57 protein-coding genes and 3 pseudogenes (1 of these 60 cut by a window edge) are annotated in these 56587 nt (G+C 65.4%); 41 read left to right on the forward strand and 19 right to left on the reverse strand.

Annotation, left to right across the window (positions count from 1 at the left end; translation table 11 throughout):
* The first annotated feature begins 171 nt into the window (after window positions 1-171).
* From NX02_RS28660 to NX02_RS28740, 18 genes are all read left to right on the forward strand, one after another.
* Complete coding sequence (locus NX02_RS28660) at window positions 172-1113, forward strand: phosphoadenosine phosphosulfate reductase domain-containing protein (protein WP_245648925.1); 942 nt, start codon at window positions 172-174, stop codon at window positions 1111-1113.
* On the forward strand, window positions 1110-1433 hold the full coding sequence (locus NX02_RS28665) for a hypothetical protein (protein ID WP_047100236.1): 324 nt from the start codon (window positions 1110-1112) through the stop codon (window positions 1431-1433). Before NX02_RS28660 ends, NX02_RS28665 begins: the two co-directional genes overlap by 4 nt.
* Window positions 1434-1450: 17 nt before the next feature.
* A complete protein-coding gene (locus tag NX02_RS28670; RefSeq protein WP_047100237.1) occupies window positions 1451-2275 on the forward strand; it encodes a Mom family adenine methylcarbamoylation protein in 825 nt (274 codons plus the stop codon).
* A complete protein-coding gene (locus tag NX02_RS28675; RefSeq protein ID WP_245648926.1) occupies window positions 2268-2540 on the forward strand; it encodes a hypothetical protein in 273 nt (90 codons plus the stop codon). The genes NX02_RS28670 and NX02_RS28675 overlap by 8 nt, the downstream gene beginning before the upstream one ends.
* Window positions 2534-2674, forward strand: a complete 141-nt coding sequence (locus NX02_RS33785; protein ID WP_245648927.1) for a hypothetical protein — start codon at window positions 2534-2536, stop codon at window positions 2672-2674. Before NX02_RS28675 ends, NX02_RS33785 begins: the two co-directional genes overlap by 7 nt.
* Before the next feature lie 123 nt (window positions 2675-2797).
* Complete coding sequence (locus NX02_RS28680) at window positions 2798-3748, forward strand: hypothetical protein (protein ID WP_047100238.1); 951 nt, start codon at window positions 2798-2800, stop codon at window positions 3746-3748.
* Window positions 3745-4077 carry a DUF3768 domain-containing protein gene (locus NX02_RS28685; protein ID WP_047100239.1) on the forward strand — a complete coding sequence of 111 codons (333 nt, stop codon included), beginning with the start codon at window positions 3745-3747 and terminating at the stop codon, window positions 4075-4077. Before NX02_RS28680 ends, NX02_RS28685 begins: the two co-directional genes overlap by 4 nt.
* Window positions 4078-4212: 135 nt before the next feature.
* Window positions 4213-4407, forward strand: a complete 195-nt coding sequence (locus tag NX02_RS28690; protein ID WP_037486138.1) for a hypothetical protein — start codon at window positions 4213-4215, stop codon at window positions 4405-4407.
* Window positions 4404-4733, forward strand: coding sequence for a hypothetical protein (locus tag NX02_RS28695; protein ID WP_047100240.1), 330 nt, complete (start codon window positions 4404-4406; stop codon window positions 4731-4733). Before NX02_RS28690 ends, NX02_RS28695 begins: the two co-directional genes overlap by 4 nt.
* 140 nt (window positions 4734-4873) lie before the next feature.
* Window positions 4874-5362 carry a hypothetical protein gene (locus tag NX02_RS28700; RefSeq protein ID WP_047100241.1) on the forward strand — a complete coding sequence of 163 codons (489 nt, stop codon included), beginning with the start codon at window positions 4874-4876 and terminating at the stop codon, window positions 5360-5362.
* The gene (locus NX02_RS28705; RefSeq protein WP_047100242.1) at window positions 5352-6050 is read left to right on the forward strand and encodes a hypothetical protein; all 699 of its coding nucleotides are present in this window, start codon (window positions 5352-5354) and stop codon (window positions 6048-6050) included. Before NX02_RS28700 ends, NX02_RS28705 begins: the two co-directional genes overlap by 11 nt.
* Before the next feature lie 59 nt (window positions 6051-6109).
* The gene (locus tag NX02_RS28710) at window positions 6110-6427 is read left to right on the forward strand and encodes a DUF7673 family protein (protein ID WP_047100439.1); all 318 of its coding nucleotides are present in this window, start codon (window positions 6110-6112) and stop codon (window positions 6425-6427) included.
* A 137-nt stretch (window positions 6428-6564) separates the two neighbouring features.
* Complete coding sequence (locus NX02_RS28715) at window positions 6565-7161, forward strand: Ros/MucR family transcriptional regulator (protein ID WP_425424058.1); 597 nt, start codon at window positions 6565-6567, stop codon at window positions 7159-7161.
* A 169-nt stretch (window positions 7162-7330) separates the two neighbouring features.
* Window positions 7331-7834: a DUF736 domain-containing protein gene (locus NX02_RS28720; RefSeq protein ID WP_047100243.1), complete on the forward strand. Its 504-nt coding sequence runs from the start codon at window positions 7331-7333 to the stop codon at window positions 7832-7834.
* A gap of 186 nt (window positions 7835-8020) precedes the next feature.
* Window positions 8021-8284, forward strand: a complete 264-nt coding sequence (locus NX02_RS28725) for an antitoxin (protein WP_047100244.1) — start codon at window positions 8021-8023, stop codon at window positions 8282-8284.
* Window positions 8281-8694 carry a type II toxin-antitoxin system VapC family toxin gene (locus NX02_RS28730; protein ID WP_047100245.1) on the forward strand — a complete coding sequence of 138 codons (414 nt, stop codon included), beginning with the start codon at window positions 8281-8283 and terminating at the stop codon, window positions 8692-8694. The genes NX02_RS28725 and NX02_RS28730 overlap by 4 nt, the downstream gene beginning before the upstream one ends.
* A 96-nt stretch (window positions 8695-8790) precedes the next feature.
* Window positions 8791-9993, forward strand: coding sequence for a YecA family protein (locus NX02_RS31100; protein WP_084718393.1), 1203 nt, complete (start codon window positions 8791-8793; stop codon window positions 9991-9993).
* Between the two features lie 262 nt (window positions 9994-10255).
* Window positions 10256-10576 carry a single-stranded DNA-binding protein gene (locus NX02_RS28740; RefSeq protein ID WP_047100246.1) on the forward strand — a complete coding sequence of 107 codons (321 nt, stop codon included), beginning with the start codon at window positions 10256-10258 and terminating at the stop codon, window positions 10574-10576.
* Between the two features lie 48 nt (window positions 10577-10624).
* Here the strand turns inward: NX02_RS28740 and NX02_RS28745 are convergent, their stop codons facing one another.
* Window positions 10625-11005 (reverse strand): hypothetical protein, encoded by a 381-nt coding sequence (locus NX02_RS28745; RefSeq protein WP_047100247.1) that lies wholly within the window; start codon window positions 11003-11005, stop codon window positions 10625-10627.
* Between the two features lie 826 nt (window positions 11006-11831).
* On the opposite strand from NX02_RS28745, the gene NX02_RS28750 reads away from it, so the two are divergent.
* Together NX02_RS28750 and NX02_RS28755 are read left to right on the forward strand one after the other, a co-directional pair.
* On the forward strand, window positions 11832-12809 hold the full coding sequence (locus NX02_RS28750; RefSeq protein WP_030541261.1) for a DUF2493 domain-containing protein: 978 nt from the start codon (window positions 11832-11834) through the stop codon (window positions 12807-12809).
* A gap of 189 nt (window positions 12810-12998) precedes the next feature.
* The gene (locus NX02_RS28755; RefSeq protein WP_042469249.1) at window positions 12999-13577 is read left to right on the forward strand and encodes a hypothetical protein; all 579 of its coding nucleotides are present in this window, start codon (window positions 12999-13001) and stop codon (window positions 13575-13577) included.
* Window positions 13578-13664: 87 nt separating this feature from the next.
* Here NX02_RS28755 and NX02_RS32900 read toward each other — a convergent pair whose 3' ends face one another.
* Window positions 13665-13841 carry a hypothetical protein gene (locus NX02_RS32900; protein WP_158014290.1) on the reverse strand — a complete coding sequence of 59 codons (177 nt, stop codon included), beginning with the start codon at window positions 13839-13841 and terminating at the stop codon, window positions 13665-13667.
* A 675-nt stretch (window positions 13842-14516) separates the two neighbouring features.
* Here NX02_RS32900 and NX02_RS28760 point away from each other — a divergent pair.
* On the forward strand, window positions 14517-14741 hold the full coding sequence (locus tag NX02_RS28760; RefSeq protein WP_047100248.1) for a hypothetical protein: 225 nt from the start codon (window positions 14517-14519) through the stop codon (window positions 14739-14741).
* A 114-nt stretch (window positions 14742-14855) separates the two neighbouring features.
* Here NX02_RS28760 and NX02_RS28765 read toward each other — a convergent pair whose 3' ends face one another.
* Window positions 14856-15062 (reverse strand): hypothetical protein, encoded by a 207-nt coding sequence (locus NX02_RS28765; protein WP_425424059.1) that lies wholly within the window; start codon window positions 15060-15062, stop codon window positions 14856-14858.
* A 672-nt stretch (window positions 15063-15734) separates the two neighbouring features.
* Between NX02_RS28765 and NX02_RS28770 the strand changes: the two genes are divergently transcribed.
* From NX02_RS28770 to mobF, 3 genes are read left to right on the forward strand one after another with little or no spacing between them, the layout of a single operon-like run.
* Window positions 15735-16022: a hypothetical protein gene (locus NX02_RS28770; protein WP_030541282.1), complete on the forward strand. Its 288-nt coding sequence runs from the start codon at window positions 15735-15737 to the stop codon at window positions 16020-16022.
* Entirely contained in the window at window positions 16012-18318 is a 2307-nt protein-coding gene (locus NX02_RS28775; protein WP_047100249.1) for a type IV secretion system DNA-binding domain-containing protein, read from the forward strand. Before NX02_RS28770 ends, NX02_RS28775 begins: the two co-directional genes overlap by 11 nt.
* A 3-nt stretch (window positions 18319-18321) precedes the next feature.
* On the forward strand, window positions 18322-21369 hold the full coding sequence (mobF, locus tag NX02_RS28780) for a MobF family relaxase (RefSeq protein WP_047100250.1): 3048 nt from the start codon (window positions 18322-18324) through the stop codon (window positions 21367-21369).
* 54 nt (window positions 21370-21423) lie between these two features.
* On the opposite strand, the pseudogene NX02_RS28785 reads toward mobF, so the two are convergent.
* Window positions 21424-22272 (reverse strand): annotated as a pseudogene (locus NX02_RS28785) (IS3 family transposase); the annotation flags it as partial.
* On the opposite strand from NX02_RS28785, the pseudogene NX02_RS28790 reads away from it, so the two are divergent.
* The 10 genes and pseudogenes from NX02_RS28790 to zwf form a co-directional block, all read left to right on the forward strand.
* Window positions 22257-23120 (forward strand): annotated as a pseudogene (locus NX02_RS28790) (IS3 family transposase); the annotation flags it as partial. The pseudogenes NX02_RS28785 and NX02_RS28790 overlap by 16 nt on opposite strands.
* Before the next feature lie 70 nt (window positions 23121-23190).
* On the forward strand, window positions 23191-24345 hold the full coding sequence (locus tag NX02_RS28795; RefSeq protein WP_047100253.1) for a hypothetical protein: 1155 nt from the start codon (window positions 23191-23193) through the stop codon (window positions 24343-24345).
* A 25-nt stretch (window positions 24346-24370) separates the two neighbouring features.
* Entirely contained in the window at window positions 24371-25018 is a 648-nt protein-coding gene (locus NX02_RS28800) for an HdeD family acid-resistance protein (protein WP_047100254.1), read from the forward strand.
* Between the two features lie 208 nt (window positions 25019-25226).
* Window positions 25227-25859 carry a hypothetical protein gene (locus tag NX02_RS28805; RefSeq protein WP_047100255.1) on the forward strand — a complete coding sequence of 211 codons (633 nt, stop codon included), beginning with the start codon at window positions 25227-25229 and terminating at the stop codon, window positions 25857-25859.
* 153 nt (window positions 25860-26012) lie between these two features.
* Complete coding sequence (locus NX02_RS28810) at window positions 26013-27029, forward strand: IS110 family RNA-guided transposase (RefSeq protein WP_047100256.1); 1017 nt, start codon at window positions 26013-26015, stop codon at window positions 27027-27029.
* A 630-nt stretch (window positions 27030-27659) separates the two neighbouring features.
* A complete protein-coding gene (locus tag NX02_RS28815) occupies window positions 27660-28592 on the forward strand; it encodes a YfdX family protein (protein ID WP_084718397.1) in 933 nt (310 codons plus the stop codon).
* Window positions 28593-28685: 93 nt separating this feature from the next.
* Window positions 28686-30758, forward strand: a complete 2073-nt coding sequence (tkt, locus tag NX02_RS28820; RefSeq protein ID WP_047100257.1) for a transketolase — start codon at window positions 28686-28688, stop codon at window positions 30756-30758.
* A gap of 2 nt (window positions 30759-30760) precedes the next feature.
* A complete protein-coding gene (locus NX02_RS28825; protein WP_047100258.1) occupies window positions 30761-33565 on the forward strand; it encodes a bifunctional transaldolase/phosoglucose isomerase in 2805 nt (934 codons plus the stop codon).
* A 16-nt stretch (window positions 33566-33581) separates the two neighbouring features.
* The gene (gene gnd / locus NX02_RS28830) at window positions 33582-34568 is read left to right on the forward strand and encodes a phosphogluconate dehydrogenase (NAD(+)-dependent, decarboxylating) (RefSeq protein ID WP_037486173.1); all 987 of its coding nucleotides are present in this window, start codon (window positions 33582-33584) and stop codon (window positions 34566-34568) included.
* Between the two features lie 11 nt (window positions 34569-34579).
* The gene (gene zwf, locus NX02_RS28835; protein WP_206431522.1) at window positions 34580-36025 is read left to right on the forward strand and encodes a glucose-6-phosphate dehydrogenase; all 1446 of its coding nucleotides are present in this window, start codon (window positions 34580-34582) and stop codon (window positions 36023-36025) included.
* 158 nt (window positions 36026-36183) lie between these two features.
* Here the strand turns inward: zwf and gpmA are convergent.
* The 5 genes and pseudogenes from gpmA to NX02_RS28860 form a co-directional block, all read right to left on the reverse strand.
* Window positions 36184-36869: pseudogene (gene gpmA / locus NX02_RS28840) on the reverse strand (2,3-diphosphoglycerate-dependent phosphoglycerate mutase).
* Between the two features lie 70 nt (window positions 36870-36939).
* Entirely contained in the window at window positions 36940-38061 is a 1122-nt protein-coding gene (locus NX02_RS28845; protein ID WP_047100260.1) for a zinc-binding metallopeptidase family protein, read from the reverse strand.
* 39 nt (window positions 38062-38100) lie between these two features.
* On the reverse strand, window positions 38101-38634 hold the full coding sequence (locus tag NX02_RS28850; RefSeq protein ID WP_084718401.1) for an NADH dehydrogenase ubiquinone Fe-S protein 4: 534 nt from the start codon (window positions 38632-38634) through the stop codon (window positions 38101-38103).
* Between the two features lie 49 nt (window positions 38635-38683).
* Window positions 38684-39190: an Hsp20/alpha crystallin family protein gene (locus NX02_RS28855; protein WP_047100261.1), complete on the reverse strand. Its 507-nt coding sequence runs from the start codon at window positions 39188-39190 to the stop codon at window positions 38684-38686.
* 93 nt (window positions 39191-39283) lie between these two features.
* Window positions 39284-39757 (reverse strand): Hsp20 family protein, encoded by a 474-nt coding sequence (locus tag NX02_RS28860; RefSeq protein ID WP_047100262.1) that lies wholly within the window; start codon window positions 39755-39757, stop codon window positions 39284-39286.
* A 357-nt stretch (window positions 39758-40114) separates the two neighbouring features.
* On the opposite strand from NX02_RS28860, the gene NX02_RS28865 reads away from it, so the two are divergent.
* The 5 genes from NX02_RS28865 to NX02_RS28885 all read left to right on the forward strand — a co-directional run bounded on the left by NX02_RS28865 (window position 40115) and on the right by NX02_RS28885 (window position 47114).
* Window positions 40115-40837, forward strand: a complete 723-nt coding sequence (locus NX02_RS28865) for a Bax inhibitor-1/YccA family protein (RefSeq protein WP_047100263.1) — start codon at window positions 40115-40117, stop codon at window positions 40835-40837.
* A gap of 114 nt (window positions 40838-40951) precedes the next feature.
* Window positions 40952-42091 (forward strand): tyrosine-type recombinase/integrase, encoded by a 1140-nt coding sequence (locus NX02_RS28870; protein ID WP_245648929.1) that lies wholly within the window; start codon window positions 40952-40954, stop codon window positions 42089-42091.
* Between the two features lie 217 nt (window positions 42092-42308).
* Window positions 42309-43421: a mannose-1-phosphate guanylyltransferase/mannose-6-phosphate isomerase gene (locus tag NX02_RS28875; RefSeq protein WP_047100446.1), complete on the forward strand. Its 1113-nt coding sequence runs from the start codon at window positions 42309-42311 to the stop codon at window positions 43419-43421.
* Window positions 43422-43470: 49 nt separating this feature from the next.
* Window positions 43471-45780, forward strand: coding sequence for a glycosyltransferase family 4 protein (locus tag NX02_RS28880; protein WP_047100264.1), 2310 nt, complete (start codon window positions 43471-43473; stop codon window positions 45778-45780).
* Window positions 45771-47114, forward strand: a complete 1344-nt coding sequence (locus NX02_RS28885; protein WP_047100265.1) for a glycoside hydrolase family 130 protein — start codon at window positions 45771-45773, stop codon at window positions 47112-47114. The genes NX02_RS28880 and NX02_RS28885 overlap by 10 nt, the downstream gene beginning before the upstream one ends.
* Window positions 47115-47171: 57 nt before the next feature.
* On the opposite strand, the gene NX02_RS28890 is transcribed toward NX02_RS28885, so the two are convergent.
* The 5 genes from NX02_RS28890 to NX02_RS28905 form a co-directional block, all read right to left on the reverse strand.
* Window positions 47172-47411, reverse strand: coding sequence for a hypothetical protein (locus NX02_RS28890; RefSeq protein WP_047100266.1), 240 nt, complete (start codon window positions 47409-47411; stop codon window positions 47172-47174).
* Window positions 47412-47481: 70 nt separating this feature from the next.
* Complete coding sequence (locus NX02_RS32905) at window positions 47482-48111, reverse strand: hypothetical protein (protein ID WP_162232734.1); 630 nt, start codon at window positions 48109-48111, stop codon at window positions 47482-47484.
* A 17-nt stretch (window positions 48112-48128) separates the two neighbouring features.
* Window positions 48129-48668, reverse strand: coding sequence for a nucleotide exchange factor GrpE (locus NX02_RS28895; protein ID WP_047100267.1), 540 nt, complete (start codon window positions 48666-48668; stop codon window positions 48129-48131).
* 75 nt (window positions 48669-48743) lie between these two features.
* On the reverse strand, window positions 48744-50618 hold the full coding sequence (dnaK, locus tag NX02_RS28900; protein ID WP_047100268.1) for a molecular chaperone DnaK: 1875 nt from the start codon (window positions 50616-50618) through the stop codon (window positions 48744-48746).
* A 244-nt stretch (window positions 50619-50862) separates the two neighbouring features.
* A complete protein-coding gene (locus NX02_RS28905) occupies window positions 50863-51870 on the reverse strand; it encodes an MBL fold metallo-hydrolase (protein ID WP_245648930.1) in 1008 nt (335 codons plus the stop codon).
* A gap of 88 nt (window positions 51871-51958) precedes the next feature.
* On the opposite strand from NX02_RS28905, the gene NX02_RS28910 reads away from it, so the two are divergent.
* Entirely contained in the window at window positions 51959-52342 is a 384-nt protein-coding gene (locus tag NX02_RS28910) for a winged helix-turn-helix transcriptional regulator (protein WP_047100270.1), read from the forward strand.
* A 58-nt stretch (window positions 52343-52400) separates the two neighbouring features.
* Here NX02_RS28910 and NX02_RS28915 read toward each other — a convergent pair whose 3' ends face one another.
* The 5 genes from NX02_RS28915 to NX02_RS28935 form a co-directional block, all read right to left on the reverse strand.
* Window positions 52401-53348 (reverse strand): DnaJ C-terminal domain-containing protein, encoded by a 948-nt coding sequence (locus NX02_RS28915; protein ID WP_047100271.1) that lies wholly within the window; start codon window positions 53346-53348, stop codon window positions 52401-52403.
* A gap of 149 nt (window positions 53349-53497) precedes the next feature.
* Window positions 53498-54244: an HAD-IIB family hydrolase gene (locus NX02_RS28920; RefSeq protein ID WP_047100272.1), complete on the reverse strand. Its 747-nt coding sequence runs from the start codon at window positions 54242-54244 to the stop codon at window positions 53498-53500.
* 46 nt (window positions 54245-54290) lie between these two features.
* Window positions 54291-54626 carry a hypothetical protein gene (locus tag NX02_RS28925; protein ID WP_007406244.1) on the reverse strand — a complete coding sequence of 112 codons (336 nt, stop codon included), beginning with the start codon at window positions 54624-54626 and terminating at the stop codon, window positions 54291-54293.
* 17 nt (window positions 54627-54643) lie between these two features.
* A complete protein-coding gene (locus NX02_RS28930) occupies window positions 54644-55435 on the reverse strand; it encodes a universal stress protein (protein WP_158014291.1) in 792 nt (263 codons plus the stop codon).
* Window positions 55436-55608: 173 nt separating this feature from the next.
* Window positions 55609-56076 carry a Dps family protein gene (locus NX02_RS28935; protein ID WP_425424060.1) on the reverse strand — a complete coding sequence of 156 codons (468 nt, stop codon included), beginning with the start codon at window positions 56074-56076 and terminating at the stop codon, window positions 55609-55611.
* Window positions 56077-56388: 312 nt separating this feature from the next.
* On the opposite strand from NX02_RS28935, the gene NX02_RS28940 reads away from it, so the two are divergent.
* Window positions 56389-56587, forward strand: the 5' end (the start) of a protein-coding gene (locus NX02_RS28940; RefSeq protein ID WP_047100274.1) for a BON domain-containing protein. Its footprint extends 464 nt past the window's final position; only the first 199 of its 663 coding nucleotides appear in the window; it begins with the start codon at window positions 56389-56391; its stop codon lies off the right edge, out of view.

Raw genomic sequence — 56587 nt, forward strand, 5'->3', positions numbered from 1 at the left:
TATCCGGCCGTCCCCGGCCTGCCGGACATCGCCATCACTTCCGAGATCGTCGCCGCGATCCGCGCCGGCGCCTGGATCGTCTTCAACCTCTCAGGCGGCAAGGACTCGAGCGCGGCCCTGTTCGCGGTCAACCTTCAACTCGATTCACTCGGCCATCCGCGGGCGCGGCGGATGGCGATCCATGCCGATCTTGGCCGCGCCGAATGGGATTCGACCCCCGATACCGTCGCGCGCATAGCCGCCAGCGCCGGCGTGCCGCTGACGGTCGTGCACCGGGCGGCCGGCGACTTGGTCGACCGCTGGATCCAGCGGTTCGGAAGCGGCAAGCGCCGCTACGAGGCGCTCGAGATCTACAACCTGATTGGTCCCTGGTCGTCGGCGTCGCTCCGCTTCTGCCAATCCGAGATGAAGGCGGCCGTAATCGGTCCGGCGATCGCCAGAATGCTGCGAGGCCAGCAGATCATCTCCGTTCTGGGCCTGCGCCGCGACGAAAGCCACAACCGCGCCGCCACCCCGATCGCCAAGGCCGATCTTCACTATGCCAAGGCCGGGAACCGGCACGGCACCGCGATCACCCTCTGGCACCCGATCGCGCATTGGAACAGCGAAGAAGTATTTCGTGCTCACGGCGCGCTCGGCATCACCCTGCACGAGGCCTATTCGATATGGGGCGCAACGCGCCTCTCGTGCCGCTACTGCATCTTCGCCTCGCTTCACGACCTGTCGGCTTCTGCCGCAGCCCCGGCGAACACCGAGGTTTATCGCGAGCTCGTCGGCATCGAGGCGCGATCGACCTTTCCATTCCAGCCGACACGCTGGCTCGCCGACATCGCACCGCATTTGTTGAGCGGCGGGCTCCGCGCGGACGTCGAACGCGCCAAGGCCGACCAGCTCGAGCGCCGGCATCTCGAGGCCTCGATGCCGGCAGGCCTCAGATACGTCAAAGGCTGGCCTCCGCGGATGCCCACCCTCGCCGAGGCCGATGACATCGCCGCGGCACGGCGGCCCATCCTTGCGCGCCACAGGCTCGAGAACCGCTATCCGACCGGATCAGCCGTCCAAGCGCGCTTTGCAGAGCTGAGGGTCGCGGCCGGGCGGCAGATGTCGTCGTGAGGACGATCGATGCCGCCGTCGGCTCCTTCCGGATCATCGCCCGCATCGAGGACCCGCCGCCCCTCGGCTGGCGCTTCTGGACGCTTGCCGGCTTTTCGGGCGATCCACTGGATCCGAGCCCCTATGGCGGCTCGCGCTGCCTCGCGCTCACCGTCGTCGACATCGACGGCAGCGACCGCTGGCTCTGTGCGATGGAGCTCGACCACAGCTTCCGCCTGCTGTGTGCTCACGATCTCTTCCCCTGCCCGAGCCAGGCGGGCGCGGGCGCCTTCGCCAACGCGATCATCGCCCGCCACGCCCGCCAGCGCGCGCTCCTCTGACCGACGGATTCTGACCCATGCAGACCGACCGCAGCCAGCGCTGGCGCGAACGGCGCGCTCTGTGGGCGCGCGATCTCACTCTGATCGATCCCGGCGCCTACAGCGTCGATGTCATCGATCACGCGGACGCGCGCGCCTTCATCGCGCAGCACCATTATCTGCCTCGCTATCCGGCCGCGCAGCTTGCGGTGGGGCTGTTCGCGCGCAAGGGCGCGCTCGAAGGCGTCGCCGTTTTCGCTGTTCCGACCACCGGCGCCGTCATCTCGCGCCACACCGGGTTTGACGATCCTCGCCGCGGCTGCGTCCTCGCGCGCCTCATTCTGACCGACGCCGTGCCCCAGAACGGCGAGAGCTTCTTTGTCGCGCGGGCCTTTCGCCACCTGCGCCGGGAACGGCCTGGGATCGAGGCGGTGGTAACCTACAGCGATCCAGGGGCGGGCCATATCGGCCGCGTCTATTGCGCGCTCTCAGCCGCGCACCGCGCGGTCACGAAGCCGCGATCGGTCCTTCGGGTCGGCAACATCACGATCTCGGGGCGCACGCTGTCCAAGATACGCCTGGGCGAGCAGGGCCATGCCGGCGCAATCGATCAGCTCGTCTCGCTGGGGGTCCCGAGGCCGCGCATCGGCGAGGAACCGCGAAGCTGGCTGTGGCGGCTCCAGCGCGAGCGCCATCTCGTCACGCATCAGCAGGCTGGGCTGTTCGCCTATTGCTTTGAGCTGACGCGCGAGGCCCGCCGCCGCGGCCCCACCCTTCCGCGCCTGCCGTATCCCAAGGCCCTTCCGCCGCGCAACGCGCTGCTTCCGCTCATTTGGCCTGATCAGGAGACCCTCCATGGCTGACATCACGCAGCTGCCCGTCATGACCGCGGCCGATGCCGAAAGCATCGGCTTCGCCCGCTTCAACGACGTGCCGACGCTCCCGATCGACATCCCCGACGGCAACTTCACGATCAGCGCCAAGACCACCGACGGTCGTCGGATCACGTTCTCTTCGGCGAATACAAGCGCGGCTGCCCGCCAAGCTTCGTCGACATCCAATATCACGACAAAGGGACACGCATCGCCAACGCGAACGGCGGTACGTCACCGACCTTCGACATGCTGACGATCGGCCTGGGCGGCCGGAACCTCTTCGACAGCCGCAAGCTCGGACCCGACGACAAGCCCTCGATCGCCGTGATCCTGATGGGCGAACCGACGTCCCGGCACCCCGCCACGACACGGCCGCCGGATAACTGACGAGGCCCGGCTTTCGAGAGGCGGCCCGAAGACACCCGCCTCCGGCGCAGCCGCATCGGACAAGCGAGGGGAGGGGGGCCTTGAGTTTGGCGGCATTCAGCCGCGTTCAAGCCCGAGGCCCCTATGATCACCTCTGCCACGCTGAGGCCGGTCGACACCATCATGGTGTGCGCGCCGCCGCCGGTCGTCCTCGCCTATGGCATCGGCGTCGACTCCACGGCCCTGCTCGTCGAACTCGAATCGCGGGGAGAGCGGCCGGACCTGGTTCTCACCGCCGATCCCGGCGCCGAGAAGCCTGATACCTACGAATACCAGAAGTTGATCGCGGCGTGGATGGCCGCGCGGCGCATCCCTTATGAGGTGGTCCGCTACGTGCCGCAGCGCTTCAAGCACTGGCCACCCTATTACTCGATCCTGGCCAACGTGCTCACCAATGCGACGCTCCCCAGCATCAGCCTCGGCCGGCATAGCTGTTCTCTCAAGTGGAAGGTCGCGCCGCAGGACGCCTACCTCAAGCAATGGGCGCCGGCCCAGACCGCGTGGCAGCGAGGCCAGAAGGTCGTTCGGCTGATCGGCTACGATGCCTCGCCTGCCGACACGCGTCGCTACGCGCATGTGTCCGCGCTGAACGATCCGCTGTTTGAGTGCCGCTATCCGCTGCGCGAGTGGAACTGGAACCGCGACCGGTGCGCCGCGCGTATCGAGCAGGCCGGACTTCCGATCCCTCCGAAATCGAGCTGCTTCTTCTGCGGGGCCATCCAGCCGGACGAAGTACGGGCGCTGCCAACCTGGTGCCTCAGGCTGATCGTGCTCATCGAGGCGCGCGCGGAGCCTCGGCTGCGCACCGTCGAGGGGCTCTGGCGGCGTTCAACCAGGACAAAGCCCGGCAGGATCACCGACTTCATCCGCGGCGAGCGGCTGCTCCCGGCCGCCGAGATCCAAGCCATTCGCCGCGATGCGCCCACCGATCTCATCCGGTTCCAGGATGCAGCGAGCATCGTGCCGCTTTCCGAGCAGCCGACGATGGAAGCCTGGATCGAGACCTTCAACGCTGGCCTGATGGAGGCTGCATGACCGACCAGCTATCCCGCATCGCCGAACTCAACGACCGCTGCCGGCACGGCCTCGATCCGACTGCCCGCGTCGTCATCACTGCGGCTTGCCTCGCCGCATTCGCCGGCGAGCTCTCCGCCCAGGCCGAGCTGCTCTCGGCGATCCGAGGTTACGCATTCACGCGCGACGATGGCCCGGAACGCTCTCGCGGGGAGTTCACCGTCCGTGGCCAGGCCGTCCATTTCGCGATCGACTATTACGACCGCGCGCTGGAATGGGGATCGGAAGACCCTGGCGATCCGCACGTCACCACGCGAGTCATGACGATCATGCTGCCCGAGGACGACTGAACCTGGGGAAAGGGAAGGGGGGAGCGGGTCGGGGCAGTAGGCGCGTAAATGCAAGTCGGACTCTACCCTGCAAACGCCCCGCGCCCGCTGCAGACGCGCCTTTCCGCATCCATCGTCCATCCAAGGGAGAAGCCCATGCGCCGGATCGCCTCCGCCACGCCCGCTGACGGGCACGCCATTGCGATAGCCGTTGAGCGGCTGCGCGAAGCACGTACCTTGCTTCGCCAGGCCGGAGCGCGTCAGGCTGCGTCGGCCGCCGGCAAGGCGATCAGCAGCGCCGAAGGCGCGGCGCGCCATGTCCAGCATCGCATCCGGAGGACGATGGAATGAGCCGTCACGACCTTCAGCCCAAGCCGGACCGCCCAGACGTCGTCCGCGCGACGGTCGGATGGGACCGGCCGCTTCAGACCTTCTTCGCGCAAGTCTTCTTTCGCACCGAAGACGAGCCCGCAGAAGGCGAGCCCCTCGTCTGGATCGGCACGGAGCCGGGCGAACTCCTCTCCGCCGAGGCCGCGATCGCCGTTGTCGCGCCTCATGCCATCATTCCTCCCGATCTCCACCGGCAGCTCACTGCCGATATGCAGTCGTCCATCGGCGTCGAGGATGGCAGCCAGCAAGTCGCCGCCAAGCGCTACCTGTTCGGCTCGACTCACTGAAGCTGCAATCAGACAGGTGCCGGCGCGGCCGAGCCGCTGCCGCCACGATCCTTTCCAAGGCTCGATCATCACCGGTCCCGCGATCACCGCGCGGTGGCCGAACGTGCGCGCTGCGCCGCGCCCAACCAGAGGAGACCATCATGGCCGACCGGGTATCCGCCTCCATCGTCATCGGCGGCGCGCTTGACGCTCCCGCCTTCGCAGAACTTGCCGAGCTCATCGCCGCCGAGCGCCTTGCCGTCGAGTGGGACGGCGATCCGTTCGAGCCGGAACATCGCGTCGACGGCGAGCCGCTTCGCCTGTTTGCGCACGAAGTCGCAGGCGGTCGCTTCGAGGAGATCGAGGACTGGTGCGTGATGCATCGCGTCCCCTTCGTACGCTGGTGCGGGGGCTATTCCGGGCAGTGGGGACCCGAGCGCGTCGTCGCCATCGGCGACGGCAAGGCGGTGTCCTATGCTGTCACCGAGGACGACGAGGTTGTTATCAGCCGCAGCACCATCGCGGCGCTTGGCTCGCTCGATGCGATCTTCGCTCATTTCGATGCAGCGGAATTCGTAGTGCCGGCGCTCGTCGTTGCGGATGCCGCTCCCGCGCTCCCCCCGACTGCGGGAGCGCACCATGTCCAATAGCTACACCAAGGCGGCGTTCGACCTGACCGTCACCGTCGCCGAGGCCGACATGCTACGCCGGGTCATCGCCGCGGTGGATCTGATCGACGGCACCGAGGCCGGGAGCGACGTTCGCGACGCGCATTATGCCAGCCTTGGCAAGGACTTCGCCCACCTATTCCCGCGCGGCGACGAGGACCCGTTTGGGGGATTGCTCGACCTCTTTGAGGATCCGCAATATCCCTATGTCGATTTCCATGTCGCGTTTAACGAGGCCGACCAGCTCGGCCAGGTGCTCGTGACCTTCTCCGGCGAGCAGTTCGGAATCGATGTCGCGGCCAGGCTGATCCAACGTTGCGCGCGCTCGGCGCTGCCCTTCGGGTTCGAATGGGCGTCGGATTGCGACAGGCTGCGGGTCGGGGAGTTCGGCGGCGGCTATGTCGTCATTACTGAACACCGCATCAGCTATGGCCACACGACCCAACTTCTCGATCGCGCAATTGCCCGCGCGCGCGACGAAGGCGTCGATGGATTCGTCCTCGCGATCCGCGATCCGCAGCACGGGCTCAGCTTCTGGAACGACGATACCGGCTTTGACCGATTGTCGCGCGCGCGGGTCTTCAGCGAAGCCGAGGCCGCGAACCATGACGTGCCGCTCGCGCACGACCAGCCCGAATGGCTGGCGATGCCGGAGCCCCTGCGCCTCTGATCCGAACGTCGCGATTGCGCGATCGACACAGACGTATAGCATCGCCGCCGGAGATGCCGATGACTTCGATACCCACCGATCACGACGCGATGCTGGCGGCGCTGACCCGGCTGATACCGATCGCGATGAGCGATACTGGCCAGTCGCGCCGGGTCGCGAACTTCCTGATGGCGTGGTGGAACGGGCCGGAACTCGGCCATTTCGAGATCGCCGACCTGTTCGGGCTGGATGTCGCTGTCGCCAACGACATTGCGACCATCGTCGGCTATCTCGGACAACGCCCCGGCGCCATCTACATCGACGCCCTCGGTTTCGCCGAGGAGATGCAGGATATCATCGCGCTCTGGGGCAAGCCGGTCTCGACTTCGGCGACCTGACCGGGCGCCAGCACCCGAATTTTTCGGACCGAGGCCGCCACAGACACCCCAGGGGCGCCAAACCTTGCGCGGCATTCATCGCGCGCCATAACGGACGTCGTCGGGCGAAGATCGCCAGGCGTATCCTTTCGTGGGAGGTGCGGTTGCCGGAAGAGAACAACCTTGTCGCGATGACGATCGAAGTCGTCGCAAGCTACGTGGCGCACAATAATATCCGACCCGAAGACGTGCCGGACTTCATCGCCAAGACCCACGCTGCGATCGCCGGCATCGCCAAGGAACCCGAAACACCCGCCGAAGAGACACCGGCAGCCCAGTCCGAGTTCACGCCGGCCGTCTCCGTGCGCAAGAGCCTCGCCTCGCCTGATCACATTCTCTCGATGATCGACGGCAAGCCCTACAAGTCGCTGAAGCGACATCTCAGCGGCCACGGCCTGACCCCTGCCGAATACCGCGCCCGCTATGGCCTCAAATCCGACTATCCGATGGTGGCGCCCGGTTACTCGGCGCAGCGGCGCGAGGTAGCCAAGCGTCTCGGCCTGGGTCGCAAGCGGCAGGAGCCCATAGCGCCCGCCGAGGCACCACCGCCATCAGGTGACGCCGCGCCCGCTCCGCAACCGAAGCCCCGCGCCCGCCGCGCCAAGGCCGAGGACCCGTCCCCCGCCCAGGCCGGCGCCAAGACACCGCGGCGGCGCAAGCGGGAACCCGCAGACGCTGGCGCAGTCGAGGCCTGAGGGTTCGGGCCGAGGCACCTGCGACGACGGTACGATCCCGACGGCGCCGAAGAGGCGCTCGTCGGAGCGGCGCTGACGCGCCTTACTCGGCCGAACGGCCGAGGAGCTGAGTGGGTGAGAGAGAGTGTTCGGACAAGGGGTTCGAGCGCTCAATCTCAGGAGACTTCCCATGAACATCGGCACCATCACCCAGAACGCCAGCGGCACCTACACCGGCAAGATCTCGACGCTCACCGTCGCGATCGTGATCGCGCTTCGGACGGTCCAGTCGACCAACCCGCGCGCGCCCAAGTTCGAAATCCTCGCACTGTCGGCCGCCCGCCAGTGGGTGCAGGTCGGCGCGCTTTTCGAGTTCGCCTCCAACTCGACCGGCGAGACCTTCCTCAACGGCAAGATCGAGGATCCGAGCCTCGACAAGCCGCTCTACATCTCGGCGTTCCGCCAGGAGGATGGCTCCTACAACATCGTCTGGTCGCGTCCCACCCGCCGCCGCGAGGCGCCCACCGACACGGTCGCGACCGACGACGGCCTGCCGCCGCTGCCGGGGACCGAGCAGCCGGCCGCGCCCGTGGGAACCGACGGTCTGGGTGAGTCCTCCGCCGAAGGCGCGTTCGGCGGCAGCGAGCCCGCGCCGGGCGGCCGCCGGCGCCGCACGCCCGAGATGGCGGACTGATTGCCGCCAACCGATTGGCGCGCAGCTGCTCTGCGCGCCGGCGCCACGACAGGGCCTGCTTCGCCTCACCGCGAAGCCGGCCCTTTTTTTGCCAGCGTGCGAGGACGTTCTCTGCCCCTCGGCAACACATCATTGAACAAATCCGTCCGGTGATGTATATGCCAATGTATATGCAAGGAGTCTGCCGTGACACCCGATCATGAAGCAACGGTCACCAGAGAAGCGAAGCTGTTCCGCAACAACAAGAGCCAGGCAGTGCGCATCCCGGCCGATTTCGAGCTGCCTGGGGACCGGGTCATGATCCACCGGGAGGGAGATCGACTGGTCATCGAGCCGATCCGCCGCCGAAACATCGTCGAGGTCCTTGCGAGCCTCGAACCCCTTGGCCCCGAGGATGAATTCCCGGACATCGACAGCACCTTGCTTCCGGCCAAGGCCATCGAATTGTGACCCAGCTCTACATGCTCGATACCAACATCGTGTCGGAACTCGCGCGAAACCCGCACGGCGCCGTAGCCACCCGGATCGCGCAAGTCGGTGCCGATTCGATTTGCGTCAGCATCATCACCGCGGCCGAGCTGCGCTACGGCTGCGCGAAGAAGGGGTCCCCCAGGCTCCTGGCCCAAATGGAGGCGATCCTCGGCAGCGTGTCCGTGCTTGCGCTCGATGTCCCGGCGGACACTGAATATGGCGGTATCCGAGCCGAGCTGGAGAGCGCGGGCAAACCCATCGGGCCCAACGACCTCTTCATCGCGGCTCATGCCTATGCGCTCGGCGCCACATTGGTGACCGCCAACATCGGCGAGTTCTCCCGCGTCCGGGCCCTCAAGGTGGAGAATTGGCTGAGCGACGTCCATTGAGGCGTTCGCACCGAGTGACGATAGCTCCCCAAAGTCGCCGGTCCTCGCCGTCTGCCCGGCACGCCGTCCAACCCTGTTCCGCTCAACCTCCAAGACATGCCGATCCAACCGCCTCCCGCTCCGCACCCCTCGCTGTTCATGCCCCTGAACCGGCCGCCCCGCGTACACCGCCTGCCGAAGATCGGCCGCAACGACCCGTGCTGGTGCGGATCGGGCAGGAAGTTCAAAGCGTGTCACGACGGGCGTGAGCGGCTGCCGCAATTCAACCACCACCATGTTGCCGAGGCGTTCCGCAAGGAGCTGCGCCGACGCTACTGCTCCTATGCCGGCGAGGCCGGCGAGCCATGTGGCGCCGAAATCATCGGCGCCCACACCGTTCAGAAGGAAGGCGGGCTGCGCGCGATCTCGCGCGCTGGGAAGGTCTATTCCCTTATCGCGACGATGGGCGGGCTCGAGAAGAATGGTGGCCGCCTCGACCCGCGGCTGGTGGGCATCGGCGACGCTTCGGTCTTCCCGGGCTTCTGCTCGACCCATGACAACGATCTCTTCAAGCCGATCGAGGACAAGGACTGCGCGATCGGCGCCTGGGAGGCGCTGCTTTTCGCCTATCGCGCGGTGTCGTTCGAAGCCTTCTTCAAGCGCGCCATGCTTGCGGTGGCGCCGCTCTTCGCACGGTTGGACGAGGGCCTGCCCGTCGAGGACCAGGAACTCGCCCAGAACATGGCGCGCCATTTCCATCACGGCGCTCTCGCGGGCGAGGCCGGCACGCGCGCCCGGAAGGCAGCCTATGACGCGCGGGTCCGAGCCCGGGACGTGAACGGCTTCTCCTATGCCTGGACACGCTTCGACGGGCTCCTGCCACTGGTCTGCTGCGGCGCGTTCCTACCCGACAATGATCTGACCGGCCGCCCGCTCCAACGACTTGCCCATGGCACGGGTCCGTTCGAGCAGGTCACGCTCAACATCACATCCTATGGCGGCCAGTCGGTCATCGTCTTCGGGTGGACCGGCGGGCCCGAGGGCCCGGCGGAGCGCTTCGTGCGGTCCTACCAGAACCTCGGGGACGATGACCGCGCCGCCGCCGCGGTCCGCCTTGGTCTCGAATATCTCGAAAACAGCTATCTGAGCCCGGCCTGGTGGGACGCACTGACCAGCGTCGATCGCCGCCGTCTCGTCCGCCATTCGGTCGAGACCCACGGTCCGCGTTCGGCGGCCGTCTCGCTCGGACTGCGCCAGCCAGTCCCCCATCTGCGCCTCCGCGTCATCGACCGGGGCGGAAGCCTGCCGACCTCGGTCTGAGCCGCCGGCCGGCGGTCAGTCGTCGCAGGGGCGCCGCGTCCCCAGGGCGCCGCGGCCTTCCTCCGCCTGTTCCTGCCACCTGCGGCGAGACAGGCCCGCCCCGCAACCCCTGCCGGTCGCCCGTGTTGCCGCTATCGCGGCTGCCCGCGCCAGCTCCCTTCAGGAGTTCCCCTCCGCTCGCGCTCCGGTGCGGAGCGGGCCTGCACGCCGCTCCCCGGTGGCACCGGCGGAAAGGCCGCTGGACCCAACAAGGAGCATCGCCATGAACAACGTCAACATCGCCGGCCGGGTCGCCAAGGATCCCGACGCCCGCGGCAGCGTCACGACCCTCATCGTCGCGACCGATCGCGTGAAGCTCAGGGACGGGAAGACCTATGTCGACGAGGCGACCGGCTATACCGCCAAGGAAACCGAGTTCCACAAGGTCACCTGCTTCAACGGCCTCGGCAAGGCGGCGGCGTCGCGCGAGAAGGGCAATGTCGTCGCAGTGACCGGCCGGCTGCATTATTCGAGCTGGGAAGACCGCGACGGTATCACTCGCTACGGTTGCGAGATCATCGCGGACAAGCTCGACTTCTTCTGAGCGCATGCCGGACGGCGCTCCGGCGCCGTCCGGATCGGTCGAGCCCCGCTACCGCGCGTCAGCGTCAACGGGCGGCGCGAGCGGCGACACCGCGTTCGCATAGACCCACGCTCGGGCAAGCTGGCCGGTGAGCGGATCGCGATACATCACCAGGCGCCAGCGCCCCTGCCGCCTCTCGATCGCCAGCACCATTCCGTCGGGCGCCTTCAGCACCACGGCGCCCGCGCGCCGCGGTTCGCGCCGAAACGTCGCATCCCGGCTCAGCTCGGCCCTTGGAAGGTCCGCGACATAGGCTTCGTCCGCGCGCGCCTCGGCCTCGTGATAGCGACGTGTCTCTTGTTGAAGCGCCTCCGCCTTCTGGTTCAACGCGGCGAACGCCGCTTTCTCCTCGGGCGACTGATCAGGATGGAGGGCGGCGGTCGCCAGCAACAGGCCGAGGATTGCAGGCCGCTCGAGAGGCGACGCTGGTCGTCGAGCAACCCTGCGCTCCGGTCGACGATGCTGCGCGCGGCTTCAGAGATCGACAGCGCCCAGGCACTGCTGGTGAGCTGCCGGAAATCGCGCTGGTGCCGACGATCCCGCTCCAGCACATCGAGGACGCCGCGATAGGGAGCGCCGAAGTCCCGAGCCAGCCGCTTCGAACGTCGGCCGCCTCCCGGATAGCCTGGCCGGCGGTGCCGGCGCCGAGCAACTCGCGATGGCGCCGGGCGCGCTCGCGCTCCTCGCGCAGGAGGCGCTCGACGCTGCTCTCGGGAAAGCCAAAACGGATCCTTCATGCGCGCGATCCTGTCAGATCATCCCCATCCGCGCGACCGGCAATCGCCGCACCAGAGCATCCGCTGGAGGGCGGCGCATCCCGGCCCTTCGCGCTGCTCAGGCCGGGACCGGCGCTCTACTCGCCTCCGGCTCCCGGAGCCCCGCGATGCGCGGGTCTCCGCCCTTCGGGTGACGATCACCTTGCGGGGGGCCTGGCTGCACCGTGGTGACCAAAAATCTCTCTCTCTGACTTCCTAGATATGACGTGCGGGGATTCGAGCCCGTCAAGGATGAGCGGTTCCCCCAATTTTCACGAGCCCGCAACGCCCGCTACGCGTCCGCTCCGCGCCCGAGAAAATCGGCTCCCCCGCTCCCCGCTGGCGCGGCGTTAACCGGGGTCCGGCTGCGCCGGCTTCCCGGTTAACGTCCCTGACTGCCCCGACCGCCGCACGTCGAAGGGGAAGCCTCATCGAGTGGATGAGATCCAACGGAGGCTATCATGCAGACCACTTTCACCAACTTCGCCGACCTCGCCAGCCACATCGCGGCAAGCCGAGAGAACGAGGAGCTGACGCAGACCTACGACGGCGCGTTCATCGAGCCGAACGAGATGGCGAAGCTCAGCATCGTCGACGCGCCGGAGGCACTCGACATGCCCGATCCCGAGCAGGTCCGGGCCGCCGTCGACATGATGATGCAGACGATGTTCGATGTCCTTCGCGACACGCGCATGGAGCCCTTCGCGAACGATCTCGCCTGGGGGTTCGCCAACAGCTTCCATGTCGTCGCCAAGCGGATCGAAGGGCGCGAGGACGATGCCGCCAAGAAGCTCGGCGAACTCGCCCGCAACTACGATCCGTCCGAGATCTACGCGACCGAACTGGAGGACACGCAGCTGCTCTGCCAGACCCTCCAGGGGTGCCGCGAGGCAATGGAATGCATGCGCGATCACGCCGCCGAGGTGTACCGCGTCGAGACCGGCAAGCCCTTCTCGCCGGTCCGCGGCAGCAGGGTCTCCAGCGCCCTCAACGCCTCGATGATCGACGCCCGTGACTATCTCGCGTCGCGCGCGCGGGAACGCCGTGAGCAGTTCGCACCCGAGGGTCCCGTAGTGGCCTTCTCCGGCGGGCAGGTCTGGGAGGATGCCGACCTCCTGTGGAACGGCCTCGACAGCATCAAGGCCCGCATCCCCGAGATGATCCTCGCGACAACCGCGCAGGCCAAGGGCTGCGATGCGGTGGCACACGCCTGGGCGGCATCGCGCGGCGTCAAGGTCATCCAGTTCCGTCTCGACCGCAGCCAGGGCAACCGCGCGGCCTTCGTCCGGAACGACCGCATCCTCGGCCTGAAGCCGGTCGAGGCGGTCATCTGCGAGGGCTCGGGCATCCAGCAGAACCTCGCCCAGAAGCTGCGCCAGGCAGGCGTGCCGCTGCACATCGTCCGGCTCGCCCACCAGCGCACCGCACGGCGGGCGTGAAGCCCTCGCGGAGAGGCTCCGGCCACGGCCGGGGCCTCTCCTCCTTTTGCTGCGTCAAGGGCGGCGCTCGGGGGCATCGAGCCCCCTCGCGCCGCGAGGAGCCGGCGCCGACGCGCAGCCGACCTGCAGACCCGCGAGGCGGCCAAGGGGAGAGGGATTGAGTGGGAGCGTTCAACAGGGGAGGACGAGATGTCCATCACGTTTCGCATCGCCACCGCCGCTGACGACGAGGCCCGCCCGATGGCGGTCATTGCCGCGCGCCAGCTCGCCGCCTTTCGCACCTTCCTGCGCGGCGAGGGCGAGCGTATCGGCGCCGTGCTGCTCGACCCGGATGCTCCCGAGGACGCGTTCCTCTCCTACCGCTTCGAGGCTCGCGTCTGCCCGCTCGCACTGGCGTCAATCGCCCGCCTCTTCGACTATGCCGCGGACGTCATTACCGTGGTCGAGGAAGCACAGTTCCGCGGGCGGCGCGTCAGCGTCTTTCGCGACGAGGCGGCTGGCACGATCAACCTGACCGTGGCGCTCACCACCGACATGGCGCTTGAACTCGACCTCGCCTCGAACAACGCGTTCGCGCTGCTCGAGAGCCTCGGCCTCGGCGCAGAAAGCGTGGGCGAGACCGCGATCGAGACCATCCGGGAACGCCTCGCCAGCCCGGCCGTCCGGCGGCACGCGGCCGAGCAGGGCGTAGCCCACCATATCGAACGGCTCGAGCGCCTTGTCGCGGCGGCGGCTCCCGACGAATCCTGCCGGCTGGAATGGGCCTAGCCTCCACCCAGAACCGGTCGCCAGGCGGGGCGCGCCAGCTCGCTGGCGCGCCCTCACCGCCTCCGAAAGCCAGGCCTCTCACCCGCGTCAGGATGCGGCCGCATGATCCATCTGCGGAGCCCGCTTCAGCACTGCATCCACGGCGTCGCGGAGGTGCGCGGCAGCCTTGTCCTCGTCCGCCGCTTCCAGCCACTCCAGCGCCTGCCGCATCAGCGCGAGCGCCATCGCTTTCTGGAGCGTCGGGTCCGTGTCGAGATCGTCCATTTCGATTGCCCGGGCGCACCTGATCCCAGCGGTCGCGTCGGAGCGCCCCGTCCAACGAACTCCCGCGCGCTGGGCGCGGGAGCCGGGGCTGGTAACACGTCGAGACATGCGCCTACGCTTTTAGTGCCGGGGCACCTGGACATATGCGCAGGCACCCCGGCGTGAGACCACACCGAGTTGCCGTTCTCGACGGGATTACCAGTCCCGGCGCTGCCGCTCTGCAGCGCCCCTGCGGACTAACATAGGCATATCGGCGAACCAACCCGCGACTGCTCGCCGGCTGTTTGCGCCCCCCGGTCAATGATGGTTGGGCGCGCCCGCGCGGCGGCCCCAAGATCGATCAGATCTCGCGGTCCCGCCGCACGTGGCCGGACCATTCCCGCGTGTCAAATCGACCGCCGCGGTCGAGGGTGCTCACGCCGGCCGTCGCGCCCGGATCAGAGGATGAAATCTCTCACAGACTTCCCAGTGTGTCGTTGAGGGAGACGCCGCGTCAAGAATGAGCGGTGCCCCCAATTTTGCCGCGGCCTGCGCTCCGCTTCGCTCCACTCCGACCACGACAAAATCGGCACCCCCGCTCCCCGCTTCGCGGCTCCGGCTTCGCCTCCGTTCCTGACCCGGCGTCTCCCTCAACGACGGCCATTCCCCTGTCATTCAAGACGACAGGAGGCTCCAATGCAGATCAACCCGACCAGCGCCCACAACGATACCGCCGCCTACCTCGCCGCCCTCGCATACGCCGAGCGCCGCGCACTCCACAGCTTCTTCGACCAGCACGTCATCGAGGACGATACGCGGGTCTACATCGCCATCGATGAGGGCGACTATGGCGCGCTGCCGATGGCGCTCATCGACCGAGTGGTGCACACGGTCCCGGGCGGCATGTCCGACGAGTTCTGAAACGACAGGGAGGGGCGGAAACGCCTCTCCCTTTTTTTGCTGCCGGGGCATACGGGCATGAGGGGCATCGAGCCCCCCATGCCCGTGCCGCGACTGCGTCGCGGCGGGTCCGGCTCAGGCCGCGAGCCGCCGCTCCACTTCCTCGATTCCGAGCGCCTTGATACGTTTGGTCAGCGCTTCCAGGCGAGAGGCGGGGAGCCTGAGCAACCCTGCCTTCTCGATAGTCCTGATCGCCTCCTCGCGTTCGCGTTTCGCGAGCTGCTCGCGGCGCTCCGCCAACCGGCGCTCCTCTTCCTCGAGCGCCTGTCGTTCCTGTTCCAAAGTCCGTGCCATAAGGGCCTCGCTGTTCAAAGCTGATCGGGCCGTGAACGCGGCCTATTGTTGAAGCGCCTTGATCACGCATTCAAGGGGCTTGGCATGTTTCGGGCGGCTCGGCGGCACCTTCCGGCGCCGCCGCACGGGCTCTACTCGCGTGTCGAAGACACGCTCACGAAGCCCGCGCGCGCCGTCTTCGCCCATTCGGGTGACGATCCTTGCCGATCGGGTTCGGCCTTCATATCCGAGCCGCGGACGTTCCGGACAGCTGGCGACGCAGGCCGCAGCTTCCCACTTTCGCGCCAGCCGTTCGCGGCGGCGCCGGTTCCGCGCGACGCGCGGCTCCATTCCCGGCCGGAGCCGGGACCCACCCCTGAACGACGATCACCAGGACCGCCCGGGGACCTGGAGCAATCCTGATAGATTCTAGCACACCCTACGCACCTAGCGGTGCAAGTTTCCGGGGTATGTCAATGGCTTACGAGCAATCTGGTGAGTGCCACGCCGTGGGACAGTTCGGCGCTCAGGTCCGATCCCAGCTATTCCAATGGCTTAGGCGTCCCACGCGGTCACACGCAGTCCGTGCGACGGCAATACCCTTTGCGCTGAGTGCGGCGATCGACTATAAGGCTCGTCGCCTCTTTCAATCCCCACCAGCCTCTCTGCTAGGAGGCTGGTTTGTCCACTACCAGGCATTGCACGGTTCGGCTGAACCGCCAGCAGCACGATCGCATCCTCGCGCTCGCTACCGAGCAGAATTGCAATCCGTCGGAGGTGATCCGGGCGGCCGTTGATGCCTATCTCGGCACCGCCACGCTCCTCACGTCAAGCCATCGCCGGCTCGCGCGCATCAGCGAGTTCATGCAGCTTGCGCTCGACGTCATCATCAGCGAGCAATATCCCGAGTTCCGCGACCGGATCATCGCCAACGCCGACAAGCGCCTGGAGCAATACCATGGCGCGTAACGACATCCGCACCGACGGCCGGCCGATCCCGCTGACCCACCATTCCGCACGCGGAAAAGTCCAACGCAACTCGGGCAATTTCACCCGCGGCAGCCAGCTCCTGACCCACGAGCTGCTGATGTGGTTCGCCGGCGCAAAACTTCCCTTCGTCGTCTGGTTCTTCGTGTTCCTCGCGGCCTGGTTCGTGATCATGTCGCTCAAACTGGACGAGCACGGCTTCCAACTCGTCTGCATGAAGATCTACGCCATGCTCTGGGACTGGGTCGGCTTCGACCCGACGAAGCGCGTCAACGTCAGGCTTCCGAGCGGCGAACTCCACCGCACGATCATGGCCGTGGTCCCGTTGATGCCCGAGGTCCAGCGGGCCTGGAGCATCGCCATGCGCGGCCTTCTCGGCGCACTGCTTTTCTCGGTGTTCCTCACCATTCCCCTGTCGATCTGGTTCGTCGATCTCTCGCGTCGCCGTGGCAAGACGATCCTGCAGGAGCGGCACGAGCGCGGCGCTATGCTGGTCGATCGCGAGGTCCTCGTTGCCGAGGTCTCGCAGCATAACGCGGCCGCCTTCGAGATGGACGTGCGCAAATGCGTCCCGGGCCAGTCGCCCAAGCGGGTGCTCGCGCTTCCCTTCACGGCGCGCAAGCGCGCCGGAATCCACCATCCCTACACGCTCGCCGGCATCCCCTTTCCGCACCGGATGGAGCAGTCGCACACCATGCTGATCGGTACGACCGGCTCGGGCAAGACCACCGAGCTCCGGAGCCTCGTCCGGCAGATGCGCGAGCGTCAGGACAGCGCCGTGATCTTCGACCTGACCGGTGCCTATGTGGAGGCCTTCTACGACCCGGCACGTGACACGATCCTCAATCCGATGGACCGTCGCTGCCCTGCATGGTCGATCTTCTCGGACTGCCGCACGCACAGCGAGTTCACCGCCGCCGCCGCCGCTCTCATCCCCGCCGATGGCGGCTCGTCCGAGCCTTTCTGGGCGCTCGCAGCGCGGACCCTGTTCATCGAGATGTGCATCCGCTTGGTCGAGCGGGGCCAGACGACCAACCTGGCGCTCTCCGAGAACCTGATGACCGCCGATCTGAAGCGGGTCCATCGCTTCCTCCAGAACACGATCGCCGACCCGCTGACCGCGCCCGAAGCGGCGCGCATGGCGGAGTCGATCCGCGCCGTCTTCAACACCAATGCGCAGGTCCTGCGCTTCCTTCCCGACACGGGCGAGCCGTTCTCGATCCGGGACTGGATCACCGGCGAGAAGCAGCCCGGGTCGATCCTCTTCATCACCTCCAACTACGTCGATCTGCCCATGAACCGGGCGCTGCTGACGCTTTGGATGGACCTCGCGATCAACCGCCTCATGACAATGCCGCGCACGCGCGAGTTGCGGACCTGGTTCATGTTCGACGAGCTCGGCGCGCTGCACAAGCTGCCGGCAATCGAGAACGGCCTTCAGACCGCGCGCGCGTTCGGCGGCGCCATGATCCTCGGCATTCACAGCTTCGAGAAACTGATTGAGGTTTATGGCGAGCAAGGCGCCCGCAACCTCGCCTCGCTGGCACGTTCCAAGCTGATCCTTGCGACGGCCGATCTCGACACCGCCGAGCAGTGCGCGCGCTACATCGGCAATCGCGAAGTGCGGCAGATGGATGAAGCCTATAGCTATGGCTACAACAACACCCGCGACGCCTCGACACTGACTCCCAGGAAGCAGGTCGAGCCGCTCGTGATCGCGGATGACATCACGAACCTGCCGTCGATGCACGGCTTCGTGAAGTTCCCCGACGGCTTCCCCGCCGCGCGCATCCAACTCCTCTGGAAGGACTATCCCCAGGTCGCCGAGGGCTTCCTGCCGCGACCCGACCTTCAGCCGGTCCGGTCAAGGCGCGGAGAGGAGGTGTTCGACGATGGCGGGGAGGGCGACGCGGGCGGGCGGGATGGCGCCGGCCAGGTCGTGGAAGGGGCCGTCGAGCCGGTCAACATCGCCAAGGATTTGGCCGCGCGGATCCTTTCCGCGGAGGCCACGGAGGAGCACAACCAAGCAAGCCGCCCGCCAGCCGAGCGCACCGAGAATCGCGGCGAGGAGCAAGCTCCGCGCGCGCACGCCGCCGATCGGGCGCAGGCGGTCCGCAATGCGCCCGATCAGGCGCAGGCGCCAACGGAAGGCCGTGACGATCGCCGCGAGAGTCGCGCTGGCCGAACGGCGCCCACGCCCGAGGATCAGACGCTCGCCGAATTGCGGCAGGACTTCTCCGCGAGCCGCGATCATGACGGCGCAGACATGGGAATCTGACCCATGCTCTCGGTCGCATCGGTCCGTTCCGCGTCCGGCGCCGCCGGCTATTTCGCGAAGGACGACTATTACACGGTCGAAGGCTCGTCGGAGATCATCGCCTGGGGCGGGGAAGGTTCCGCCGCGCTCGGCCTTTCGGGCGAGGTGTCGAAGGAGGCATTCGAGGGCGTTCTCAACGGCATCTTGCCGGGCGGCGAGGCCGTCGCCCAGGTCGAGAACCGGCGGGCCGGAGTCGATCTCACCTTTTCGGCCCCGAAATCCGTTTCGGTGCTCGCCTATGTCGCCGGCGACAAGCGCATCCTCGGTCCCGACGGCGCCAACATGAAAGCCGTGACCCGCGCAATGGCCTGGGTAGAGAGCAACCTCGCCGAGGGGCGCAAGGACATCGAAGGCCGCAAGGTTCCGATGCGGAGCGGGAACCTCGTCTACGCGCTCTTCCAACACGACACGAGCCGCGCCCTCGACCCGCAGGCCCATGTCCACGCCGTCATCGCCAACCTGACCAAAATGCCCGACGGCAAGTGGCAGGCGCTCCACGCAGACAAGATCTGGTCGAACAACTCCGTGATCGGCTCGATCTACCATGCCTTCCTGCGCGAGGAGCTCGAGAAGCTCGGCTACCAGGTGGAGCTCAAGGGCAAGCACGGCACGTTCGAGATCGCCGGCGTGCCCAAGCCGGTGCTCGACGCGTTCAGCCAGCGCCGCGAGGCGATACTCGAAAAGGCGGCCGAGCTCGGCATTGTATCGGCCAAGGGGCGGGACGGCGTCACCACCAACACGCGCGATCCCAAGCTCAACGTCGAGGACCGGGAGGCGCTGCGGCAGGATTGGATCGACAAGGCGGCGGCACTCGGGTTCGACGGCAAATCGCTCCTGGACGCAGCTCTGGCGCGATCGGCGCAACGCGACCCAGGCAGCGCGCTCGAGCGCGGCTACCGCGCGGTCTCGGATGCAGTTTCAGCGGCATGGGACAAGCTGGGATCTGTCCTGCGCCCGCATGATCCTCTCGTCGACCGCGGGCTGGGGCGGGTGACGGCCTTGCCGGCCGAAGCGCGCGCGCAACTGGCTGTCGCCTCTGCCGTCCGGATGCTCTCCGAGCGCGAGGCTGCCTTCAGCGTCCACCAGCTCGGCAAGACCGCGCTCGATCTCGGCCTCAAGGGCGTGACCGTGGATCATGTCGAGCGGCGGATCGAGCAACTCGTCGGGCGGGGGCAGCTGATCGCGGGCGAGGCGCGGATCGGCGACACGCGGCCCCGGCTGGTCACCACCCAGGAAGCGCTTCGCACCGAGGAGCGGATCCTGGACGCGGTTCAGGAAGGCAGGGGGCGCGCCTCGCCCGTCCTCGCCCCGCAGGACGCGCCACACCGGCTCCAGGCGGCGGCTGACAGGGAGCTCAACGCCGGCCAGCTCGGCGCGGCGGCGCTGATCCTGTCCTCCAACGACAGGACTGTCGTGATCCAGGGCATCGCCGGGGCCGGTAAGTCGACCATGCTGCAGGCGGTCGCGCGCGTCGCGCAAGCCGAGGGCCGCGCTGTCACGGGCCTTGCCTTCCAGAACAAGATGGTCGCCGATCTCGCGGAAGGGGCGGGCATCAAGTCCCAGACGATCGCCTCGTTCATCCTCGCCAACGAGCGCCACGTTCAGGCCGGGGGCCCCGCATACGACGAAGCCCGCGCCGCGCTCGCCGGCTCGATGCTCATCGTCGATGAGACCTCGATGGTCTCGTCCGACGACATGCTCACGCTCCACCAGATCGCCGCCGCGCTCGGCGTCGACAAGCTCGTCTTCGTGGGCGACCGCCAGCAGCTCTCTTCAATCGACGCCGGCAAGTCGTTCGCGCTCATCCAGGCGGGTGGAGGCACGATGGCGCGAATGGACGAGAATATCCGGCAGCGCACGGATCAGCTCCGCACCGTCGCGGCGCTTGCCAACCTCGGCGAAGCGTCCAAAGCGATGAAGGTGCTGGGCGAAAGCGTCGTCGAGCATCAGAGTCCGGCGCTCCATGCGGCCGAGATGTGGCTCGGCCTTTCCGCCGCCGATCGCGAGGCGACGGCCGTGTTCGCGTCGGGGCGCGCGGCGCGAGCGGTCATCAACCAGCGGATCCAGGACGGCCTCGCCACCGAAGGCAGCGTGCGAGGGGAGGGCATCCACCTCACGGTGTACGAGCGCGTCAACACCACGCGCGAGGAGCTGCGCTATGTGGCCACCTATCAGGCCGGGCAGACGCTCGAGGTCGGCCGCGGCGGCGGCCAGGACGTCGGCCTGGCCGCTGGCCGCTATGACGTCGCCAGGGTCCACCCGAACGGCAAGGTCGACCTGAAGCTCGGCAACCGGTCCATACGCTTTGATCCGCAGAAGCTGTCGCCGACCGAAAAGCGCGACCGGCTGCAGCTCAGCGAGAAAAAGGATCTCCACCTGCGTGAGGGCGACCGCATCCGCTGGACCGCCAACGACAAGGAACGCGGGCTCCACAACTCGGCGCTGGCGCGGGTGCTCGCGGTCGACGCCGAGGGCGTGACCGTCGAGACCGCCGGCAAGGAGCGGCTGACGCTCGATCTCGGCGACCCGATGCTGTCGCGGCTCGACCTTGCCTACTCGCTCAACATGCACATGGCGCAGGGCATCACGACCGACAAGGCGATCACCGTCATGTCGAGCCAGGAGCGCAATCTCTCCAACCAGCGCCTGTTCAATGTCGGAGTCACGCGCGTGCGCGATGAGCTCACGATGGTGGTCGACGACAAGGAGAAGCTCGAGCGCCAGCTCGACAACAATCCGGGCAACAAGTCGTCGGCACTCGAAACCGTCGGTCGCCTCGACGTTGATCACGAACGCACACGCGGCAAGAGCAGCGGACCCCGCGAGAAGCTTCATGTCGGTCCGGTCGACCTGGCGGACCTGCCGCCGTTGCCGGGTGAGCTGCCGTCCCCGGCCCACACGCAAGGCGCCGCCGCCGCTGCCGGCGCTTCCAAGTCACCGCCCGACCTCAAGCCGGACCGTGGCGACGCTCTGCCGCCGCTGCCGGAACGGAGCCTGGGGCTCGACCTGTGAAGACCGGCCGGCCGGACGCCGGAGCTTGATGATGGATGACCTGCCACGGGACTTTCATCCAGCTCTGATTAGAGCCTCGGCGATAGTGGTTATGCCTTTCGGTGGCTTGTTTGCAATGGGGTCAGGCATGCCTGACCCCATTGCAAAGATCGTTTCGGCGTAGCCGGCCGGGGTCTGGTATCCGATCGAGGAGTGAGGTCGGCAGGTGTTGTAATCCTCTGCCCACTCCCGGATCACGGCGCGGGCGTGGTCGAGGCCATGGAACAACGTCTCGTTCAACAGCTCGTCGCGCATCCGCCCGTTGAAGGATTCCACGTAGCCGTTCTGCATCGGCTTTCCCGGAGCGATGTAGTGCCACTCGATCCCGTAATCCTTGCACCAAGTCAGGATCGCATTGGCGGTGAACTCGGTCCCATTGTCGCTGACGATCAGCCCCGGCTTGCCGCGCCAGGCGATGATGTCGGTCAGCTCGCGCGCCACGCGGCGTCCCGAGATCGATGTGTCGGGGATCGCTGCAAGGCACTCCCGGGTCACGTCATCGACGATGTTGAGCACCCGGAACCGCCTGCCGCAGGCGAACTGGTCGTGGATGAAGTCCAGGCTCCAGCGGGCATTAGGCCGAGCCTCCACGAGGAGCGGTGCTCGTGTGCCAACGGCCCGGCGCCGGGCCCGACGCTTGCGCACGCCGAGCCCCTCTTCCCGATAGAGACGGTAGACGCGGTTGATGCCCGAAGGCTCGCCCTCCCGCCGCAACAGGATGTGCAGCCGGCGACAACCGAAACGGCGCCGCTCGTTGGCAAGCTCGCGCAAGCGGGCGCGCAGCTCCACCTCCGGCGGTCGCCGGGACTGGTAGTGAACGCTCTTGCGATCCGCTTCGATGACACGGCACGCCCGCCGCTCAGCGGAAGGCTGTTGAGAATGCTCGGCAGCTGTTCGGCATCAGCGAGCGTCGGGCATGTACCATCTTTGGCGTGGATAGGACGTCGGTGCGCTACGCGCCCCGGCGTAGTGATGATGGCGACCTGCGGTCGCGGTTACGGGAGATCGCGGCCGAGCGTCGGCGCTTTGGCTACCGTCGGCTTGGGATCATGCTGGCCCGCGAGGGGCTGGTCATGAACCACAAGAAGCTGCTGCGGCTGTACCGCGAGGAGAACCTGCGGGTCAGGCGCCGGCGTGGCCGCAAGCGAGCGATGGGCACCCGAGCGCCTATGACGCTGCCCCAGGGACCGAACCAGCGGTGGAGCCTCGACTTCGTCAGCGACACGCTGATCAGCGGCCGGCGCATCCGCATCCTGGCGGTGGTCGACGACTTCACGCGCGAGTGCCTGGCGCTGGTGGTCGACACCTCGCTGTCAGGTGCGCGGGTCGCCCGCGAGCTCGACGCCGTCATCGCTGTGCGCGGTGTGCCGCCGCTGATGATCGTCAGCGACAACGGCACCGAGCTGACCAGCCTGGCGATCCTGAGATGGACGCAGGAGCGACCTGTCGAGTGGCACTACATCGCGCCGGGCAAGCCGCAGCAGAACGGCTACGTCGAGAGCTTCAACGGTCGTCTGCGCGACGAATGCCTCAACGAGACGCTGTTCGTGTCGCTCGGCCACGCCCGCTCGGTGCTGCGGCTCTGGCGAGACGACTACAACCATGTGCGCCCGCATAGCGGTGTTGGCGGGCTGACGCCCGCCGATGCTGCCAGGCGGGTTGCGCAACCCCGCCCCGAGGGGCACCATAACAACCCCGGACTCCAGTTATGACTGGTAGAGCTTTGGGGAGCATGTCACACTCAACTTAATTTCGGATCAGACTCTAAAGAAAATGACGAAAATGAAGATACGAACCGCATTGCGCAATCTGGACAAGCATGGCCAGCAGCGCGCGCCGGAGGTGATTGCAGAAGAGGGCCGGCAACTTGAAAACCATCTTAAGCGGTTTCGTTCTGAGTTGGTCCGGCTTGAGGTCGTCGCCTCGCAGACGAAGGGCAAGACGCGAATCCAGGTCAGACTGCGGCTGCAACTGCCCTCAAGCGTGATCGCGGCGCAGGAAGAGGGGTTCGAGATCGAGCCTACCTTGCGCAAGGCCTTTGCCGACCTGCGCCACCGCGTCGACCGGCATGTGGCGCGCCTCAAGCACGAGTCGGAGTTCAAGCGTCCCGCCCGCCGGCGCCGGATTGGCGCCCCACTCCCGCCCGCGCGGGATGCGGCGGAGGCGGGGCGGCGCCAGCTTTTCTTCGGCCTGATCGAGGACCACCTCGATACGGTCTATGACGCGGTCCGGCGCGAATTGACCTATTTCGAATGCAGTGGATCGGTGCCCCAAGGATACCTGAGTGTTCGCGATCTCGTCGATGCGACGATCCTCAAGGGGCTCGAGCGGTTCGAGCGGCGGCCGATGCGGTTCTCGGTGGGCGACTGGCTCACCCAACTCGCCTTCGAGACCATCGGCGAAGAGGCCCGCGCCGCCCGCCGGGTTGTGCCGGAAAACGCCGCCTCGCTCGATGCCGCGCCCGAACAGCCGGCACAGGATCCGACTGAGACTGATCAGGAGCTGTTCGAATTTCACCAGCCTGACGAAGTGCTGCGGCTGGAGGATCTGGTCGGCGACGGCACGGCGACCGATCCCGAATCGGCCCTCGACCGCCACGAAACGGCGCTGTGCCTGCACCGCGCACTTTCCGCACTGCCCGCGCTCTGGCGACAGGTCCTCTATCGGACCTGCATCGAGGACGAGGCGGCGGCAGACACGGCGGCGCTTATCGGCATACGAGAGGACGAGGTGGCGACCATCGCCGCGGCCGCCCGCGGTTTCCTGCGCGCGAGACTGCGCGAAGCGGGGCTGGCGGTCCCGATCGCAGAGGATGATTGCGTTGACTCCGAGATCGCCCGCGCAATGCGCCTGCCCCTGCCCCTGCCCCTGCCGATCGACGAGCGCCGCCGCGTGGCTGCCGCCCTGAGCGAAGGCTCCACCGGCACAACGGCCTGACGAAACCTGTAGGGGAGATGAGACGATGACGACAACCTCGGAAACTGCTTCGAACTCGATACAGGACATGCTGTTCACCCTTTCGCGCAACTGGTGGCTGTTCGGTCTGCGTGGGGTGCTGGCGCTGATGATTGCTGGGCTCGCTTTCCTGATGCCGGCCGAGTCGCTTCTGGCCCTGACGCTGGTGTTCGGCGCCTTCTCTTTTGCCGACGGAGTGTTCGGTCTGGTCGCCGGGATACGCAACATCCGCAAGGGCGAACGCTGGGGCTGGCTGATGTTCAGCGGCCTCCTGGGGATCGCCACGGGCGTGGTCGTGGTCGTCTCGCCCTTCGTCGCAACGCTGGTCCTCGCTACATTCCTCTGGGCCAGCATCGCGTTCTGGTCGGTGTTTTCGGGCGTCCTAGAAATCGCGGCGGCGATCCGCCTGCGCAAGGAAATCAAGGGAGAGGTCTGGCTCATCCTGAGCGGCCTCATCTCGGTCGTGCTGGGTATCATCGTGACCTGGATGCTGCTGACGCGCCCGCTCGAAAGCTTCCTTGCCCTCGGCTGGCTGCTCGGCTTCTACGCCGCCCTTTTCGGAGCAATGATGATCCTGCTGGGCCTGCGGCTGCAGCGCGCAAATCAGGCAGGGCACGACAAAACTCCCGGCGTCAACCTGGCGGCTGGCACATGACGCGCGTGGGGAAAGCCGGGCGGCCTGTCGGCGATGAAGACGATCTCACCCATTGGGACGAGACGATCTTCGAACGCTGCTTAAGGACCGGCTTCAATCCCTTCGGCAGCGGACCGACACCGGTCTTTCTTCGACAGGCAGACCAAGGACAATGCTCCGGGAAGCCCAACGTTCGGCGGAAGGACGGTTGCGACGGGACAATTCGTCAATGACTTACAGGTCGCGCGATCTTGCCTATCTAGTTGTCGCCGTCGTGTGCGGGATCGGTATCTACTTTATGTTCCGCACCATGTATATGGCGGAAGAGCCCCTGCCCTTCGCCCAGGAGATGACGCTGGTCTTTCTGGGTGGCGCCGTCACGATCGCACTGACGGCCGCTCTCCTCAATCGTCAGACAGAACTCGAACTTCGGAAAGAAGGAAGAGTGATCATCCTTCAGCAGCAATGTGCCATATACATGGCTTGCATAGAAAAGGTGGCGAAAATTGTCGAAAATATCAGACATGATGCCGTGCTGATCGATGATTTGAGGGTTCTAAATCATCAGCTTGCGGTAGTAGCCAGCGAAGAGGTTGTGGTCCGCTTTGAGGCTGTTCTCGACGCACTGTTGTCCGGCTTTGCGGATGGCGCGCTTTCCGGGGCTGACGGCGAGAAGGTGATGCAATCCGTCGCCGATCTAACGACGGCGATGCGATCTGATGTCCTCCAGAACACGGCATTGACTTCGACGAATGCGGCGAGCGCCATTCGCCAAAACTCGAGACGAATGGAGCAATTAGACGATCTCAGTTTCGAGGCGGAGGTTGCGACGAATAAGGAGAACAGCAATGCGCGCTCATAACCGTCCGCCCTTTCCGCCGAAAATTCCCAGGACTGATATGAGATCGTGGGAGGTTCCCACGGCGGTTATTGACGTGATGTCGTGGACGACCTCCGCACCAGCGTAGCTGTGCGATGATGTGGTCGTTGTAGGTCCACGTCTAGGAGTCGTTCCATGGAGCAGGAGGTTGTCACCGTCGGATTGGATCTGGCGAAGAATGTGTTTCAGGTTCACGCTATCGGCGCCGATGGCGCAGTGCTGATCCGGCGCAAGCTGCGCAGGACCGAAGTCATCCGCTTCTTCGCTGAGTTGCCGCGTTGCCTGGTCGGCATGGAAGCGTGTGCCTCGGCGCATCACTGGGCGCGTGAGTTGATGGCGATCGGCCATGAGGTGCGCCTCATGCCGCCAGCCTATGTTAAGCCGTATGTGAAGCGCGGGAAAACCGATGCAGCGGATGCTGAAGCGATTTGCGAAGCGGTCACCCGGCCGACGATGCGTTTTGTCGCAGTGAAGTCGGTCGAGCAGCAAGCGGTGCTGATGCTCCACAAAAGTCGCGACCTGATGGTCCGGCAGCGCACCATGCTGATCAACGCGCTTCGCGGCCACTTAGCTGAGTACGGGATCGTGACGGGTCTGGGCGCCGCCGGCGTAGTGGCTTCCCTGAAGGCGCTGCACGAAGAGCAGGACAGGTTTCCCGCACACGCACGTTCGGCCCTTCATGGCATTGCCGCTCAGTTGAGGGCACTAGCGAGCGAGATCGAGCGGCTTGAGGCGCAAATCCTCGATTGGCACCGTAACGACGAGACGAGCCGCAGGCTGGCTACGATCCCGGGGATCGGCCCGATTACAGCGTCGGCTATCGCGGCTGCGGTGCCGGACGCATCTCTGTTCCGATCAGGCCGTCAGTTCGCCGCCTGGCTTGGGCTCACACCTCGTGCGAACAGCTCGGGCGGCAAAGAGCGGCTCGGGGGAATAACCAAGCAGGGCGATGGCTATCTTCGCCGGCTTCTGGTCGTCGGTTCGACTGCTGTTATGCGAATGACGCGTAAGAGTCCGGCTCGCCAACCCTGGATGGCGGGCCTGCTTGAGCGCAAGCCAACCAAGATCGCGACAGTGGCGCTCGCCAACAAAACAGCACGGATTGCTTGGGCCGTGATGACGCGGAAGGAGGTGTACGCTCCCGCCGCATAAGGAGATCTCCGTCACACGATAATCGCGTGATGTGATGGGATGCGTTGGAGCAGCTCAGTAGTGATGACGAACCGGTCAGACGGGGGTTGGTGAAACCCAGGGGGTCACAGAGCTTCGAGCGCGATGACGTGATTAGGGAGCCAGCCTGCGGACTTCATCAGGGCCAGCAGCCATGCGGTGCTGCGCGAACAGGCCGAACACATGGATGCACCCGACCGAGGTCATCAATGCCGAAAAGCTCTTGCGCCGCGGAGGTCGTCCACACATGGACTCCATCCCTCTGACGGGTGCGATCGCGCCCTACGCCGTGCGGCAAATCGGCCAGGTCGCCGGCTGAACCCTGGAGCTCCGCAGCGCCGAAAACAAGGCGCGCGCCGGCTTCCTGACGACGGCGAGATTGCCGAAATCAGGCTGAGATATGTCAGCGCAGCTAGCAGACGGCGTCTCCATAGCAATGCTCGCGCGATGCTTTGCAAACAAGAGCAGGTGCCGAGTGACGACGATAGGCCGCAACAACTTGCCAGTTCGAAGGGGCAGCGAAGCACTGCTGTCCCGTCCGAAAGCACTTCGCCGTACTCGGCAGCACGCGTTGTGAAATGCGAACTTTAACTCACAAACGGAGGATGGACGATGCGGAAACACCTAATCATCTCGACAGCCCTCGGCGCCCTCGCCATTTCGGCGTGGTCGAGCGCCGCAGCGGCCCAGGCTTCTGCACCCAGTCAGCAAGCGCAGCCGCAGACTTCGACTCAAGCGGCTCCGCCGGGCGGAGCCCAAGCGCAGTCGAGTCCCACCAACCCACCCGAGGCGCAGCGGGACAAGCTCGTCGACGAGGCGGTCGCCGCGGTGCGCGAGACGCAGAACGCTTTGACCGCAATCGACCAGAACAAGAACGACGACGCGATCGCGGCGCTGGAGCGCGCGACCGGCAAGCTCGAGATCGTCCTCGCCCGCACGCCGACGCTTGCGCTCGCTCCGGTCGACGTGAGCGTCGTGACGCACGACGTGATCGGAACCCCGGCCGACGTCGAGAAAATCCGCGGAGAGGTGGGCGCCGCGATCGCGCAGGGTCGCCTGCAGCTGGCGCGCAAGCTCCTCTCCGACCTGGGTTCCGAAACGGTCGTGAACATCAGCAAGCTCCCGCTCGGCACCTACCCCGCCGCACTCAAGCAGGCGGCCGCGTTGCTGCACCAGGGCAAGCCGCAGGAGGCCAAGGCGGTCCTTCAGACCGCACTGGGCACGATCGTGATCGACCAGATCGTGATCCCGCTCCCTCTCGTTCGCGCGCAGCTCGCGCTCGAGGACGCGCGCAGCCTGCTCGAGAAAAGGAAGCGGACCGACGCGGAAAGCGCCCGCATGCGCCAGCTGTTGGGAACGGCCCGCACGCAGCTCCAGCTCGGCAAAGCGCTGGGCTATGCCACTGACAGCGAGATGACCGACCTGATCGCCTCGGTCGACGATCTCGAGCGTAAGACCGCCGGCTCGCAATCCGCGAAGGGGTTGCTCGATCCCTTTGGTCCCAAGTTCGACGAGGCCAGGCGGTCGAGCCAGCGCCCGCGCTAGGCAGCACTCGGCGTTCGATCGTCTCCCGCGCGGGGGCTGGTCAACACAAGCACAAGGGGCGTTCAATCTGGCGAACGCCCCACGGGAGGTAACATGTTGCGCCAGCCCGCCACCGCACGCGGCGCGTTCGAGGCCCTCGATCGTCTAGCCATCAACACGATCCGTACGCTCGCCATGGATGCCGTCGAGAAGGCGCAGTCCGGCCATCCCGGCACCCCGATGGCGCTTGCGCCGGTGGGCTACACGCTGTGGTCGCAGTTCCTCCGGATCGATCCCGACGTGCCGGACTGGCCCAATCGAGACCGTTTTGTGCTCTCGGTCGGGCACGCCTCCATGCTTCTCTACGCGCTTATCCACCTCGCCGGCATCAAGGAGGTCGATGCGGAAGGCAGGGCCACTGGCCTGCCTGCGGTTAGCCTCGACGACATCAAGAACTTTCGCCAGATGGGCTCCAGGACGCCGGGCCACCCCGAGTATCGGGTGACGACCGGCGTCGAGACCACGACGGGCCCGCTCGGTCAGGGCTGCGGCAATTCCGTCGGTATGGCGGTCGCCGAACGCTGGCTCGCCCAGCACTTCAATCGCGATGGCTTCACCCTCTTTGACCATGACGTCTACGTGCTGTGCGGCGACGGCGACATGATGGAGGGCGTGTCGGGCGAGGCGGCAAGTCTCGCCGGACATCTCAAGCTTTCCAACCTCTGCTGGATTTACGATTCAAACCGTATCAGCATCGAGGGCCATACCGACCTCGCCTTCACCGAGGATGTGGGCAAGCGCTTCGAGTCCTATGGTTGGAACGTGCTCCACGTCGACGACGCCAACGATACTGAGGCGTTCGCGCGGGCAATCGAAAGCTTCAAGGCGACCGACGACCGACCCACCTTCGTCGTCGTCCACTCTATCATCGGCTGGGGCAGCCCCAAGGCGGACAGCGAGAAGGCTCACGGCGAACCGCTTGGTGCCGACGCGATCGTCGCCACTAAGAAGGCGTATGGCTGGCCGGAGGACAAGACCTTCTACGTGCCCGACGGCGTCGCCAAGCACTTCAACGAGGCGATCGCCTCGCGCGGGCGCCGGCTGCGCGAGGAGTGGGAGGCGACCTTCGCCGGCTATCGTGAGACCTATCCCGGCATGGCGGCCGAGCTGGACGCGATGCGCAAGGGCGCGCTGCCGCCGGGCTGGGAGTCGGGCCTGCCGAGTTTCGACCCGGATCCCAAGGGCGTCGCCTCGCGCGATTCCGCCGGCAAAGTGCTGAATGCGCTTGCCGGCAACGTCCCTTGGCTGGTGGGCGGATCGGCCGACCTGTCGCCATCCACCAAGACCGACCTAAAGAATTTCGGCTCGTTCCAGGCGGACAACCCTGGCGGGCGCACGATTCACTTCGGCGTGCGCGAGCATGCGATGGGCGCGATCGCCAACGGAATGGCGCTGTCCTACCTCAAGCCCTTCACCGCCACCTTCCTCGTCTTCGCCGACTATATGCGCGCGCCGGTCCGGCTTGCGGCGATCATGGAGCTGCCGGTCACCTTTGTCTTTACGCACGATTCGATCGGGGTCGGCGAGGACGGCCCGACCCACCAGCCGATCGAGCATCTGGCAACACTGCGCGCGATGCCCGGGCTCGACACCATCCGCCCGGGAGATGCGAACGAGGCGGCCGAGGCGTGGAAACTTGCCGTCCGCCAGACCCGTCGGCCGAGCGCGCTGATCCTCTCGCGCCAAGCGCTGCCGACGCTCGACCGGAGCCGCTATGCGGCCGCCGCCGGGGTCGCGAGGGGCGCGTACATCCTTGCCAGCGCCGATGATCCGGAGCTCATCCTGATCGGCACCGGGAGCGAGCTGAGCCTTGTGGTCGGCGCCTATGAGAAGCTGGCAGCGGAGGGCGTACGGGCACGCGTCGTGTCGATGCCGAGCTGGTCCCGCTTCGAGGAGCAGGACGACGCCTACAAGCAGTTGGTCCTAACCCCCGGCATAGAGGCGCGCCTGGCGGTGGAGCAGGGCGGCGCAATCGGGTGGGACCGCTATGTCGGCGCTCGCGGCCGAACGATCACGATGTCGACGTTCGGGGCGTCTGCCCCGCTTGCCAAACTCCAGGAGAAGTTCGGCTTCACCGTCGACCATGTGGTCGAGGCAGCGCGCTCAATGATCTTGCAGGAGGCGTGACGATGGCGAGCCGGGTCAGGAAGCTGCACGATTTTGGCCAGGCCCCCTGGCTGGACTTTGTCGACCGCCGCTTCCTCAAGGAAGGTGGGCTGCAAAGGCTCGTCGAGGAAGACGGCGTCACCGGCGTGACCTCCAATCCGTCCATCTTCGAGAAGGCGATCGCGCATGGCGATGCCTACGACGCGCAGCTCCTGGCTCTTCTCCAGAGCCGACCCGGCACGAGCATCACCCAAGCCTATGAGGCGCTCGCGGTTCAGGACATCCAAGACGCGGCCGACACGCTGCAGCCGGTCTATGAGCGGCTGAACCGGACGGACGGCTACGTCAGTCTCGAGGTCTCCCCCTATCTCGCTGAGAGCACCGAGGAGACGGTCGCGGAAGCACAGCGGCTGTGGCGACAGATCGACCGTCCCAACCTGATGATCAAAGTGCCCGGTACCCAGGCGGGTGTCCCTGCCATCCGCCAGCTGATCGAAGATGGCATTAACATCAACGTGACGCTGCTGTTCGGCCAGCAGAGCTATGCCGCGGTTGCGATGGCCTTCGTGGAGGGGTTGGAAGCACGGCTCGCCCAAGGCCAGCCGATCGACCGTATCGCAAGCGTGGCGAGCTTCTTCGTCAGTCGGATCGATGCCGCGATCGACAGGAAAATTGCCGAACGCCTGAAAAGCGCTGACGCGGAGGCCGAGGCGCTTACGGGACTGCGCGGACAGGTCGCCATCGCCAACGCCAAGCTCGCCTATCAATGGTATCTCGGCTTGGTAGCTTCGGAACGCTGGCAGGCGCTCGTGGAGCGCAGGGCGATGCCGCAGAGGCTCCTCTGGGCCTCCACCGGCACCAAGGATCCGAGCTACCCCGACACCCTTTACGTAGACAACCTGATCGGGCCTGAAACCGTCAACACGTTGCCGCCCAAGACGATGGACGCCTTCCGTGATCATGGCACGCTCGCGCCGTCCCTGACCGCCGAAGTGGAAAGCGCGCGTCGGATTCTCCGCGAGGTAGACCGTCTCGGGCTCGACTTGCCAGCGGTCGCGGACGAGCTCGTGCGAGACGGCGTGAAGCAGTTCGCCGACGCAGCCGATGCGCTCCTTGGTGCCGTTGCTGCCAAGCGCTCCGCCATTGTCGGAGACGGGCTGAACAGCATGCACGAGGCACTGCCGCGGGAGCTCGACGAGGCGGTAGAGGCGCGGCTCGAGCGAATGCGTCAGGAAAGCTGGTCCAGACGGCTATGGGCAGGCGATGCCACGCTATGGACCGGCGGCGAGGAAGCCAAGTGGCTCGGGTGGCTTGCCGCAGGTAAGGGCGAGCAGATCGACCCCGAGGCATTGAAAGCTCTCGGCGCTCAGGCAGCCCAGTATCGGTCCGCGGTGCTCCTCGGCATGGGCGGGTCGAGCCTCGGCCCGGAGGTCTTGGCCGAGATCGTGGGGCCGCGGAGCGGCAGCCCGATGATCCATGTGCTCGATACCACCGATCCGAAGCAAATCGCCGCAGTGGCGGCGGCGATCGACCCCGAGCACACGCTGTTCATCGTTGCCTCCAAGTCGGGCTCGACGATGGAGCCGGAACTGCTGCGCGCCTATTTCTGGAATCTGGCGGGCCAGGACGGCAGTCGCTTCATCGCCATCACCGACCCGGGATCGCGCCTGGCAAAGATCGCGCACGATCATGGCTACGCGGGCGTCTTCCTGGGCGATCCAACGATTGGCGGCCGCTATTCGGTTCTCAGCGTCTTCGGGATGGTGCCCGCGGCCGTGATGGGTATGGACGTGGCCGAGTTCTTCACCAGGGTTGCGCCGATGGTGCAGAGCTGCGCGCCCGACGCGCCGCCCGCCTTCAATCCTGGCGTGCGGCTCGGTGCGATCCTGGGGGAAGCGGCGAACCGCGGGCGCGACAAGGTGACGGTGCTGACCTCGCCCGCGCTTCGGGCATTCGGAGCGTGGCTCGAACAGCTGTTGGCCGAGTCCACCGGCAAGCAGGGCAGGGGCATCGTTCCCGTCGACCTGGAACCGCCGGTACCGCCGGCGCACTATGGATCGGACCGCCTCTTCGTACTGCTGTCGCTCACGGGCGACGATCACGCCAGGCTCGACGCCCATGCCGATGCGCTCGTTACCGCCGGCCAGCCGGTCGTGCGGATAGCGCTCTCGTCAAAGGAGATGATCGGGCAGGAGTTCTTTCGCTGGGAGATCGCTACCGCGGTAGCCGGCGCGGTGATCGGGATCGACCCTTTCGACCAGCCCGACGTCGAGGATGCCAAGATCAGGACGCGGGTGCTGATCGACGCCTACGAAGCCACCGGCAGCCTGGCGCCCGAGACACCATTTTTCGAGGATGGCAGGGTGGCCTTCTTCGGGCCCGCCGACCGAGGCCATTCCGGCGACAACGCGGTCCAGATCCTGCGCACCCATTTAGCGCGTCCCGGCCCCGGCGATTATGTAGGGTTCCTTCTTTACGTCGAACGCAACCCGGCGAACGAGGCTCTCGTCGCACGCATGCGCGAACGGGTCGTGAAGGCGCGACACGTCGCCACCGTCGCGGGCTTCGGGCCGCGTTTCCTCCACTCGACTGGTCAGGCGTACAAGGGAGGGCCGCGCTCGGGAGTGTTTCTCGAGATCACCCGCACGCCCGATCCCGACGTCCCGATCCCAGGACGTAAAGCCAGCTTCGGCACGGTCCAGCTCGCCCAAGCGCGAGGCGATCTCGACGTGCTCGCCAGCCGGGGCCAGCGCGTCCTGCGGGTCCACCTCCAAAGCGCCAGTCTGAGCGACCTTGAAGAATTGCTCGACGAAGCACTCCGGAATTGAGCGGGAGCCTGGAAATATGCGGATCGGAATGATCGGCCTCGGCCGGATGGGAGGCAACATCGCCCGTCGGCTTCAACGCTCCGGACATCAGCCAGTGGTCTTCGACCGCAATCCTGAGGCGGTGGCGGAACTCGAGCTTGAAGGATTCGAGCCGGCTGACTCGCTTGAGGAAATCAAGAAGAAGCTGGGCACGGAGGCAGTCTTCTGGGTCATGCTGCCCGCGGGCGAGCCGACCGAGAAGACGATCCAGATCCTCCGCACGATCGCCGAACCTGGCGACGTCGTCATCGATGGCGGCAACAGCTTCTACAAGGACGATATTCGCCGGGCGAAGCTGCTGGCCGACAAGGGCATCCACTATATTGATGTCGGTACCTCGGGAGGCGTGTGGGGCCTCGAGCGCGGCTATTGCATGATGATCGGCGGACCGAAGGAGGCCGTCGACCATCTCGATCCGATCTTCGACGCGCTCGCGCCGGGCATCGGCACCATTCCGCGGACGCCGAACCGGATGGAGCATGAGGGAGAGGATGCGCGCGCGGAGAAGGGCTATATCCACGCCGGGCCCGCCGGCGCGGGTCACTTCGTCAAGATGGTGCACAACGGCATCGAATACGGCCTGATGCAGGCATATGCCGAAGGCTTCGACATTCTGAAGTCGAAGCAGTCCAGCAAGCTTCCCGAGGATGAGCGCTACGTTCTCAATCTCACCGACATCGCCGAGGTGTGGCGGCGCGGCTCTGTCATATCCTCTTGGCTTCTGGACCTCACTGCGGCGGCGCTCGCCAAGGATCAGATGCTCTCGCAGTTCTCCGGGCGGGTTGCGGATTCGGGCGAGGGGCGCTGGACCGTCGAGGCGGCCATGGAAGAGGCGGTTCCCGCTGTGGTCCTTACCGCTGCGCTGTTTGCCCGGTATCGGAGCCGGGTCGAGCACACCTTCGCCGACCAGGTGCTTTCCGCGATGCGCTTCGGGTTCGGCGGGCATGTCGAGATCCCGCAGTGAATGGAGTGACCGTGCCGGGGCGCCCGGCGACGATCGTCATCTTCGGCGCGACAGGAGACCTCACCCGCAGGCTGCTGGTCCCGGCGCTGGCCAACCTCTGCTTCGACGGACTCTTGAGCGAAGAGCTCAACGTCATCGGCATAGCCCTTCGGGATGGCGATGATGAAAGTCTGCGCGTGAGCCTCGATGAGTTCGCGCCGCAGACACAGTGCTGGCAACGATTGCGCCAGCGGACCAGCTACCTCCCCGGCGACTTCACGCTTGGGACTGTCTACGAAAGGCTCAAGCAGCGGCTGGGCGAGGACGACGCGGCATTTTATCTGGCCACGCCGCCGCAGTTCTTCGGGGTCATCGTGGACAGGCTCGCCGACGCCGGCCTCACGGAGGAACATGACGGCGGCTTTCGGCGGGTGGTGATCGAGAAGCCCTTCGGTCACGACCTCGAATCCGCACGGGCTCTCAACCAGCGGATCCTGTCGCGAGTGAACGAGAGCCAAGTTTACCGGATCGATCACTTCCTGGGGAAGGAAACCGTCCAGAACATCCTGGTCGCGCGGTTCGGCAACGCCTGGCTGGAGGCGGTATGGAACCACCGCTACGTGGACCACATCCAGATTTCAGCCGCCGAAGCGATCGGCGTCGGCACCCGCGGGGCGTTCTACGACACAACCGGTGCGCTCCGGGACATGGTTCCCAACCACCTGATGCAGCTTTTGTCGATGATCGCAATGGAGCCGCCAAACAGCTTCGACGCCGAGGTCATCCGCGACGAAAAGGCAAAGCTGCTTCGGGCCGTCCGTCGCATTACCCCGGATGAGGCGCGAAGCGACGCGGTGCGGGGCATGTACGCAGCCGGCCAGGTCAACGGCCAGATGATCCCCGCCTATCGCGAGACGCCGCACGTGGACCCGAACACCGCCACCGAAACTTATGTGGCGCTCAAGCTCATGGTCGACACCTGGCGCTGGACCGGCGTGCCCTTCTATCTGCGCACGGGGAAGGCGCTCGCCGCACGGGACACCGAGATCGTGGTCACCTTCAAGCCCGTGCCATATGCGACGTTTCGGGAGACCCCGGTCGCTCCTCTCCCGGCCAATCAGCTCGTATTCCAGATCCAGCCGCACGAAGGGATCGACCTTGGTTTCCTGGTCAAACGGCCGGGTCCGCAAGTGGAGGCGGTCCCCGTAGCGCTCGATTTTGCTTATGCAGAGAAGTTCGCCGTCGCGCACCGGACAGGGTACGAAACCCTCCTGTATGACATGATGAAGGGCGATCAGACGCTCTTCCAGCGTGCCGACCAGATCGAGGCGGGATGGGCCGTTGTGCAGCCGATCCTGGACGCCTGGGCTCGGGGCGAGGGGGTGCTGGAGGAATATACGCCAGGCACTTCCGGACCTCGCGCCGCCGACGCACTGATCGCCCGCGATGGCCGGCAATGGCACGCATTGGGTCGATAAATGGAGCGAACGAACTCCGGTCAGAAAGGGAGGCGGGACAAGGCCGGCACCTTTTTCCGCGAAGGGTTCGGATCGCCCCAAGCTGCGCTGACTTGGATCGGCTACCGCGCTGGGCTCCACGCGACAGGCGGGCTCCGAGTGGCATTTCAGTAGTCGCCCTACCGCTCGTACAGATAATAGCGGTCTGTTGCCGTAAGATCGTGCGCGAGCTCATACACGATCGGCTCACCCGTCGGGATCTCGATCGTGGGGATCTCATCGTCCGGGATGCCAGACAGATGCTTCACCAGCGCGCGCAGCGAATTGCCGTGCGCCGAGATCACGACTCTTCTGCCGGCCTTGAGCTCCGGCGCGATCCTTGCCTCCCAATAGGGCAGCACGCGCCCGATCGTGTCCTTCAGGCTCTCGGCGCTCGGAATTGCGATGCCGGCGTAGCGGCGATCGCCGGTGACATCATAGGGTCCCCTGGCTGCTGTGGCGGCGGCGGGATGCCAAACGATCGGCGCCAGATCTTCACTTGCTCCGCTCCGTGCCTGGCTGCGGTCGCTGCCTTGTCGAGGCCGGTGAGCCCGCCATAATGGCGCTCGTTCAGACGCCAGTCCTTTTCGACGGGCAACCACAACCGCCCCATCACCTCGAGCGCAAGGTTGAGCGTCTTGATCGCACGCGTCTGGAGGCTCGTGAAGCAGAAGTCGAAGTCCAGCCCCTTCGCCGCCATCAGCCCGCCGGCCGCTTTCGCCTCAATCTCGCCCTGCCGCGTCAGATCCACGTCCCACCAGCCCGTGAAGCGGTTCTCGAGGTTCCAGACCGACTGGCCGTGGCGGATCAGCACGAGCGTGGGCAAGGGGTTCTCCAAAAGGCATTACGAGCTGAATGGACGTCTCTCCGCTCCGCGATCCGGCGTCCCGCAGGTTTCACACGCCATGCCCGAGGCTTGCGATCATTGCGGCCAGCTCAGACCCCTCCGGGATTTCCTCACGGCCCGCGGCCCGCGCGATCAGGCGGCTAACGAAATCGAGCTTGAGCATGACGCCGGAACTGAGACGAAAGGGATAGAGATCCGGTTGCCCTATTGCCCGGTTTACCGCGTTGAGAGCGAAGGAGATCGGTATCCAGCGCTCAACGAGCGTCGCCGTTGCAACACGATACGCATCGATGTCCGGGTGCGGTGCGCGATTGCCTTCCAGCCCCACACCGAAGTCCGCCATCGCTCCGAGCGTGTCGACGATGTGCAGGTAATGAGCGAACGTCTCGGCGAAATCTTCCCAAGGATGCGCAGTTGCATACGCGCTGACATGGTCATCAGCCCAGCCGAGTGCCGGACGGCCGGCATAGTAGCGCTGGACCGCTGCAGCATAATCGATGCGCTCGTCACCGAACAGTGCGCGAAAGGGATCGTGCATGTCGGTCACAGCGACGAGCCGGTACCAATAGTAGTGGCCGATCTCGTGTCGGAAATGGCCTAGAAGAGTGCGGTAGGGCTCGCCCATTTGATGGCGTATGCGCTCCCGCGCCGCGTCGTCCGCCTCGATCACGTTCAGCGTGATGACACCCCCGGCATGGCCGGTGAGAAGCTGTGGGACATAGCCGTTCTCGGCGGCGGCATCGTACAAGAAATCGAAGGCGAGCCCGTCTCCGCGCTCGGCCTTGGTCTCGAGGGGCAGGCCGAGCTTGATCGCACCGCGAATCATGCGCCGCTTGGCCTCCTCGATCCGCCGCCAGCGTTGAAGGACGCCGCGCACCGCGAGATCGGGGATCATGCGATTGTGCCGGCAGGCGCGGCACATTGCTCGGGTCGGACCGAGCGCTTCAGCGCCCGTCTCATCTGCCAGCCAGTTGCACGCGCCGTAATGAACATTGGCGCAAGGCTTTACCGCCGCGGCTGATCCCTCTGCATCGTGCCACTCGCGCGCCCTGGGGTCGAGATGACGAAAGGCGTCTATGCGCCAGTCATAGCCAACGGCGTGTGCGCAGCTCGGGCAGGCGCTTTCCTCCAAGTGAAGCTGGTGGCGGCAGTTGGGGCAGGGGAATGCCAAGCGTTGGGTCCCTGTTACCTGCGCGACGGCAAGCCTTGTTCAGGTGTCCGCATGGGCAGCCTCGATCGGCTCCGACGTCGTGTTGCCGCAGCACACGGGATGAGGACCCGCAGGCATGCAGCAGGTAAGCGCGCCGACCGGGATGAAAGCCATCTCGTCCCGTGGCCGAGGTCCCGACCATCGCGGTGCGCCCCGGCTCTCGTAGGAGAGGCCGTACCGCCGGCAATAAGCCTCGGCGGCTTCACGCGAAGGGAAGCCGAGCTCCAGATGGGCGAGGGGGTCGCTTCCTCCCGTCCAGCCGGTGAGCGGATCGACGAACGGGCGCGACCGCGGGCGGAAACGCAGCCGCCATCGACCCTCACGGGCGCGGCCGCCGGACCGACCGGCGAGCGGATCGGGTTCGATGATGGCGAATGCGTCCGTCGGCAGGGCGCTTGCGTAGCGTCGCCACGCCGTATCAAACGGCGAAGACACCTCGGTCGCGACGTTATCGTTGGCAAACTCGGCAAGGCGCGGAGCCAGCACGCGCGGCGTCGCAATGTACGGTGGAAGAGAATCAGCTCGTGTTGCCATTTGCGCCTCCGAAACGGGCAGCCGCCGACGGCGGCTGCCCGACGTCTCATCAGCCTGCGTTGATCGGAATGCTGCGCCGGCTCTCGATCGCCTCCGCGGACTTGGGCAGGACGATCGTCAGCACGCCCTTGTTGAACGTCGCGCTTGCCCGGTCCTGCTCGACCCCACGCGGCAGCCCGATATGCCGCTCGAAGCGACCATAGCTCCGCTCCGAATAGCCACGCTCCTTGTCCTCGGTTTCGGAACGCTTCTCACCGCGGATCGACAAGACATTGTCGTCGACGCTGATGTTGACGTCCTTCTCATCCATCCCGGGCAGTTCGGCGGTGACGCGGATCTCCTTGTCGGTCTCTGAAAGCTCGATCGTCGGCCACTCGAGGCTGCGCCCCCAGCCGCTCGTAGCCGGTACGCCGAAGCCTCGGAAGACGTCGTCGAACAGGCGGTTCACGTCGCGGTGCAGGGACACAAGCGGGTGCTGCTGGTCGGACCTGTCCTCGGTCCGTTCTGGAGCGCGGCTTTCCTGCCGGCCCCAGGGAATGAGATCACGAATTGCCATGATGATTATCCTCCTTTCCTGGCAGGCGTTGGACATGGTCCGTCGGCCGCGCCGCCAAAGCGGCGCGCCGACGGAGCCTCTCCTAACGGGGTATCAGGCCGCTGCGCTGTCTTCGGTCTTGGGCGCTTCGAGCCGATCGTTGTCGCCAGACCCGCCAGCGATCTCGATCTTGCGCGGCTTCATGGCCTCCGGGACAACGCGCTTCAGCGCGATCGACAGAAGGCCATTCTCGAACCGGGCGTCTCCGGCCTCGATGAAGTCCGCCAACTGGAAGCGCCGCTCGAACGAACGGGCAGCGATGCCGCGGTGCAGAAACTCGCCCTTGCCGTCATCCTCGGCACGCTTGCCGGTGACGTTGAGTAGATTCTGCTGCGCGACGATCTCGATGTCCTCGGGACGGAAGCCGGCTACTGCAAGCGTGATGCGATAGCTGTCTTCGCCGTCCTTCACGATGTCGAAGGGCGGATAGCCATCGTCGTCGCGGGCACCTGCCTCGAGCAGGTTAAAGAGACGGTCAAAACCGACCGTCGATCGCCGATACGGCGAAAAGTCGAAGTTGGTTCTCATTGCCAAATCCTCCTGTGAGCAATCTGGGCATGAGAAGCGTCGGTACGGGAGAGCCGACGCCCTCTATGTCCACCGGACCCGAACGGCGTCCGGCACTGCAAAAACTAGTTCGGAGCCAACAGGTTTCAAGGGCTAGTGAACGAAATCATCAAAGCACTTGGACAGCCTTTCAGCCCCTTGAAAGGCGCGCGGGCGAATACAACATTTGTCTTGCGGACCGGGCCCCTCTGGCGGCGGCGCTACGCTACCGTCATGTCGGACCGCATCGAGTGCGCTCGGTGCAGGATCGCGGCTTCCGAAGCGAAGCCGGCCGAGTGCCTCATTGACATTGAAGCAATGGAGTGAGGCATGAACAGAATGTTCGAACCGAATACCTATCGGCCTATCCCGTCGGCCCGAGCCACGAGCACGGCCGTCTATGATGAAGGCCTGCGCCGGCACATGCTCGGCGTCTATCGCAACATGGCGCTCGGCCTCGGCATCACCGCGCTGGTGGCGTCTCTCGTCGCCAGCGTGCCGGCGCTCTACCAGCCGATCTTCGGCACACCGCTCAAGTGGGTCGCTATTTTCGCGCCCCTGGCGTTCGTCCTGTTCTTCTCGTTCAGGGTCGAGCGCATGACGACGGCACAGGCACGAACGGCGTTCTTCGCCTTCGCTGCCGTGATGGGCGTATCGATGGCCAGCATCTTCCTGGTGTTCACCGGTACCAGCATCGCGCTGGCCTTTTTCAGCGCGGCGGCCGTATTCGCTGCCATGAGCCTGTGGGGCTACACGACAAATGTTGACTTGTCGCGCTGGTCCACCTTCCTGATGGTTGGCCTGATCGGCGTTGTGATCGCGAGCATAGTCAACCTGTTCGTCGGCTCGTCGACGCTGCAGCTCGTCTTCTCGATTGTCGGCGTGCTCGTGTTCACCGGTCTGACGGCTTGGGACACGCAGCGCCTTAAGAGCGAATATCTCGCCTACGCCGGATCGGAGCAGGCCGAAAAGCTCGCTGTGATGGGTGCGCTTTCGCTCTATCTGAATCTGGTGAACCTCTTCCAGCTGCTGCTCAGCCTGTTCGGGCAGCGGGAGGAATGACCGGCCCCTGGACACCTGGGGTCCGGAAAGCGGAGCAGCGCCGTTCTGGACGGACGGCGCTGCTCTTATTCGCGAGTCCGGCGATCTCACGACCATTCCCCAACGTGACCAAGTATGTCCGATAATCTTTCTTATCGGACATACTTGAGCTGGCCGGGGAGGGGTGGCAAGCTGCCTTTGACAGTCCACCAAAGCGCGGCACCGATCTTGCAAGACCCAAGTCCCGACGACCTTGAGCCCGAACCCACCGCGCTGCCCGCGCTGGCGTCCGACGCTGCGATGCTGGCCGTGCTCCACGAGGACCTCGAACGCGCGGCCGCCTACAAGAAGGCTGCGCGCGCCGCCGCAACCCATCGCGCCTATGGCTCCGACTGGATCATCTATACCGACTGGTGCTCCGTACGTGGCCTCGCTGCGATGCCAGCGCATCCGGAACAGATAGCCGCGTTCGTGGCCAACCAGGCCGCATGCGGACTGAAGCCAAGCACGATCGAACGGCGCGCCGCCGCGATCGGCCACTATCACCGGACAAACAACTATCCCGCCCCGAGCGCGCACCCCGAGGCTGGCGGCCTGCGCGAGGCGCTTGCCGGCATCCGCAACGAGAAGGGGGCCAAGAAAACCCGCAAGGAGCCCGCAGACGCTGTCGCGCTCCGCGACATGTTGGCGCAGATCAAAGGCGATGGCCTGCGCGCCCGTCGCGATCGAGCCGTCCTCGCAATCGGAATGGCCGCCGCGCTGCGCCGTTCGGAGCTGGCGGCACTGACGCTCGAAAGCGTCGGCATCCTCGAGCGTGGGATCGAACTCTACCTCGGCCCCACCAAAACAGACCAGGCCGGCGAAGGCGCGACGATCGCCATTCCCGAAGGCACCCGGCTACGCCCGAAGGCGCTGCTGCTAGACTGGATCAGCGCCGTGCGCGTGCTTGAGGCCGGCGTCATCCGCACGCCGGCGGAGGAAGCGGCGGTACCGCTGTTTCGCCGCCTGACACGAAACGATCAGCTCACCAGCGACCAGATGTCCGACAAGGCAGTCGCGCGCTTGGTCAAGCGCTATGCCGGCGCCGCCGGCTACGACGCGGCCAAATTCTCCGGTCACTCGCTGCGCGCGGGATTCCTGACCGAAGCGGCGAACCAGGGCGCGACGATCTTTAAAATGCAGGAGGTCAGCCGCCACAAGACTGTGCAAGTCCTCTCGGACTATGTCCGCTCGGCCGACCGGTTCCGTGACCATGCCGGCGAGCGGTTTCTCTGATCCAGAGCGCCGCCGCTCGCGACAGCCGCCCTCATGAGCAGGCAGTGATGCTGCGACTGATCTAGCGCAGGGCGGGGCAGCCGCCCCCTCCTTACCGTCACGTAGCCTTGGCGGCGGATGCGGCCATCAGGATCGCGCCCAACGCTGAAAGGAAATCGGAAAAGTGTCCCTGGAGCGCGCTGCTTCCATGGCGGGACTCGCGACAAGGGCCAGATTCATGCAACTCATCCCGGTCATTCTCTCCGGCGGCGCAGGGACGAGATTGTGGCCTCTCTCTACGGAACAGACGCCTAAGCAATTCCTGCCCCTCGCAGGCGAGAAAAGCCTCCTGCAACAAACGGCCTTGCGCGCCAGGAGCATCTCGCAAGCCACCTCGCCCGTCATCGTCGCCAGCCAGGATCATGAGCGGCGGATTCTCGGCGAACTCGATGCGGTGGGATGCCCTCCCTCCCGGCTGCTCCTCGAGCCGATTGGCCGGAACACCGCGCCCGCCCTCGCCATGGCAGCGCTCGAAGGAGCGGACGAGAACGCCTTGTTGCTGGTGATGCCGAGCGATCATGTGATCAGGGACGTGGAATCCTTCGGCGAAGCGGTACATCGGGCTCTTCCCTTGGCTCAGGATGGCTGGCTCGTGACGTTCGGCATCACGCCGGATCGCCCAGCGACAGGCTATGGCTATATCCACATGGGAGAGCCACTCTCCGGCGAGATTTGCCGGGTGAAACGCTTCGTCGAGAAGCCGGAGGCCGGACGCGCGGAACGTATGCTTGCCGATGGAGGATATGTTTGGAATGCCGGCATCTTCCTCCTCCGCTCCGACCGGCTGATCGAGGAGCTCTCGGTTCACGCGCCCGCGCTTCTCGGATCTGTTCGCGAGGCTTTGGCGGCGGCCCATCGCGAGGGCAATCGAGTGATCCCGGATCGAGCCGCCTTCGCATCCGTAGAGGCGGAATCCATCGACTATGTCGTGATGGAGCGCGCCGCGCGCATGGCGGTGGTTCCTGTCGACGTGGGATGGTCCGATATCGGGAGCTGGGATGCGCTTCACGAGATCGAACCCCAAGACGACGGTGGAAATGCACTGCACGGCGATGTCTTGGCGCTGGAGAGCCATGGATGCCTGATCCGGACAAGCGGCCCCCGCGTCGCGGCGCTGGGCGTGTCCGATCTCGTCATCGTTGCCACCGATGACGTCGTGCTGGTGATCCCGCGGGAGCGCGCTCAGGAGGTGCGCCGCCTGGTACAACTCGCCGGCCAAGCTTCGCCCCCGTCACCGCGACGGTCGCGGCGAACCGCCACTCTGTCGATCGCCGTTCCCGCCGCCTCGTGAGCAGGTGAGGAGTCGGCAACCCGGATCTGGAACATGCTTGGAGAGTAAGATGAATGGCTATGCTCTGACGCCACCGGTTCGCCACATCGCACTGATCGGCAACTACCCTCCTCGCCGCTGCGGCATCGCGACTTTCACCGCCGATCTGCACGACGCGCTTCGCCAGATATCGCCAGATGCCAGTCTCTCCACCATCGCGATGAACGATCCTGGGAGGCGGCACCGCTACCCGGAGGAAGTAGGCTACGAGATCGCGCAGGACGATCCCGACGCCTACCTGGCGGCAGCGGACCATCTCAATGCGCTCAATCCGGACGTCATCTGCGTTCAGCATGAATTTGGCATCTTCGGCGGGAAGGCAGGCGGCTACTTGCTGCCGATGCTCGAGAGGCTTCGGGCGCCGGTGGTCACGACGCTTCACACCGTCCTGACGCAGCCCGACCCGGATCAGCGACGGGTGATGCGCGCTCTCGCCGAGCGGTCATCTCGCCTCGTCGTCATGACGGAGATGGGCCGAACCATCCTCACCCGTGACATGGAGGTGGCGGCCAGCAAGATCGCCGTGATCCCGCATGGCATTCCCGATCTGCCCTTCCTGGACCCAGCCTTCCACAAGCACCGCTTTGAGCTCGACGGCCATCGCGTCATCCTTACCTTCGGCCTGCTTTCCCCAAACAAGGGCATCGAGGTGATGATCGAAGCGCTTTTTCGCCTCGTGAAGGACCATCCAGATCTCGTATACATCGTCCTCGGCGCGACACACCCTCATCTGGCGGCGCGCGAGGGCGAACGCTACCGCGACGAGCTGGCAAGTCGCGTCCGCGGCCTGGGTCTTGAGAGCCATGTGCGCTTCGTGAACGAGTATGTCGACGCGCCAACCTTGCAGGCGTGGCTCTCGGCCTGCGACATCTACGTGACGCCCTATCTCTCCGAGGCGCAGATCACGAGTGGAACGCTCGCCTATGCTGTCGGCTTGGGCAAGGCGGTGATCTCTACACCCTATTGGCACGCGCAGGAGTTGCTCGCCGGGCGTCGCGGTCAGCTGGTCCCCTTCGGTCTGCCCGACGCGCTCGCCGGATCCGTGGGCGCCGTTCTGTCCGACAGGAACCTTCGCGACGAGATGCGGCGCAACGCTTATCAAGCCGGCCGTGACATGATCTGGCCGGTGGTAGCGGAGCGCTATACGACGCTTTTTCAGCGAGCGCGTATTGAGGTTTTCGGAAAGCCGGGCGTCGTGCAGCTCCAAGCCTCAAAGTCGAAGCCGCCGAAGCCAAGCCTTAGCGCTGTGGCGCGCATGAGCGATGGGTGCGGCATGCTGCAGCACAGCCGGTCCACCGTCCCCGACCGGCGCCATGGATATTGTCTCGACGACAACGCCCGCGCGCTCATGCTGGCCGCGCAGTTCGAAGCAGAAGGTATCGAGGCGAAGCGTGCGCTTGGCCTAGCGACGACTTACGCCTCCTTCGTCGACCTTGCCTGGGACGAGCAGTCGAAGCGCTTTCGCAACTTCATGAGTTTCGACCGGAACTGGCTCGAACAGGAAGGCTCGCAGGACAGCTTCGGCCGCGCTGTATGGGCGATCGGCCGTACGGCCGAGCTCACCCGCAATCACGGTCTCAAGCTCTGGGCGACGGCGCTCGCAGATAAGGTGATCCCGGCAAGCGCGTTCCTCACCAGCCCGCGCGCGCGCGCTTTCGCCATTCTAGGCCTCGCGGCTCATCTTGGCGTTTACCCGGGACATCGACCGGCAAGGCTCCAAGTTGAAGCGTTCGCCGGGGAGCTGCTCGACCTGCTTCGTGCAGCAAGGCGGGATGCCTGGACGTGGTTCGAGCCGGTCCTCGCCTATGACAATGCCCGCCTGCCGGAAGCATTGCTGCTAGCGAGCGCAATTCTCGACCGGACGGATATGCGAGATGACGCCTTGGAGGCGCTGGACTGGCTCCGGCGCCAGCAGACCGCGCCGGAAGGCCATTTCCGGCCGGTCGGCACCCAAAGCTTCGGCGCGGCCTTTCAACCGCCACGCGCCTTCGATCAGCAGCCGCTCGAGGCCTGGGCCACGATCGATGCGTGCGCCCGCGCGTTTGCGCAGGACGGCGATCACCGCTGGCGGGATCATGCCGAAGCCGCGTTTGCCTGGTATCTTGGCGCAAATGACCTCGGCGTGCGGATCGCCACCCCCGATGGCGGTTGCTACGACGGCCTGCAGGTGGATCGGGTGAACCTCAACCAAGGCGCGGAATCCATCCTCGCCTACCAGTTTGCCGCCCTGGCGATCGCGCGCTTGCGCAACGAGGCGTCTGCGTCGGACACAGGCGATGAGCGCCAGTTTGCCGCGTCTGGAGGCAAGGCATGCCGCTGATCCAATCCAGCCTGCACCTCCTTCCGAACCCAGCTCGAGTGGTCGTCCGGCCCTTGCAAATCGCTTCGGAGCCGCGACACCTCAATCCTGTCGATAATGGGCGGATGCGCCGAATCATCGCTGCCGTGCGCGCGATGGACGGCCGCACAACCCAAGCTGAGCTTGCCCTGGTGCTCGCGGATTTCGAAAGCCGACACCGTGAGATTCGAAAGGTATTCGAAGAGCGATACGATCAGGTCGCGAGCGACATTGGTCTCACCGGTTCGTTAGACCGTTCGCAGCGCCAGCTTATTGGCGCCTATTTTTGCCATGAGTATTCGTTCGGTGCCGCTGCTGTCATGAATCCAAGCATCGTACCTCATCCTGACCAGACGGGGCTCCCGCATGGCGCGTTGCGCTTCATCCTATCGCTGCGCGCCGTTGGCGAGGGGCACATCTCGTCGGTGACGTTCCGCCAAGGCATCGTCCTCTCAGACGGCTCGCTCGAACTCGAACCGGAACCGGATCTTGCGGTCGCCGCCAAAGCCGAGAGCTACGACGATGGCAGAGTCGTTTTTCGCCGCCATGACTGCAGCAACCGTCTCGACGAGATGGTGCTCTTTCCATTCACGCCCGCGCAGCGCAACGGCTTGGAGGACCTACGCCTCGTACGTTTCGAGCAGGATGACGGCGGCTTTTCCTATTACGGTACCTATACCGCCTACAGCGGCAAGGCGATCTCGTCGGAAATCCTCGAGAGCCGCGATTTCGAGACATTCGAGCTTCGCCCGCTCCAGGGCAGCGCCGCACACAACAAGGGCATGGCGCTCTTCCCGCGTAGTTTCGACGGAGACTATTTGATGATCGGCAGGCAGGATGGCGAAAGCCTCTATCTGCTGCGCTCCTCTGATCTCCATCGTTGGGATCATGGCGAACTTCTTGCCCGCCCCGAATATGCCTGGGAGCTCATCCAGATCGGCAACTGCGGATCACCCATTGAGTTGGAAGAAGGGTGGCTGGTGCTCACCCACGGCGTCGGCGCCATGCGCAAATATTCCATCGGGGCGCTGCTGCTCGATCGGGATGACCCCAGCCGCGTCATCGGTCGAACGGCGGTGCCGCTCCTCTCGCCCTCGGATGAGGCACGCGAAGGCTATGTTCCCAACGTCGTCTATACCTGCGGGGCATTGGCGCACGCCGGCCGCCTGATCATGCCATATGGCGTGGCGGACAGTTCCGTAAGCTTCGCGTCGATGGACCTGGCGGAATTGCTGGCGATGCTATCGCCGTCAGCTGTCACCCGCTCCCCGCTCGCCCACGATGTGGAACCGATCGGGGACCGAACGGACGCGTGATCCTTCCTTCGCTCTGACGGGGCAGCGGACGTCAGTCGCGCACCAGCAGGCACTTGCCTAGTGCAGCGTCGTGTCAGTCTCGACGTCCGCCTCCGCGATGACATACTCGTCCCCCTCCGCCGCGAAAAACATCGTGACGCGCTCTTCCTCGTTTTCTGGAGGCGGCCGACCGGGGAAATGTTCGGCCCAGGCGCCGTTCACGTAGGACAAAAGGGTCGACCAGGCGATTGCATGGTTCGGGTGCGTCGACAGGAAGACCTTACCGAGGTGCTCGATCATCAGGACGACAACGGACATACGCCTACTCCGCCACCTTGACTCGCGAGAACATCTGCAAAGACGAGGTCGCAGAGGGAGGATCAGACCATCAACGGCTTCCGGCTGGGGCGGAAGTGCGAATGCGTGACAAAATCTGGTCCACTTCGAAGAGATCGCCGGACGTCTCGACACCGGGTCCGCAGAGACGAATGATCATTCGCCCCTCGACGACCTTGCTTCCTATTGGAGGTGCAGATCCGAGACCAAAATGAACGCCTGGCTTGTCGAGCACATGCTGATAGAGCCGCCAATAGCGGCGCCATTCGGCCGCGCTTCCACTCGTCGAAATGGTCATATGCCCGGATCGAAGCGGCACATACGACACATTGCGGTTTAACTGTGCGCGTTCGATCGCAAAGCAGCGCGCCCCTCGGCCTGCAGCGACCTGCGCAGCTTTCCTTAGCAACCCCGTCCGCACCGACCGGTCAGGCCAGCGAGTCGGGGCGAGGATTGCGATTTCATAGCTCGGCCGATCGGCGCGCTCGACCTCGTGGACTTCGAAAATGGGGAGCTGGGGCTCGCTTTTCGCCGGCGCTGGGTCGACATGCGCGGCGGAGACGAGGGCGAGCACGCCGCACCACCACCAAATGCTCCGGGTGGACCGGGCCGAGCGTCGCAGCAGCCGGCCAATGCCATGCCGTGTTCCAGGGGCGTCAGCGGCAGAGGCGAACCGTACCATCGGATCCGCCTCCCCGCTCAGCTCGCCCCTGAAATCACGACGCGCGCGGGCCGCACAAGCCGGCTTGCAACCCTGTACCCAGGCTGGAGGGTCTCCAGGACCAATCCGTCACCTGTCTCGTCATCAGATCGCGATGAGATCGCATCATGGATGTTGGGGTCGAACGCCTCGCCCGTGCCGGGGCAAATTCGCTCGACGCCAACCTTGACCAGCGCATCGAGGAACGCGCGACTGGTCGCCCGGAGCCCGTTTAGCAGGGCATCGACACTCGGCTGGGCTCCTTCCTCGGTCCGGCCGGCCGCCTCGATGGCGAGATCGAGGCTGTCGAGCGCGGGAACGATCTTCGAGACCAGGTCTGCAATGCCGGTTTCGCGTCCCTCGGTACGCGCGCGATCGGCTCGCTTCCTGGCATTCTCGGCATCGGCCAGCGCACGCAGGAGCCGCTCCCGCAGTTCGTCGGCTTCCGATGCGGCCGCCTGCTTGGACTCGGGCTTCTCCATACCTTGCTCCTGCGCCGACGGAGACTGCCCTCCTTCAGCGATGTCGTTCTGGTTCATTTGACCGAGCCTTCATTCATCCGTGCAAGCGGCAGGCACCACTTCACCAAATTGTGATCAGCGGAGCGGACCGGATCACTTCTTCGTGTCGTCCGCCTCCTCGAACTCGGCGTCCACGATCCCGTCGTCAGCCGACGGTGTGCTGCCCGGCTCGGCGCGCTGGGCGCTGGCGACCTTCTGCGTCGCAGACTGCAGATCCTCGCCGCGCGCGCGGATGTCCTCGATCTGCTCGCCCTGCATGGCCGTCTTCAGGTTCGAAACCGCGTCTTCGACGGCTTGCCGATCCTCGGCCGCGACGCGATCCCCTGCATCCGCAAGCGTCTTTTCGGAGAGGAAGATCAGAGCGTCGGACTGGTTCTTCGCTTCCGCCAGTTCGCGCCGCTTCCTGTCCTCGCTCGCATGCTCTTCGGCGTCCCTGACCGCGCGCTTGATGTCCTCTTCGCTCAGTCCGCCCGACGACTGGATGGTGATCTTCTGCTCGCGCCCAGTCCCCTTGTCGGTGGCGGAGACATTCACGATGCCGTTTGCATCGATATCGAACGTCACCTCGATCTGCGGCACGCCTCGGGGCGCCGGTGAGATGTTCTCGAGATTGAACTGGCCGAGGAGCTTGTTATCCTCGGCCATTTCCCGCTCGCCCTGGAAGACCCTGATGGTCACAGCGGGCTGGTTGTCCTCCGCCGTCGAGAAGGTCTGGCTCTTCTTGGTGGGTATCGTCGTGTTGCGGTCGATGAGCTTGGTCATCACGCCGCCGAGCGTTTCGATACCCAACGACAACGGCGTGACGTCGAGGAGCAGCACGTCCTCGACCTGGCCCTTCAGCACGCCCGCTTGGATCGCTGCGCCCAGTGCCACGACCTCGTCAGGGTTGACGCCCTGGTGCGGCTCGCGCCCGAAGATGGACTTCACCGCCTCGGCGACCTTCGGCATGCGGGTCATCCCGCCGACCAGCACGACTTCGTCGAGCTGATCGGCCTTGAGCCCTGCATCCTCCAGCGCCGCCTTGCACGGCCCCACGGTGCGGGAGATGAGGTCATCGACCAGCGCCTCGAGCTTGGCGCGCGTTAGGCTGATGTCGAGATGCTTCGGACCGGATTGATCCGCGGTAATGAAGGGCAGGTTGACACTCGTCTGCGATGCCGAGCTGAGCTCGATCTTCGCTTTCTCGGCCGCCTCTTTCAGCCGCTGGAGCGCGAGCCGGTCCTGGCGCAGATCGATGCCCTGCTCCTTGCGGAACTCGTCCGCGAGAAAGTCGATGATCCGCTTGTCGAAATCCTCGCCGCCGAGAAAGGTGTCGCCGTTGGTCGACTTCACTTCGAACACGCCATCGCCGAGTTCGAGAATGGACACGTCGAAAGTGCCGCCGCCAAGATCATAGACCGCGATCGTGCCTGCCTTCTTCTTTTCGAGCCCGTAGGCAAGGGCGGCAGCCGTTGGCTCATTGATGATGCGCAGAACCTCGAGACCGGCGATGGTCCCAGCATCCTTGGTCGCCTGCCGCTGGGCGTCGTTGAAATAGGCCGGAACGGTGATGACGGCTTCGGTGACCGGCTCGCCCAGATATTTCTCGGCAGTCTCCTTCATCTTGCGCAAGATGTGCGCAGAAATCTCGCTGGGGCTCGACTTCTTTCCGTTCACCTCGACCCAGGCGTCACCATTGGCGCCGGGAACGATCTTGTAGGGGACCATGCCCTTGTCCTTCTGGACGATGGGGTCATCGTAGCGGCGCCCGATCAGGCGCTTGATCGCAAAGAGGGTCTGCTCCGGATTGGTAATGGCCTGACGCTTCGCCGCGGCTCCGACCAGCACCTCGCCATCAGGGCGGAAGGCCACCATGGATGGGGTGGTCCGGGCACCTTCGGCATTCTCGATGACCTTGGGCTCCTTGCCCTCCATCACCGCGACGCATGAATTGGTGGTGCCGAGATCGATGCCGATTGCTTTCGCCATGCCAGCCTCCAAGGATAAATCGCACGCCGACGATGGACAGTATCCTGCAGGTGAGTCCTGACCTGGATCAGTTACCGCGAACCCTCGCCTCTGCAGACCGCCGGCGTGCGCGCACTCGTCTACTTCCCGTCAGCAGACTTTGGATATGACGAGCTTTCCGCTCGATCAAGCTTCCTCGCGAGCTACGACCGCGCGCGGCGGCACTGGGACGGCGCGCGGCGGCGCGCTGAACGCGCAACAGTCCTCAGTGCCCTACCTGCCGAACGGCCGCGGAATAGGGGATCGGCGTCCAGGCGTAACCGACGCCGGCACGCACGACATGTCCCAGGCCCGGGAAGGAGACATGGGGCGCTGCCACGAGCTCGTGGGTACCGGCAAGCTCCGCCAGGGCGGCCGTCCTCGTCTTTGCCGCCCGCGCTTCGTCGGCGTCAAAATCGATTGTGATGTCGGGTCGCGGCAGCTGAATCTCGGCCGCGTGGATGATGTCGCCGACCACGCGTAAGCGATTCCCGCGGCTCTCGATCTCGAAGAAACTGTGCCCGGGCGTGTGGCCGGGTGCGGCGGTCGCACGAATGCCGGGAAACAACTCCGCCGGCGCGGTGAAGGTACGGATACGACCCGCCGCGTAATAGGGTGCAAGGGCCGCACGCCCCTCTTCGAACATCTTGCTGTGACTGGCTTTTGCCCGTGCCTTAGCCGCGTCGCTCAGCCAATATTCGAGCTCCTGCTTAGCGAGGTAGATCTCGGCGTTCGGAAAGACTCGACGACCCTCCACGGTCAGGCCACCCGAATGGTCACCGTGAACATGCGTCAGGAGCACCGTGTCGATCGACTCCGGCGAATAGCCTGCTTCCTTCAGCATGGCCGGGAGACGCCCGCAGCAGTCGCCAAACAACCGTCCCGCGCCTGCCTCAATCAGGATACGGCGCTCGCCCGTGTCGATCAGGAAGCTGTTGATCGAAGTTTCGCGGTCGAGCGGCTCGCCGGCAGCGCGAAAGATCTCGGCCAGTTCCCCACGGCTGATGCCATGGAGCAGGTCGGCGAAAGGCACCGGCGTGGTGCCGTCCGTCAAAACGGTGATCTCAAAATCGCCAAGCATCACCCGATAGAAACCGGGCGCCTGCGCTGCTGACCGCTCTACCCTCGCCGCATGTGCCGGCTCTGCCGAAACTGACAGGGGCAAAAATGCTGCTGCGATAGCAGGCAAGACCTTGGTCAACGATTTCACCTCGAAGCCTCCTTTCGTCGTCATGCGCCGCACCGCCAGCGAGTGGGCGCCTTGCACGCTAGGAGGTGTGGCCGTACAGCCCACTCAGCAAGTACATACCGTGAGGTAAGTAATGGAGAATTCGCGTGCCTTCCGCGAACTGCAGTGCGACGTGTTCCTTGCTGATTGCTCGGCACGGAAGGTACTGGCGCTCTTGGCTGAAAAATGGACGCTGCTCGTTATCCACGCGCTTAGCGAGCGTTCGTATCGCACCGCCGAGCTGCGCCGGCGCATCGGCGGCGTATCGGAGAAGATGCTGATCCAGGCCCTGCGTCGCCTCGAGGAGTGTGGCTTGGTGGCGCGCACCAACTACTCTGAGGTGCCGCCGCGGGTCGAATATGCACTCACCTCGCTGGGCTACTCCCTCAGCAGCGTCGTGCGCGAGCTCGATCGCTGGATCGAGACGCACGCCTTTGAGATTGAAGACTGGGTCCAGCGGTCCGGCAGAGCAGCCTGATGGACTGGTGCACGCGCATCGGGTCGACGTCGGTACGCGTGCACAGCTCCGCCCCCTCTCAGACCCCCATCGTCGCGCGCGGATTCTCGTCATGACGCTGAGCCCAGGTGCGTGCGAACTCCTCAAGCTCGGCGTCTCCGGAAGGCAGATGCACCATCAGGCGGACCAGCTGATTGCCGCGTGAACCGTCCCGCCGGTGGAACCCCTTGCCCTTGATCCGTAGCGTGCGGCCCGAGCTCGATCCCTTAGGGATCGTCAGCAACACCGGTCCGTCGACGGTCGGGACCCGCACCTTGGCGCCGAGCACGGCTTCGTCCCAGCGCACCGGCAGGTCCAGCAATACATCGTCGCCTTCGCGCGCAAAGAATCGGTGCGGCTGAATTTCAAGGATGACGATCGCATCGCCAGCGCCTCCGGGACCATCCTCACCCTGCCCGCGAAGACGCAGCTGGGTGCCGGACTCGAAGCCTGCCGGCAGCTTGAGGTCGAGAGCCTTCCCACCCCCCAGGTCGATATGCTGCGGTCGCAGAGCCGCGGCATCCTCGAAGCTGACATTCAAACGATAGGCGACGTCCGCTCCGCGAGGGCGATACGAACCGTGCCGGCGCGCTCCACCCGCGGTCTCCCCGCGGCCGAACAAGTCGCCGAAGATGCTGGCGAAGTCGGCCTCGTCTCCGCTGAACTCGAAGGTTGTCGCGCCGCCATCGGCGCCCGCGCGGAAGCCGCCGCGCCGGGCGAAAGGACCGGCGCCATCGAAATCGAAGAAGCCGAAGGGAGCCTTCGGATTGCCGTCCTCGTCGATCTCGCCGCGATCGTAGCGCGCTCGTTTGTCCTTGTCGGTGAGCAGGTCGTAGGCCGCGGTCACGGCAGCGAAGCGTTCCGCCGCCCCCGGCTTATCCGCGTTACGGTCGGGATGATACTCCTTGGCGAGCTTGCGATATGCCTTCTTGATCGTGGCATCGTCGGCATCGCGCGGGACGTTCAGGGTTTGGTATGGATCCGCCATTCTATTCAGTCCCTGTGCCGGCCCCTCATCGCCTGCGATCGCCCCGCGCTGCAGATGAGATGGCAAATCGTTCCGTCAGAATCATCCGTTCGTCCCGAGCCCCCGCGGCTGCCATCGGAGCTAGACCGACCCACCATCGTTAGGCGGGCTCAACGGCCTAGCCACAGCGTCAGAGCATGAAGAATGCTCTTCGTCTCCTGCACGTCGCGAACGGCGACAGCATCGACTCCGACGGTGACGGCCGGATAGTCGTTGCCACCCGGGAAAATCGAATCGCCGAGGAAGACCATGTCTTCCAAAGGAACGCCGCTCTCCGCGGCGAGCTTGCGAAGCCCGAAACCTTTGTCGATTCCTGCCCGGGTGATGTCTATCGAGGTGGTGCCTCCGATATTGACCGACCATTCTGTCAAGGTCCGCCTCAGCATCTCCTGGAGCTGTAGCCGCTTGCGCCGATCCGGATCCCAGGCCTCCTTGGCCTCGAGCGGCGCCTTCTGCCCAATCCCTGAATAGGTGATCTGGGTGCCGCGGTCCTCGATCCGGGGCCCCCATGCGGGATCGCGATCGAGCCCGGCAGCCTTGATCGCCCGATCCAGCTCCTTGAGTATGTGGGCCTTCTCGGCAGGCGTGATTGCCTCCGAATAGGCTTGGCGCCACTCTCCGGCGAACCGGAAAAGCTTCGCTCCTGCCGTCGGCAGGATCCACAGCCGCCCCAGCTCGGCACCCGGCGGCAGCCGATCGACGACCTGCTTCTTGAACTGAGGCCAGTCGCCCCCGGAAATCACCGCCACCTGCGCGAAGGACAAGAGCGCGGCAAGCAGCCCGGCTACCTCGTCATCGAGCGGGGCCTTGCTCTCGGCCAACGTGCCGTCGAGATCGAACGCCATCAGCTGCTTCACGCTGCCACCGTCGCAAGTGCGTCGACATCGCGCTCGCCTCGTGCGGTCATCGGGTCCGGCTCACCACATAGGCTGTTCCGTCAGCGCGGACGATGACGAGGTGATATGACTTGTCCTCGCACTGCGCGCGCCAGACCGGCCCGTCCTTCTCGTCAGGCAGCCGCTCGGCTTGAATGACGTTCTGGCACGGAAGGCCGGCATCTCGGATCGCACGGAAAAGCACAGCCTTCCGCGATGCCTCGTTGAGGTTGATCACCGCCTGCTGGTAGTCGTTTATCCCGTCGCTCGTGGCGGTCTGGCCGGCGGCAGGCTGTTCGGCCTTCTGCGTTCCGCATCCAGCGAGTGCGACGCACAAGGCGGTCGCCGCGAGGAACCGACGCATCGATCGTTCTCCCCTGCTCAATGGGCCAGCAGCAGCGGCTTCGGGGACCGCAGCAACATCTCGCGCGTGACCCCACCAAGGATACGTTCGCGAATGCGCGAATGCCCATAGGCGCCGAGAACCGCGAAGCTCGACCGCGAGTCGATGATGACGTTCAGCAGTTCCTCCCCAACGCTGAGCTCGCCGCGGGGCACCGGGAGCAACTCCGACTGGATGCCATGATGCGAGAGATAGGCGGCGGCGCCGGCTGCGGGAAATTCGGGAGCGTCGTCTCCGATCGTCACGATCTGGACGCGCGCCGCCCGGCTCAGGAGCGGAACCGCGAAACGCAGCGCCTGCGCGGCCTCGAACGAAGCGTTCCACGCGACGAGCGCAGTGCCCTCGAGATCAAGGGTCCCGTTGTCATAAGGCACCGAGAGGATCGGAGCGCGCGAATGGACTGCGACGTCGCCGACGAGGTCGAGTTCGGCGTCCCAGCCGCCTTCGTCGCTTTCGAGATGACTGAGGATGATCACGTCGCTCAGCCGCGATTGATCGAGAAGCACCGTCGCGGGAGAACCAGCTCCGCGTACCCAGTCGAACGCCACGCCCTCGTCGCGCAGTCTGGCCTCCACGGCCGCGCGCGTGGCATCCTGTCGCTTCTCGTGCTCCGTGAAGAGCTTCACCGATGGGTAGACCCCGCCGAAGGGGTCGGCCATTGCGTAGGCGGACAGCGGCGCAGCCTGCGTGCCCGTGAGATGAAGGTCAAATGCCCGGGCAAGCTGGACCGCGGCGTCAAGCCGCGCGTCCCCGCCCCTGTCCTCGGCCACGTGGAGCAATCCTGTTTTCATCTACCGATCCTTTCGATTGCGTGGTCGGCCGAAAGGCAATGGCCGCAGCAGCAGAAGGGTAAGCAGCGGAAGGATCGCGGACGCTGACATAGGTCAGACGCTGCGCCCGCCGATCGTTGCCGCCCGCCGGAGCGTGGACTGCGGAGGTCAGCTCACTCGTCGAGGAGCGCGCGGAGCATCCAGGCCGCCTTTTCGTGAACCGCAACGCGTTGCGTCGCGAGATCAGCGGTCGCCTGGTCGCCCGCTTCATCGGCCAAAGGAAAGAGGCTGCGCGCCGACCGGGCAGTCGCCTCGTGACCCTCGGCCAGGATCCTGATCATGGCCTCGGCCTTCGGGGGCGTCTCGGGCGCATCGGCAAGAGAGCTGAGCCTGGCGAACTGCGCATAGGACCCCGGCGCCGGCTCACCAAGAGAACGTATTCTCTCCGCAATCGGATCAACGGCGTTCCATAATTCGGTGTATTGCGCCATGAACATCGCATGAAGGCTGTTGAACATCGGCCCCGAGACGTTCCAGTGAAAGTTATGGGTCGTCAGATAAAGGGTGTAGGTGTCCGCCAACAAGCGTGCCAAGCCCCCGGTAACCTCTTTCCTCTTCGTCTCGTCGATTCCGATATTCATGGCCATTCGAATTGTCCTGCAAATGGCGCCGCCTCCGCGGTCACTATTCCGCCGATGCGGTCGCAGCTCCTATGCCACCCTCGGCCACGGGCGCGGCTCCTGAGGTCGCGCCAACTTTAGCCCGCGAAGCGCGCGGCAAACTGACCCAGATCAGACGTGCACGCCAATGTCGCTGCTCGGGAACGCCTACCCCCCGATGTCCCCGATTTCGGCTGACGTGGGTCAGCGCGCGCGCTCGACTCGCAGAATAGGTGAACCGCGGCGGAGTACCAACTGGGGCTTAGATGCCCGTAGCAGACAGGAGGATCCGAGATGGTTTCACTTTTCCGCACTGACGCCACGATCAAGAAGGACGTGGAGAGCGAGATCCAATACGATCCGTCGATCCAGCATGAAGAGACGATCGCCGTCGCCGTGAAGGACGGCATCGTGACGCTGAGCGGCGTCACCAAGAGCTACATGGACTCCTATTATGCCGAGAAGGCGGCGAAGCGGGTTTCGGGGGTGAAGG

The organism is Sphingomonas sanxanigenens DSM 19645 = NX02 (genome assembly GCF_000512205.2).
Taxonomy (GTDB): Bacteria; Pseudomonadota; Alphaproteobacteria; order Sphingomonadales; family Sphingomonadaceae; genus Sphingomonas_D; species Sphingomonas_D sanxanigenens.

Coding starts and splice junctions, on each gene's coding strand:
- NX02_RS28660 (WP_245648925.1), top strand. CDS start 172: ATGGCGATCCATGCCGATCTTGGCCGCGCCGAATGGGATTCGACCCCC.
- NX02_RS28670 (WP_047100237.1), top strand. CDS start 1,451: ATGCAGACCGACCGCAGCCAGCGCTGGCGCGAACGGCGCGCTCTGTGG.
- NX02_RS28675 (WP_245648926.1), top strand. CDS start 2,268: ATGGCTGACATCACGCAGCTGCCCGTCATGACCGCGGCCGATGCCGAA.
- NX02_RS33785 (WP_245648927.1), top strand. CDS start 2,534: ATGCTGACGATCGGCCTGGGCGGCCGGAACCTCTTCGACAGCCGCAAG.
- NX02_RS28680 (WP_047100238.1), top strand. CDS start 2,798: ATGATCACCTCTGCCACGCTGAGGCCGGTCGACACCATCATGGTGTGC.
- NX02_RS28685 (WP_047100239.1), top strand. CDS start 3,745: ATGACCGACCAGCTATCCCGCATCGCCGAACTCAACGACCGCTGCCGG.
- NX02_RS28690 (WP_037486138.1), top strand. CDS start 4,213: ATGCGCCGGATCGCCTCCGCCACGCCCGCTGACGGGCACGCCATTGCG.
- NX02_RS28695 (WP_047100240.1), top strand. CDS start 4,404: ATGAGCCGTCACGACCTTCAGCCCAAGCCGGACCGCCCAGACGTCGTC.
- NX02_RS28700 (WP_047100241.1), top strand. CDS start 4,874: ATGGCCGACCGGGTATCCGCCTCCATCGTCATCGGCGGCGCGCTTGAC.
- NX02_RS28705 (WP_047100242.1), top strand. CDS start 5,352: ATGTCCAATAGCTACACCAAGGCGGCGTTCGACCTGACCGTCACCGTC.
- NX02_RS28710 (WP_047100439.1), top strand. CDS start 6,110: ATGACTTCGATACCCACCGATCACGACGCGATGCTGGCGGCGCTGACC.
- NX02_RS28720 (WP_047100243.1), top strand. CDS start 7,331: ATGAACATCGGCACCATCACCCAGAACGCCAGCGGCACCTACACCGGC.
- NX02_RS31100 (WP_084718393.1), top strand. CDS start 8,791: ATGCCGATCCAACCGCCTCCCGCTCCGCACCCCTCGCTGTTCATGCCC.
- NX02_RS28740 (WP_047100246.1), top strand. CDS start 10,256: ATGAACAACGTCAACATCGCCGGCCGGGTCGCCAAGGATCCCGACGCC.
- NX02_RS28750 (WP_030541261.1), top strand. CDS start 11,832: ATGCAGACCACTTTCACCAACTTCGCCGACCTCGCCAGCCACATCGCG.
- NX02_RS28755 (WP_042469249.1), top strand. CDS start 12,999: ATGTCCATCACGTTTCGCATCGCCACCGCCGCTGACGACGAGGCCCGC.
- NX02_RS32900 (WP_158014290.1), bottom strand. CDS start 13,841: ATGGACGATCTCGACACGGACCCGACGCTCCAGAAAGCGATGGCGCTC.
- NX02_RS28760 (WP_047100248.1), top strand. CDS start 14,517: ATGCAGATCAACCCGACCAGCGCCCACAACGATACCGCCGCCTACCTC.
- NX02_RS28775 (WP_047100249.1), top strand. CDS start 16,012: ATGGCGCGTAACGACATCCGCACCGACGGCCGGCCGATCCCGCTGACC.
- mobF (WP_047100250.1), top strand. CDS start 18,322: ATGCTCTCGGTCGCATCGGTCCGTTCCGCGTCCGGCGCCGCCGGCTAT.
- NX02_RS28795 (WP_047100253.1), top strand. CDS start 23,191: ATGAAGATACGAACCGCATTGCGCAATCTGGACAAGCATGGCCAGCAG.
- NX02_RS28800 (WP_047100254.1), top strand. CDS start 24,371: ATGACGACAACCTCGGAAACTGCTTCGAACTCGATACAGGACATGCTG.
- NX02_RS28805 (WP_047100255.1), top strand. CDS start 25,227: ATGACTTACAGGTCGCGCGATCTTGCCTATCTAGTTGTCGCCGTCGTG.
- NX02_RS28810 (WP_047100256.1), top strand. CDS start 26,013: ATGGAGCAGGAGGTTGTCACCGTCGGATTGGATCTGGCGAAGAATGTG.
- NX02_RS28815 (WP_084718397.1), top strand. CDS start 27,660: ATGCGGAAACACCTAATCATCTCGACAGCCCTCGGCGCCCTCGCCATT.
- tkt (WP_047100257.1), top strand. CDS start 28,686: ATGTTGCGCCAGCCCGCCACCGCACGCGGCGCGTTCGAGGCCCTCGAT.
- NX02_RS28825 (WP_047100258.1), top strand. CDS start 30,761: ATGGCGAGCCGGGTCAGGAAGCTGCACGATTTTGGCCAGGCCCCCTGG.
- gnd (WP_037486173.1), top strand. CDS start 33,582: ATGCGGATCGGAATGATCGGCCTCGGCCGGATGGGAGGCAACATCGCC.
- NX02_RS28850 (WP_084718401.1), bottom strand. CDS start 38,634: ATGGCAACACGAGCTGATTCTCTTCCACCGTACATTGCGACGCCGCGC.
- NX02_RS28855 (WP_047100261.1), bottom strand. CDS start 39,190: ATGGCAATTCGTGATCTCATTCCCTGGGGCCGGCAGGAAAGCCGCGCT.
- NX02_RS28860 (WP_047100262.1), bottom strand. CDS start 39,757: ATGAGAACCAACTTCGACTTTTCGCCGTATCGGCGATCGACGGTCGGT.
- NX02_RS28865 (WP_047100263.1), top strand. CDS start 40,115: ATGTTCGAACCGAATACCTATCGGCCTATCCCGTCGGCCCGAGCCACG.
- NX02_RS28870 (WP_245648929.1), top strand. CDS start 40,952: ATGTCCGATAATCTTTCTTATCGGACATACTTGAGCTGGCCGGGGAGG.
- NX02_RS28875 (WP_047100446.1), top strand. CDS start 42,309: ATGCAACTCATCCCGGTCATTCTCTCCGGCGGCGCAGGGACGAGATTG.
- NX02_RS28880 (WP_047100264.1), top strand. CDS start 43,471: ATGAATGGCTATGCTCTGACGCCACCGGTTCGCCACATCGCACTGATC.
- NX02_RS28885 (WP_047100265.1), top strand. CDS start 45,771: ATGCCGCTGATCCAATCCAGCCTGCACCTCCTTCCGAACCCAGCTCGA.
- NX02_RS28890 (WP_047100266.1), bottom strand. CDS start 47,411: ATGTCCGTTGTCGTCCTGATGATCGAGCACCTCGGTAAGGTCTTCCTG.
- NX02_RS32905 (WP_162232734.1), bottom strand. CDS start 48,111: ATGGTACGGTTCGCCTCTGCCGCTGACGCCCCTGGAACACGGCATGGC.
- NX02_RS28895 (WP_047100267.1), bottom strand. CDS start 48,668: ATGAACCAGAACGACATCGCTGAAGGAGGGCAGTCTCCGTCGGCGCAG.
- dnaK (WP_047100268.1), bottom strand. CDS start 50,618: ATGGCGAAAGCAATCGGCATCGATCTCGGCACCACCAATTCATGCGTC.
- NX02_RS28905 (WP_245648930.1), bottom strand. CDS start 51,870: ATGACGACGAAAGGAGGCTTCGAGGTGAAATCGTTGACCAAGGTCTTG.
- NX02_RS28910 (WP_047100270.1), top strand. CDS start 51,959: ATGGAGAATTCGCGTGCCTTCCGCGAACTGCAGTGCGACGTGTTCCTT.
- NX02_RS28915 (WP_047100271.1), bottom strand. CDS start 53,348: ATGGCGGATCCATACCAAACCCTGAACGTCCCGCGCGATGCCGACGAT.
- NX02_RS28925 (WP_007406244.1), bottom strand. CDS start 54,626: ATGCGTCGGTTCCTCGCGGCGACCGCCTTGTGCGTCGCACTCGCTGGA.
- NX02_RS28935 (WP_425424060.1), bottom strand. CDS start 56,076: ATGAATATCGGAATCGACGAGACGAAGAGGAAAGAGGTTACCGGGGGC.